The sequence below is a fragment of the Streptosporangium sp. NPDC001559 genome (assembly GCF_042893955.1).
Lineage (GTDB): Bacteria > Actinomycetota > Actinomycetes > Streptosporangiales > Streptosporangiaceae > Streptosporangium.
The window spans coordinates 56,816-114,486 of the sequence record NZ_JBIAVG010000002.1 but is presented as its reverse complement, the minus strand read 5'-3'; the positions used below and the strand labels follow the sequence as shown (position 1 = coordinate 114,486).

Sequence of the window (57,671 nt, the reverse complement as noted above, 5' to 3'; positions counted from 1 at the left end):
CCTGCAGGGAATCGGGCAGCTGTCCATCAGGGCCGTCTGGAGCTCGGACCTGCCTATGCTGATGGCGACGGTGATGGTCGCCGCGGGCGCCATCGTCGTGTTCAACATCATCGTGGACGTCTTGTACGCCGTCATCGACCCCCGCGTGCGGCTGAGCTAGGAGCTGGAAGAAGTGTCGAACCCGTTCCTGTCGGTCCGTGACCTGACCGTCGACTTCCACACCGAGGACGGCCTCGTCCACGCGGTGGACGGGCTCTCCTTCGACGTGGAGAAGGGCACCACCCTGGGGATCGTGGGCGAGTCGGGATCCGGCAAATCGGTGACCAACCTGACCGTGCTCGGCCTGCACAACCCGGAGACCACCAAGATCAGCGGTGAGATCCACCTCGACGGTCAGGAGCTGATCGGCGCCTCCCGATCCACCATGGAGAAGCTTCGCGGCAACAAGGTCGCGATGATCTTCCAGGACCCGCTGACCGCGCTCTCGCCGTACCACACGATCGGCAGGCAGATCGGCGAGGTCTACCGCAAGCACACCGGCGCGAGCAAGTCCGAGTCCAGGGCCCGCGCGATCGAGATGCTGACCCGGGTCGGCATCCCGCAGCCGAAGACCCGCGTGGACGACTACCCGCACCAGTTCTCCGGCGGCATGCGGCAGCGCGCGATGATCGCGATGGCCCTGGTCTGCGACCCGGACCTGCTGATCGCCGACGAGCCGACCACCGCGCTCGACGTGACCGTGCAGGCCCAGATCCTGGACCTGCTCAAAGAGCTCCAGGACCAGACCGGCACCTCCATCATCATGATCACGCACGACCTGGGCGTGGTCGCGAACACCGCGCACAACGTGCTGGTGATGTACGCCGGCCGGGCCGTCGAGCGCGGCACGGTCAAGGAGGTCCTCGACACCCCGCGCCACCCCTACACCTGGGGTCTGCTCGGTTCGATGCCGCGGCTGAGCTCCTCGGTCGACATCCCGCTCAAGCCGGTCCGCGGCACCCCGCCGAGCCTGCTCAACGTTCCCTCCGGCTGCCCGTTCCACCCCAGGTGCGACTACATGGACCAGGCGGGACCCGAGCTGTGCAAGGGCGAGCGGCCCGAACTGTCCCCGCACCGCGGCCACGGCGACGCGTGCTATCTGACCCTCGCCCAGAAGCGGGAGATCCACAAGTGAAGCAAGGACGGCCAGTGAACGGGCTTGGCGGCTCGCGGACGCCGTCTGCGAGGGAGGACGCGTGAGCGAGGAACTGCTGGAGCTGTCCGGGCTGGAGAAGCACTTCCCGGTGACGGGCGGGCTGATCTTCAAGCGGCAGGTCGGCAAGGTGCACGCGGTCGACGGAGTCGACCTGACCGTGCACACCGGTGAGGCCCTCGGCCTGGTCGGCGAGTCCGGCTGCGGGAAGTCGACCACGGGACGGCTCGCCGCCCGGCTGCTCGAACCCACCGGGGGCTCCATCCGCTACCGGGGTCACGACATCACGCACGCCGGTCGCAAGGAGCTCCAGCCGATCAGGTCCGAGATCCAGATGATCTTCCAGGACCCGTACTCGTCGCTCAACCCCCGCCACACCGTGGGCACGATCATCAGTGGCCCGATGGAGATCAACGGCATCGAGCCGCCCGGTGGCAGGGAGAAGCGCGTCAAGGAGCTTCTGGAGACCGTCGGCCTCAACCCCGAGCACTACAACCGCTTCCCGCACGAGTTCTCCGGCGGTCAGCGCCAGCGCATCGGGGTCGCCCGCGCGCTGGCCCTCAACCCCAAGCTGATCATCGCCGACGAGCCGGTCTCCGCGCTTGACGTCTCGATCCAGGCGCAGGTCGTCAACCTGCTCCAACAGCTCCAGAGGGACCTGGGGATCGCGTTCCTGTTCATCGCGCACGACCTGGCCATCGTCAGGCACTTCTCGCAGCGGGTCGCGGTCATGTACCTCGGCAAGATCGTCGAGATAGCCGACAGGTCCTCCCTCTACGAGCGCCCCCGGCACCCCTACACCCACGCGTTGCTGTCGGCGGTGCCCGAGGCGACCACGGAGGCGGGTGCCCGCGAGCGCATCCGCCTGGCCGGGGACGTGCCCTCCCCCATCGACCCGCCGTCCGGCTGCCGTTTCCGCACCCGCTGCTGGAAGGCACAGGACAAGTGCGCGACCGAGGAGCCGCCGCTGGTCAGGCTGGAGGGCAACCAGGAGGGGCATCTGACCGCCTGCCACTTCCCCGAGGAGCCGACCGTCAGCGGCGAGGGCGTGATCCTCGACCCGGCCCTGCAGGGCTAGTCCGCCCGCTCCACGAGCTCTCGCGGTCTCTCGAAGGCTCCGGGGTCGCCCACGGCACCCCGGGGCCTTCGAACGTCCTGGAGGCCGTCAGGCCCTCTCCGCCGCCGCCCGCAGCTCGTCGATCGCACGGGCCGGGTCGGCGGCGCCGTAGACGGCGCTGCCCGCGACGAACACGTCGGCCCCGGCCTCCGCGCAGCGCTCGATCGTCTCGGCCGAGACCCCTCCGTCGACCTGCAGCCAGATCTGGCCGCCGTGCCCGTCGATCAGCCCGCGGGCCCGGCGGATCTTGGGCAGCACGATGTCCAGGAACCGCTGGCCGCCGAAGCCGGGCTCCACGGTCATCATCAGCAGCATGTCGACCTCGCCGAGCAGGTCCTCGTACGGCTCGACCGCCGTGGCGGGGTTCAGCGCGAGCCCGGCGCGGGCCCCCGCGGCGCGGATCTGCCGCAGGGTGCGCACCGGGGCCTTGGCGGCCTCCACATGGATCGTCACGCTGCCCGCCCCGGCCTCGGCGTAGGCCGGGGCCCAGCGGTCGGGGTCCTCGATCATCAGGTGGCAGTCGAGCGGCGTCGAGGTCGCCTTGAGCAGCGACTCGACGACGGGCAGGCCGAGGGTCAGGTTGGGCACGAAATGGTTGTCCATGACGTCCACGTGCAGCCAGTCGGCGTTGGGAACCGCCGCGGCCGCCTCCGCGAGGCGGGCGAAGTCGGCGGACAGGATGCTGGGCGAGATCTGTACGGCCATAGTGCGGCCGAGTCTATTGGGCGCCGCCCGCCGGTCACCGGGCGGGCGGAGCCCCTCCGCGCGCTCAGAGTTTGAGCCGCACGTCGTACTCCTCAAGCCAGGCGTTGAGCCCGGAGAAGCCGTCCAGCGCCGCCCTGCCGTCCAGGTCCGCCTTCCCCTCCTGCCGGTCGAGGACGGCCCGCACCTTGCCGAGGTCGGCCAGCTGCGCGGCCGCGACCCCGCCCCGGTCGAGCAGTCCGGCGACCTGCTTCCTGAGGGCTTGGTCGTAGGCGGGGTCCTGGGTCGTGGGGTAGGGGCTCTTGCGGCGTTCGAGCACCGAACCGGGCAGGATGTCCGCCGCCGCGGCGCGCAGCACGCTCTTCTCGCGCCCGTCGAAGCTCTTGATCGACCAGGGGATGTTGAAGACGTACTCGACCAGCCGGTGGTCGCAGAACGGCACCCGGACCTCAAGGCCGACGGCCATGCTCATCCGGTCCTTGCGGTCGAGGAGGTTCTGCACGAAACGGGTCAGGTTCAGGTAGCCGATCTCCCGCATCCGCCGCTCCAGCCCGCTCTCCCCCGGCAGCCTGGGCACCTCGTCGAGCGCCTCCCGGTAGCGCCTGGCACGGTAGGCGGGCAGGTCGAGTTCCCGCAGCAGCTCGTCGCCGAGGATCCCGACCACCCCGTTGAACCGCTCGACGCCCGGCGTCGCCAGCCACGGGAAGGTGTCGCCGCCGACCGCGGCCGGTTCGTGGAACCAGCGGTAGCCGCCGAAGACCTCGTCGGCCGACTCCCCTGACAACGCGACCGTCGAGTGCTCCCTGATCGCCCTGAACAGCAGGTAGAGCGAGGTGTCCATGTCGCCGAGCCCGAGCGGCAGATCCCGCGCCCGCAGTACGGCGGCGCGCGCGGCGGGGTCCATGAGGTCGGCCGGGTCCAGGACGATGGAGGTGTGGTCGGAGCCGACGTGCCGGACGACGTCGAGGACGTACGGCGTGTCCGGGGTCGGGCGAATCGCGTCCGGGGTGAAGTTCTCGCTGTAGCCGGCGAAGTCGACGGAGAAGGAGCGGACCCCCTCCTTGCCCTCCTTCCGCAGCCGGTCCATGGCCAGCGCGGTGACCGTGCTCGAATCGAGGCCGCCGGACAGCAGGGTGCACAGCGGCACGTCGGAGACCAGCTGGCGCCCGACCACGTCCTCCAGCATCCCGCGCACCGTCCGTACGGTCGTCCCGAGGTCGTGGGGGTGCTCGCGGGCCTCGAGCCGCCAGTAGAACCGCCTGCTCAGGCCCACACGGCTCACCCGGATCACCTGGCCAGGCCGCACCTCGTACATCCCCCGGTAGACGGCGTGCCCGGGCGTCTTGCTGAACGCGTAGATCTCCCGCAGGCCGTCGAGGTCGACCACGGCGGGCTGGGCGAGCGGGTTGGCGAGGATCGCCTTCGGCTCCGAACCGAACAGCACCCCCGAGGGGGTCGGGTGGTAGTACAGCGGCTTGACGCCCATCCGGTCGCGCGCCAGCAGCAGCTCCTGACGCCGGACGTCCCAGATCGCGAAGGCGAACATGCCGTTCAGGCGGTCGAGAAGGTCCTCATCCCACTCCAGGTAGGCCCGCAGCAGGACCTCGGTGTCGCTCCGGGTGCGAAAACGGTGGCCCCGCGCGGCCAGCTCGGCGCGCAGTTCGGGAAAGTCGTACAGCTCCCCGCTGTAGACCAGGACGGCGAGCGGCTCACCGTCCTGGTCGGCGACCATCGGCTGGCGCCCGCCCTCGACGTCGATGACGGCCAGCCTGCGGTGGCCGAGCGCGACGTGCGAGGCCGTCCACAGCCCCTCGTCGTCGGGCCCCCGGCAGGCCATCGTGTCGGTCATGGCCTGCGCGACGTCCCGGGACGGCCCAAGGTCGCGCTCGAAGTCCACCCACCCGGAGATTCCGCACATCAGTAAATCCCCACGTTTTATCGGCGATTTCCTGCATTGTCCGCAGAACCGATATTCATCTCAACGTGGGGGCTGTATTCGGACTTCCTTAACCTATCTTCACAAAGAGTTCAAATCCCGTTACCGGCGGCGCAACAGGGCGAGGAACATCGCGTCCGTACCGTGGCGGTGCGGCCAGAACTGCGCGTACGGCCCCTCACCCAGCCCCTCGACCCCGGGCAGGAAGGCACGGGCGTCCAGCGCCTCGGCGTCCGCACGACCGCGCAACGCGTCGCCCACGACGGCCACCGTCTCCGCCAGATGCGGCGAACAGGTCACGTAGGCGACGACCCCTCCGGGACGGACGGCCTCCAGGGCGTGCGAGAGCAGCTCCCGCTGAAGCGCGCCCAGCTCGGGAAGGCTACGGGGATCACGGCGCCAGCGCGCCTCGGGGCGGCGGCGCAGCGCGCCGAGACCGGTGCAGGGCGCGTCGACCATGACCCGGTCGAAGACACCCGGCCGCCAGGCGGGCACCGTACCGTCCGCGGTGACCACCGCGGCCTGGCGGGTGGCCTGCCTGACCAGACGGGCGCGGTGATACTGCAGCTCGGCCGCCAGCATCCTCACCCCGCCCCGTACGGCCAGCGCGTCCAGCAGGCCCGCCTTCCCGCCGGGACCGGCGCACATGTCGAACCAGCGGCTGTCTCCGCCCTCGACCGGGACACGCGTCAGCGCCAGCGCGACCAGCTGACTCGCCTCGTCCTGTACGGCGGCGCGCCCCTCGGCCACCGCCAGGATGGAACCGGGATCGCCCTCCTTCAGGTAGGCCGCGTACGGGGAGTACTCGCCAGGCTCGGCGCCCGAGGCCAGGAGCTCCTCGACCGAGGCCCGTCCGGGACGGGCGACCAGGGTGACGCGGGGACGCTCGTTGTCGGCGGCCAGCAGGGCGGCGGTCTCGTCGAAATCACCGCCGACGGCGTCGCGCAGCGCGTTGACGATCCACCGGGGATGGCTGTGGGCGACCGCCAGGTGGCCGACCGGATCCTGCTCGGGATCGGGAGCCACGATCGGGACCCACTGGTCGAGCGAACGGCCCGCGACCTTCCTGAGCACCGCGTTGGCGTATTTCGACGCGCCGGTCCCCACCCGCAGCCGCACCAGGTCGACGGTCGTGCCGACGGCGGCGTGCGGCGGGACACGCGTCTTGAGCAACTGGTGCACGCCGAGCCGGATCGCGTCGAGCAGCGGCGGATCGAGGTCCTCGGGGGGACGGTCACTGCAGGCGGCGATGACCTCGTCGTAGGTGCCCAGCCCGCGCAGCGTCCCGTAGGCCAGCTCGGTCGCCAGGCCCGCGTCACGCCCGGAGAGGCGGCGTTCCCGCAGCAGGGCGGGCATCAGCAGGTTGGCGTAGGCGTCCCGCTCGTCCACCGCGCGCAACAGGTCGTAGGCGACGTTCCTGGCCTCGTCACGGACCGGCTTCGGCGGACGCGGGCGCCTGCTCCCACGACCCGCCCCCCGCCGCTCTCCGCCGCCGTGAGAGGCTGCCTGATCGTCCCGTGAGTGGCCCGCCGCACGGCGGCCACCGCTCCCCCGCTCGTTCATGTCCTAGCCCAGCCGATCGTCTTCGGTGAGCCGCACACCGCGGGCCCACTCCCCCGCGCTCATCGCGCGCTTGCCCTGTGGCCGCACCTCACCCAGCTCGACCGGGTGCGTCGCGGTGCCGACCAGCACCGTGTTCTTCGAGGCCGCGATCCGCCCCGGGGCGAGCGAGGGCGCCCCGGGCACCGGCCGTACCGGGCCGAGCTTGACCCGCAGCCCGCGAAACTCCGTCCAGGCGCCGGGAGCGGGAGAACAGGCCCGGATCAGCCGGTCGACCCGCATGGCGGGCGCCGACCAGTCGACCCTGGCGTCGTCCACGGCGATCTTCGGGGCGAGGCTCACCCCCTCAGCGGGCTGGGGCACCGCCTCCAGCGTGCCGTCCTCGATGCCGTCGAGGGTCGCGGCCAGCAGCCCGGCGCCCGACTCGGCGAGCCTGGCCAGCAGCTCCCCGCTGGTGTCGGCGGGCCTGACCTCCTCGGTGACCACGCCGTAGACCGGTCCCGCGTCCAGCTCCCTGACGATCTGGAAGGTGGCCGCGCCGGTGATCTCGTCGCCGTGCAGTACGGCGTGCTGCACGGGCGCGGCGCCCCGCCAGGCGGGCAACAGCGAGAAGTGGAGGTTGACCCACCCGCGAGGCGGGATGTCCAGGGCGCTCTGCGGCAGCAGGGCCCCGTAGGCGACGACGGGACAGCAGTCGGGGGCGATCAGCCGCAGCCGGTCGAGGAACTCGGGGTCCCCCGCCCTGACCGGTCTGAGGATCTCCACCCCCGCCTCCTGCGCCAGCTCGGCGACCGGACTCGGCTGAAGCTTGCGGCCCCGGCCCGACTGGGCGTCCGGGCGGGTGACGACGGCTGCGACCTCGTGGCGTGGCGAGTCGAGCAGGGCCCTCAACGAGGGCAGGGCGGTTTCCGGAGTTCCGGCGAAGACCAGACGCAAGGTTCCTACAGAGCCTTCCCGTGGGTCGCGTGCGGGGAGAACTTGAACGCGGGGGCGGACAGGCCGCTCCACTCGGCCGAGCGGATCTCCCTCATCGCGAGCTTGCGCTGCTTGAGGTCCATCCGGTCGATGAAGAGCACCCCGTCGAGGTGGTCGGTCTCATGCTGGAAGCAGCGCGCCATGAGGTCGGTGCCCTTGAGCGTGACGGGGTCACCGTGCATGTTGAACCCCGTCGCCACGGCCCTGATCGCCCTGGGGGTCGGGAACGACAGACCGGGGAAGGACAGGCAGCCCTCCTCGCCCTCCTCGTCCTTCTCCTCGGACAGGTCGAGGTCGGGATTGATCAGATGACCGAGCTGGTTGTCGACGTAGTAGGTGAACACCCGCAGGCCGACCCCGATCTGCGGCGCCGCGAGCCCGGCCCCCGGCGCGTCCATCATCGTGTCCGTGAGGTCCTTGACGAGCCTGCGCAGCTCCTTGTCGAAGTCCTTCACCGGCTCCGCCGGCGTACGCAACACCGGGTCGCCGAAAAGACGGATCGGCTGAATGGCCAACAGGGATCTCCTCAGTGCTTTTCGGAAGCCTCAGTGTATCTGTGTCTCCTTGCTCCGCCTGGCGGCGTCGCGGGCCCTGCCTCTTTGCGCCGCCTTCGGCGTCGCGGAGCTGCGTCTCTTTGCGCCGCCTTCGGCGTCGCGGGCTTGGGCGCTCCGAGTCGGTGCTTTCCCTCGTCACTCCGTCGCTGCGCTCCTGCGTTCCTCAGTCCAAGCACCGAAGCGCCCAAGCCGGACACTCCTCACACTTGACGCCGGTACCCCCGAACCCGAAACCCTTCACTCCCGGCACCGGAGCGCTCAGGCCGAACCCCCCACTCACAGGCGTTGACGGTCCCGTGGAACACGGCCGTCGGCCGTCCCGCTCAGAGCCGGCGCCGAAAGCGAGGGGTTTGATCCTGTGCTTTACCGGGTGCCGGGAGTGAGGAGTGTCGGCTTGGGCGCGTCGGTGCTTGGACTGAGGAGCGAAGGAGCGAAGCGGATGAGCGACGAGGGAAAGCGTCGGCTCGAAGCGCTCAAGCCCTCGACGCCGAAGGCGGCGCAAAGAAACACAACCCGCGACGCCGAAGGCGGCGCAGAACTAACGCGAGCGGGTCTTCATCGCCGCCTTGCGGGCCGCCTTGGCGACCGTGGGGTCCGGGTGGCGGGTGCCCAGCAGGTCGAGCACGGCGATGGTGTCGGGGTGGTCGGCCGCGGCCATCTCCTCGGCCAGTCTGACCAGGTCCTCACCGGGTTCGAGCGCGTCGAACTCGCGGATCGCCTCGGCCGTCCTGCCGAGCTGGGCCAGCGAGGCGAGCGTGTCGACGGCGATCCAGGTGCGGTCCTCCTGGGCGAGGGCGGGAGCCGGGAGGTCGCGGATGTGCAGCCAGGAGGCGGCGTAGCGCCACAGGGACGGCTCCTGGAGCGCCTCCCTGAGCGGGGCCTCCGCCTCGGGGCCCAGCTCTTCGAGGATCGTGCCGACGGTGCCGCGCTGGCCGGCCGTACCCGAGGCGGCGACCCTGACCAGTTCGCGGGCCGCGGTCTCCGGGGTGCGGGACTCAAGCCAGACGGTGACGGCGCTGGGGGCCGCGGAACGCTTGATGATGGCGTCGACCAGCTCGGTGGCGCCCAGGTCGGCGAAGACGGCGACCTCGGCCCCCGTCGGCGCGTCGTGGCCCTCGCGGATGAGGTCCTGGCGGACCGCCCAGACGCCCAGGGGGGTCAGCCTCGGCCTGCCCGTCTCGGACGGCTCGATGAGACCGCAGTAGCCGAGCAGGGACAGCGCGGCGTCCAGCTCGCCGGGCAGGGAGGCGCTCAGCGCCCGCATCTCGGCGGGGCGGGCCTGGCAGGCCACCTCGTGCGACTGGAGGATGCCCTTGACGAGGGTGGCGGCGGACAGGCCGTCGCTCACGGCGTACATCGTGGCGAGCATCTCGGCCAGGTGGTCGTCGACCACGGCGGAGCCGGTGAGGCCCTCGTCCGCGCGGTCGAGCACGTCCATGACCACGCCGTCCCAGAACTCCAGCATCGCCCGGTGCGGCAGCTCGGCCGACAGGGCCAGCGGGCCCTCCGTCGCCAGGCCCCTGGAGATGCGGAGCATGCCGGTGTTGACCGCGACGACCCACAGCAGGTGCAGCCGCGCCGGGCCGGGCAGGCCGAGTTCGGCGCACGCCAGGAAGGGGTCGGGCAGCAGGCCCTCCGGGGTCACCGGCCTGGTGCCGGTCCAGACGGCCAGCCGCTGGGCGTCCAGCACCAGGGGGACCCTCAGCACGGCCGCGGCCAGCTCGCCGTCGGCGGCCAGCTCGACCGGTGGGAAGCTCAGCACCTCGGTGCCGCAGTCGGAGCAGTCGCAGTCGCCGTCCGCCTCGGTGGCGCCGACCGCGTCGAGCACGGCCGCGCGCAGCTCTCCGGGTGCCGCCCCGAGCTCACCGACGAGCCTGCGCAACTCGCCGAGGTCGAAGACGTTGCCCGTGTTCCCGCTCTTTGCCACTCGTGAAACTTACTGCACTCGGGCCCCACGGGTGTACGGCTAGCCGATCGCGCGCGATCTGGCCTTGAAGGCGGCCTTGCGCGCGGCCTTGGCGACGTTCTGGTCGTGCAGGGAGCGGCCGAGCAGTTCGAGGACCTGCACGACGTCCGGGTGGTCGACCCGCCACATCTCGTCGATCATATGGGCGGGCGGACCGGACGCCGCCATGTTCTCGGCGAACGTCTCGGGGTCGTCCTCGGCCGCGGAGACGGCCAGGGCGAGGGTGTCCACGCTCATCCACAGGACCTCCTCCTGGGTGAGCGCCGGGGCGGGCAGGCCGCGCGCCGACAGCCAGTGGATGACGTGGGGGCGCAGCTCCGCCTCCTGCAGGTGCCCTCTGACCGCCCGTTCGGCCTCGGGGCCGAGTCTGTCGACGATCGTCACGGCGATCCCCCTGGCGACGGAGGGGGCGCCGGTGACGGCGCCGAGGAGCTCGGCGGCGGCCTCTGCCGCGCTCCTGCTCCGCAGCCATTCCTCGATCTCGGCCTCGGCCAGTTCCGTGGGGATGCCGGACAGCAGCCCCTCGATGAGCTCGGAGGCGTCGACGGCGGCCAGGTCGGCGGCCTCCGGGGCGTCGATGCCGAGCCCGGTGTAGAGCTCCCGCAGGGCCCACACGGCCTGCGGGGTGAGCGCGAGCTCCGCCCGGTCCGGTTCGACGACGCCGCAGTAGGCCAGGCGCCCGATGGCCTCCTCGGGGTCGAGTTCGGCCTCGTCGGTCAGTCCGGCCTCCTGGGCGTACTCCATCAGCAGCGGGACCGGCATCGGCGTCTGCAGCCGGTAGAGCACGTCGCACAGGCCGTAGAGCTCCTCGTCGAGGGCCGGATTGCCGGTGACGGCGCCGCCGGTCTCCTTCTCCACGACGAACTCGACCACCGAGGCCCAGACGTCGAGCGGGTCGAGGTCGTCGGCGTCGAAGACGGCGGTGCCCTCGATCTCGACCAGTCCCGCGTAGACCGCCAGGTCCCACAGCAGGGCGGGTTCGGCGACCGAGAGCTGGGCGGTGGCCTCGGCGGCGTCGCGGACTCTGAGGCGCCCCTTGACGGTCGGGGTGCGGCCTCCGGCGAGCATCCACTGCACCAGCCGCCGCGCGTCGGTCACCATGGGGACCCGTAGCGCCGCCTCGGCCAGCGCCTCGCGGGCGGCGAGCCGTACGGGGGGCAGGGGGGCGCATCCCGGGCAGTCGCACGGCCCGTCCTCGCTCTCCTCCCGAACGGCCTGCGCCGCGGGCCGTTCGGCCGGGGTGAGGGAGAAGCCCTGTTCGAGGGCTTCGGCGCCCATCGCGCTGAACAGGCTCTTGGCCATGCCGAACCGGGAGGTGTCGGCGAGCGCGATCGGCATCTCCGGTTCGATTCGGTCCAGTATGGATCGCATTCTGGTCGCCATCTTGCCCCCGATCTCCTCGGTCGCGAGGAGGAAGTCGACCAGGGTACGGGCGGCGGCGACGGTCTCGAGGGCGCTCTCCGGCGGGGCGATGACCTTCCGCGGGTAGATGTTGAGCAGCAGTTCCTCGAAGGTGCCCGGGGTGAAGTCGCCCAGCTCGTTCACGTCCAGATAGTCGCTCGCGTAGTCGCAGAGCAGGCGTACCTCGTCCACGTCAACGGCCAGGCCGTGCGCACGCCCCCACGCGCGCAGATCGTCTACGGCCTGATTCACCCATTCGATCGACACAGAGGAAAATTAACGGCTTACTGTCAGCACCGCGAATCGGGGAAACAACTCAAATGACGTCCAGGGGGTCAATGCACACCCGGACCACCTCCGGTGACTTACGGGCGGAGCGTACTCCCGCCGCCCCCTTCAGCGCCGCGGACAGCGCCGCCCCGGCCGCCTGCGGGACCCGTACCATGGCACGTTCCCGCACCTGGTCGCCCCTTGGCGCGTCGAGGGGGACCGGCCCGAGCACCTGCGCCTGCCCGGGCAGTTCGACGTCGCCGAGCATTTCCCGTACCGCGGCGGGGGACCCGGTCAGGGTGGCGATCCTCACCGCCGGGGGAAAACGGAGTTCTGTCCTCTCGGCCAGTTCACGTTCGGCGTGGGTGGCCGGGTCCCAGCGCAGCAGCGCCTGCACGGCGGGCACCGAGGAGTCGGCGAGCACCACCAGCTCCGCCCGGGGCCGCAGCAGCGCGGCCGCGTTCATCCACCGGCGCAGCGTCTCCTCGGCGGCCCGCAGGTCGGGCCTGCCCAGCATGGCCCAGCCGTCCAGCAGCACCGCCGCCGCGTAGCCGCCCTCCGCGACGGGCTCGGCCCCCGGGGTCGCCACGACCAGGGCGCGCGCGTCGCCGACCGCGGCGAGCACCCCGTCCCTGCCCGAGGTCCTGACCGGCACCGAGGGAAAGGCCCTGCCCAGTTCCTCGGCCGTGCGGCGGGCGCCGACCACCTGCGCCCGCATCCGCGCCGTGCCGCAGGACTGGCAGCGCCACTGTCCGGCGATCCGGCCGCACCAGCGGCAGTACGGCATGGCGTGTCCCCCGCGCAGCGCGAGCGGCCCTCCGCAGTGCCCGCACCTGGCCGTGGTCCGGCAACTCTGGCAGGCCAGGCCGGGCAGGTATCCCCGCCGGGGGACCTGGATCAGCACCGGTCCCGTCTCCAGGCCCGCGCGCAGCGCCCGCCAGGCCAGGCTGGGCAGCCTGGCCGCCCGCGCCGCCTCGTCCCTGGCCAGTTCCGCGTCGTCCCCCGCGGGACGGACCCTGGGCGCCCTGGCCCTGATCGTCTCCCGGTCCGCGACGATGGCACCGGCCCAGCCGGTGGCGACGAGCCTGGTGGCCTCGGCCGTACGGGCGTGCCCGCCGATGAGCAGGCCCGCCCTGCCGTGGTGGGCGCGCAGCGCGAGGACCTCCCTGGCGTGCGGGTACGGCGCGAGCCGTTCGGCGTGCAGATCATCGCCGTCGTCCCAGATCACCACCAGGCCCAGATCCCTGACCGGGGCGAAGACGGCCGCCCTGGTGCCCACGACGACGCGTACGTGGCCCCTGCGGACGCGCAGCCAGCGCCGGTAGCGCTCCGCCGGCCCCAGGTCTGAGGTGAGTGCGACGTGCGTCCCGGGCTCCAGGACGGCGCCGAGCGCGGCGTCGGCCAGCGCGACGTCCTTGCCGTCGGGGAGGACGACGAGGGCGCCCCTGTCCCCGCGGAGGGTCTCCCGCACGGCGACCGCGACCGCCCTCGGCCATTCGAGGCCGTCCCGTCCCGTCCCGGGCAGCGCGCTCCACACCGCGCGGGGCGAGCGGCCCTGGGCCAGGGCCGTGAGGAAGGCCTCCCCCTCCGGATAGCCGGCCCACGGCCCCGGGTCTCCGCCGGTCCGCTCCCCGGACGGTTCCCCGGCCGGTTCCCGCGGAGGTCCGGGCTCGGACTCGGCCCTGGCGTGGCGTGGCGGGATGGCGAGCCTGAGCACGTCCGCCATGGTCCCCGCGTAGCGGTCGGCCACGATCCTGGCCAGCAGGGCGATCTCCGGGGTGAGCACCGGCTCCGGAGAGACGACCCGCTCAAGCCTGGCCAGACCGCCCTCGTGCTCGGTGTCCTCCGCCCGTTCGAGCAGGAAGCCGTCCACGAGCTTGCCCGCGAACCTGACCCTGACCCGCGTGCCCGGGACCGCCTCGGCGTCCATGGACGCGGGCACGAGATAGTCGAACGGCCGGTCCAGGTGCGGCAGCGGCGTGTCCACGACGACCCGTGCGACCGGCAGTGTCGCGGCCGGCTCCGGCACCCCCCTGGCGGACCTGGCGGCGGGGACGGGCCCGCGACGCACGGCGTCGAGCGGAAGCAGGGCGCCGTCGTCCGCGGGGAGGCTGGTGTGGGTCACCCACTTGTCCTACCAGATGCGCGGGGACCGTCCCGCCAGACGTGGGAGGGGTTCGGCCAGTGGGTCACGCCCGACACAGGGAAAACCCCAACATACTTCAGGTGGAAGGGGACCCCTCCCTCAAGACCACCCGACGCTGCGGAACGCTGGAGCACACGGTGTCCCACTGGCCACCACCATGATGACCGCTCCCGCCCCCCTCCCGCATCGGGCGATGTGCCTATGTCGAGGACTGATAATCGCTTTCCGCGACCCAGGCGGCGACCTGGGTGCGGGAGGCGAGGCCGCCCTTGGCGAGGATGTTGCGGACGTGGGCGTCCACGGTGCGTTTGGCGATGTCAAGCCGTACGGCGATCTCCGGGTTCGAGAGCCCCTCGGTGATCAGTTTGGCCACCTGGAGCTCCCTGGCGCTCAGTGTGCCCGCGGGCCTGGCCGCCCCGCCCGGCTGCCGGGGGGAGGGCAGCCGTCCCCCGCCCCGCAGCGGACGCTGTACGGCGGGCCGCCACGGGCTTCCCGAGGGTTCGAGGCCGACCCTTCGGTAGGCCTCCAGCATCCGGTACCTCTCGCCCGGTTCCCGGAGCACGACGGACCCCTCGACCAGCTTCGCCAGGACGGGCTCCACCCGTTCCCCGGGAAGGTGCCCCCGGCACGCCGCGCGCGCGTCCGCCAGGTCGAAGGAGCCCGCGAGTGCCGACAGCAGGGCCCACAGCTCGCGCTGCTCGGCGTCGCAGAGGTCGTAGCTCCACATGACGGCCGCCCGCAGGTCACGGTGGCGCGGCAGCACGGTCCTGCTGACCCCGGTCAGCAGGGTGAAACGGTGCCTGAGCTCCTCGAGCAGGTCCCTGGCCAGCATGGACCGCACCAGGGTCGCGGCCAGCTCGATCGCCAGCGGCAGCCCGTCGAGCCTGCCGCAGATCTCCGCCACGATCGGCGCCGTGGCGGGCGTCAGCGCGAACCGGGGGTCGACCGCCATGGCCCGGTCCTCGAACAGCCGCACGGCCGAGGTGAGCGGTAACGGCGCGAGCTGCAGCACCCGCTCCCCCGGCAGGCCGAGCGGCCTGCGCCCGGTGACGACGATCGCGGCCCTGGGCGCCTCGGCCAGCAGGTCCTCCGTCAGCGCGGCGACCTCACCGGGTATGTGCTCGCAGGTGTCGAGGACGACGAGCGGGCGCCGCTCGCGCAGGGCGGCCCCGATCTCCCTGGCGGACGACGTCCGGGGCAGTTCGAGCGCCTCGGCCAGTGTGGCCACCGGGTCGGCGGTGCCGGACAGCTCGGCCCGCCAGGTCCCTCCCGGGAAGCGGCGGCGCAGCCTGGCGGCCAGACGCAGGGCCGTACGGGTCTTGCCGACGCCCGCGGGTCCTGTGACGGTCATGATCCTGGCCTCTGTGATGTGGCGCAGGCCCTCGGCCAGCTCCTCCGCCCGTCCCACGAAACTGGACAGGTCAACCGGCAGGTTTCCCGGCCCCCGCACCATGTTCATCCTCCGCTTCCGCTTGGTGCCGTGTCCGGCGAAAGGCGAACGCCCTTGACGCCGAATCGGCCGTGCTCTCCTGGAACATCCGTCTACGGCAAAAAATTCACGTTGACCAGAACATTCACGTCCGGCGAAATCGCCGGTTCTCAAGGCATACCTGTATACGCGGACACTTCATGCCCGCCTGTACTTGATGTCCGGTCAGCCGTCCGCGCGGCCGGACCTCACACGTGTCCCCTGCGCTGCCTGATCGCCCAGGCCGCGATCTGGGTGCGCGCGGAGAAGCCGAGTTTGGCGAGGATGTGCTCGACGTGGGAGTCGACCGTGCGCTGGACGACCACCAGCCGGTGGGCGATCTGCCGGTTGGTCAGCCCCTCCGCGACCAGTTCCGCGACCTCGCGCTCCCTGCGGGTCAGCGGTGCCCAGCGGGAGTCCCGTACGGCGGGCCCCGTGGCCACGTCCTCGCCGAGCGCGTAGGCGACCGCCCGTTCGGAGCCGAGCGCGGCCCCCTCCCTGACCGCCTGCTCGGCCTCCCTGCGCGGCAGCCCCGCGGCGACGCGCTGGGCGCAGCGGGCGCTCTCCTCGATCACCACCGGGTAGCCCTGCTCGATCAGTCCCTTGTCGAGCCGTTCCGCGCGCGCCGCGGCGAACAGCCGCCCGGCCCTGGCCAGGTCGCCCTCGTCAGCCGCGGCGCAGGCCAGCAGCTCCAGGCAGGAGACGACACCCATGGTGTCGGAGAAGCGCGTCTTGACCCGCAGGGAGTCGCGGGCGTGCCCGACCGCCCTGGCGGCGTCGCCCTCCGTCCGCGCCACCAGGCCGAGGACGTAGTCGGCGTGCGCGTTCGCCCAGACCTCTCCCAGCTCGTCGCACAGCTCGCGGCATTCGAGCAGGACCCGGCCCGCCGCCTCGGGCTCGCCGCCGAGCACCAGGCAGGTGCCCAGTTCGACCATCGCGGGCAGGAGCACCTCGGGCAGCTCCCGGTTGGGGCGCAGCCGTTCGATCACCGTGCCGAGCATGTCCTCAGCGGCCCGGGGGTCACCCTCGACCGAGGCCAGCGTGCCGTTCATCTTGAGCTGGACCAGCTCGACCAGCTCGGCGCCCGGCGTCCCCGGCGGGCTGTGCGCCCTGCACCGTTCCAGCAGCAGCCGCGCCTCGTCCAGGTCGCCTCTGGCGTTGGCGATGTAGACGAGGGTGAGCAGCCCCCACGACCAGGCCTGACTGCCCGGCATGGGCTGGGCGAGCAGCCGTTCGAGCTGGTCCCGGCCCTCCCTGAGCATCCCGCAGGCCACCCAGAGGTACCACAGGCCCGCGGCCATCATCAGGCCCGTCTCACGCAGTTCGGGGTCCTGGACGCACAGGTCCAGGGCGGCGCGGATGTTGGGCCACTGCCTGCGGACCCGGCTCCACGACTCGACCTGGTCGCCGTGACGGCCCGACTCCTTGCCCCTGAGCGCCAGCTCGAAGTGGTAGCGAAGGTGCCTGCGGCGCAGCCATCCCTCGTCCCCGGTCTCGGCCAGCCTGGCCGCGCCGTACTCCCTGATGATGTCCAGAAGCCGGTAGGCCGTGCCCTCCTCGCGTTTGACCGGGATCACGATCGACTTGTCCACCAGGCCCAGCAGGGTGGGCAGAATCCGTTCCGCGGGCAGCGCCTCGTCGGCGCAGACCCCCTCCGCCGCCGCGGCGTCGAAGTCGGAGACGAAGACCGGCAGCCGCGACCACAGCAGCCGTTCGTCGGGGGTGCACAGGTCGTGGCTCCAGTCGACGGTCGCGCCGACCGTCGGGTGCCTGCTGGCCGTCACCCGGCCGGACAGCAGCCAGAGCCGGTCGTCCAGCAGGTCGCGGACCCGGCCGAGGGTGAAGGCGCGCATCCGGACGGCGACCAGCTCGATGGCCAGCGGGATCCCGTCGAGCTTGGTGCAGATCTCCGCGATCTCCTCGGCGTTCTCCCCGGTGAGGGCGTAGTCCGGCTTGACGGCGGCGACGCGTTCGAGGAACAGCGTGACCGACTCGCACCGGGAGAGCGCGCCGACCGACTTCATGGCGCGCGGCCCCGGCAGGGCCATCGGCGGCAGGGCGACGATGTGCTCGCCGGGCACCCCGAGCGACTGCCTGCTGGTGGCCAGGATGCGCAGGTTGGGACTGCTCTCCAGGAGGGTCTGGGCCAGCCTGGCGCAGGCGTCCACGAGGTGCTCGCAGGTGTCGAGGACCAGGAGCATCTGCCGGTCGCGGAGGTGCTCGACCAGGACCTCGGCGTCCGGCCTCACGGACAGGTCGACCAGTTCGAGGGCGTACGCCACGGCCTGTTCGAGGCGGTCGGGATCGCTCACCCCGGCCAGTTCGACGAACTTGACGCCGTCGGCGAAGGTCGCGAGCACCTCGGAGGCCGCCCTGACCGCGACCCGGGTCTTGCCGATGCCGGCGACCCCGGTGACGGTGACCAGCCTGGAGACCTGGAGCAGACGCCTGACCTGACGAAGCTCTTCCTTGCGGCCCACGAAGCTTGTCGCCTCCATGGGCAGTTCGCCTGTCCCAAACCGCCTGATCACGTCTCTCCCCCAAGATCTCCAAAAGAGAAGTTACACAGAATTGGACGGTTCAGGGGACACAGTTGGTGGTCAGGCTCCATATGTGCGCTCTTGACCCGTGAAGGGCGGGACACAGCCGGTCACCACCACGCTTCCGGCCCCGCGCGCGGAGCCGTGACACGGTCAGGATCGCGCGGGGAAGGGCCGGGAAAAACGGCACGGCCCCCGCGAGGGATGCTCGCGGGGGCCGTGCCTGCGGGGTCAGAGACCGGCGGCCTTGCGCAGGGCGTCGGCGCGGTCGGTGGCCTCCCAGGAGAACTCGGGACGACCGAAGTGACCGTAGGCGGAGGTCGCCGAGTAGATCGGGCGGAGCAGGTCGAGGTCGCGGATGATCGCGGCCGGGCGCAGGTCGAAGACGCTGAGCACGGCCTCCTGGATCTTCTCGACCGGGACCTTCTCGGTGCCGAAGGTCTCGACGAACACGCCGACCGGGTGCGCCTTGCCGATGGCGTAGGCGACCTGGACCTCGGCGCGGTCCGCCAGCTCCGCGGCCACGATGTTCTTGGCGACCCAGCGCATGGCGTAGGCGGCCGAGCGGTCGACCTTGGACGGGTCCTTGCCGGAGAAGGCGCCGCCGCCGTGACGGGCCATGCCGCCGTAGGTGTCGACGATGATCTTGCGCCCGGTCAGACCGGCGTCGCCCATCGGGCCGCCGATCTCGAAGCGGCCGGTGGGGTTGACCAGCAGCCGGTAGCCCTCGGTCTCGATCTCAAGACCGGCGAGCACCGGGTCGACCACGTGCTCCTTGATGTCCGGGGCGAGCATCTCCTTGAGGTCGATCTCGGCCGCGTGCTGGGTGGAGACGACCACCGTGTCGAGGCGGACCGGCTTGTCGCCGTCGTACTCGATGGTGACCTGGGTCTTGCCGTCGGGGCGGAGGTAGGGGACGGTGCCGTTCTTACGGACCTCCGACAGGCGCTCGGCCAGGCGGTGGGCCAGCTGGATCGGCAGCGGCATCAGCTCGGGGGTCTCGCGCGAGGCGTAGCCGAACATCAGGCCCTGGTCGCCCGCGCCCTGGCGGTCGAGCTCGTCGGAGCCCTCGCCCTCACGGGCCTCGTAGGCGGCGTCGACGCCCTGGGCGATGTCGGGCGACTGCGCGCCGATGGACACCGAGACGCCACAGGAGGCGCCGTCGAAGCCCTTGTGCGAGGCGTCGTAACCGATTTCGAGGATCTTCGCCCGGATGAGACCGGGGATGTCGACGTAGGTCTCCGTCGTCACCTCTCCGGCGACGTGGACCTGACCGGTGGTGATCAGCGTCTCGACCGCGACACGGCTCCGGGGGTCTCCCTTGAGCATGGCGTCGAGAATCGCGTCACTGATCTGGTCGGCGATCTTGTCCGGGTGGCCCTCGGTGACCGACTCGGAGGTGAACAGGCGACGGGACAAGTCAGTGGCTCCTCATGCAGCGGCTGCTGGCGTCTGGGACTTCGGGGCACACGGCACCCGAAGCGCTCGCCGAATTCTAGCCCCACCAGGTACGGCGCCGCGAAATCACCCTGAATCCGGCGTGCCCGAATCCTGATGCCTTGCCGTCCAACCAGCCAAAAATCACATGAAACCAACCTATTTACCGGGATATCGCGCTACGGAGGACGGCCGAAGAGCAGGGTTCAGAGGTCGGGCAGGGGGTCGGCGGGCAGCGTCTCCGGCGCGAAGACCTCGGCGTCCGCGGCGCACACCACCGCCGCGTACTCCTCGTCGATCTCGAAGACCATCCCGCCGAACTCGATGGCCGCGCTCGAGGAGAACTCGACCGGGCCGAGCCGGGTACGGCGCGCGTGCGTCGCGTAGACCGAACTGGGCATGCCGCGGTCGAAGAACTTGGTGGACATCACCAGGATCGACCGGTCGGTGACCACGATGAGGAAGGCCGCCGTTCCCGGCGAGCTCACGGAGAGGGCGGGCAGGACGTAACTGATGTCCTCCCCCGGCGGAAGCAGGGCGCGGCAGCGCGCCCTGACGGCAGCGGAGACCGGCATGGTCGGGAACCCTCCGGGCGTGACGTTCCAGGTCGCTCCGGACGCAGTATCCGCCGCCGTCCGATCTACGGCAAGGGAGTCAGGCCAGGCGTTCGGCGACGAGGTCCCAGACCACGTCGGCCAGGGCCTCCTTGGGGCCACGAGGAATCTCGACCCGGCCGCCTTCCGAGGCCAGCACGACCGCCGCGTTGTCAGGTGTCCCGAAGGCGAGGTTCTCCCCGACCTGGTTGACGACCAGCAGGTCACAGCCCTTGCGGGCGAGCTTGGCCTGCCCGTTGGCGAGCACGTCGTCGGTCTCCGCCGCGAACCCCACGATGACCCGCGGGCTCGGCCCCTCCCCCTGCCTCCGGCGCTCACCCAGCTCAGCAAGAATGTCCGGATTTTTCACCAAATGGATAGGGTCGGGATCGGCCGAGGTCTTCTTGACCTTCGACTCGCTCCGCCGCGCGGGCCTGAAGTCGGCGACGGCGGCGGCCATGACCACGGCGTCGGCCCCCTCGGCCGCCTTCAGCACGGCCTCGCGCAGTTCGAGCGCCGACTCGACCCGGACGACCGCCGCCCCCGCCGGGTCGGGCAGTGCGACGTTGGCGGCGACCAGGGTGACCTCCGCGCCGCGGGCCAGGGCCGTACGGGCCAGCGCGTAGCCCTGCAGGCCGGAGGAGCGGTTGCCCAGGAAGCGGACCGGGTCGACGGCCTCGCGGGTGCCCCCCGCCGAGACCACCAGCCTGCGGCCCGCGAGGTCGGCGGGCCTGCCCGCGAGCACGCCCCGGCAGAACTCGAAGATCTCCGCGGGGTCGGGCAGCCGTCCCCGGCCCGTGTCGGCGCCGGTGAGGCGGCCGACGGCGGGCTCGACGACGAGCGTGCCGCGCTCGCGGAGGGTCGCCACGTTCGCGCGGGTCGCGGGGTGCTCCCACATCTCGGTGTGCATCGCGGGCGCGAGGACGACCGGGCAGCGCGCGGTGAGCAGCGTGTTGGTCAGCAGGTCGTCGGCCAGCCCGTGGGCGGCCCTTGCCAGCAGGTCCGCGGTCGCGGGCGCGACGACGACCAGGTCGGCGCCCTGGCCGATCCTGACGTGGGGCACCTCGTGCACCGACTCCCAGACGTCGGCGGCGACGGGGTTGCCGGACAGGGCGGCCCAGGTGGGCTCGCCGACGAAGCGCAGGGCCTGCCTGGTGGGCACGACGCGCACGTCGTGACCCGACTCAGTGAACAGGCGCAACAGCTCACAGGCCTTGTAGGCGGCGATACCGCCGCCGACCCCCAGGACGACGGCCGGTCGGCGGCGCGGGCCGGGGACCGCCTGCTCCGCCGGGACGGGCTCCGTCCGGGAGGGTTCCACGAGGGAGGAGGGGAGGGCGGTCTCGCCCTCGCCAGGCGTCCGCATCGGCGGGACTAGCCCTCGATCGGCTCTGAGGTCAGCAGACCCTCGCTGACCTCGCGTAGCGCGATGGACAGCGGCTTCTCCTGGGCGTGGGTCTCCACGAGCGGCCCGACGTACTCCAGCAGGCCCTCGCCGAGCTGGGAGTAGTAGGCGTTGATCTGACGGGCGCGCTTCGAACCGAAGATCACCAGACTGTACTTGCTGTCGACGATCTCCAGCAGGGCGTCGATCGACGGGTTGGTGATGCCTTCGGAGTAGGCCGCGTTCGTTGCCACGTTGTGTTTTCCCCTAGTTAGGTGAACGTCCGGGGCTCGAAGCCTCGGGAGCATCAGCCAACAAGGCTATCAGCCTGTGGCATACCTCCTGGACGGACGTGTTCACCAGGGAGAGGTCGAACTCCTGCTCCGCGGCCATCTCGATCCGGCCCGCGGCCAGGCGGCGCGCGATGACGTCCTCGGGCTCGGTGCCCCTGCCCCGCAGGCGCTTCTCCAGCTCCTGCCAGCTCGGCGGGGCGAGGAAGACCAGCAGTGCCTCCGGCATGCTCGCCCGGACCTGACGGGCCCCCTGCAGGTCGATCTCCAGGAGCGTGGGCACCCCGGCCGCGAGTTTGTCGAGCACGGGGCCGCGCGGCGTGCCGTACCGGTTGCCGGCGAACTCCGCCCATTCGAGCAGCTCACCGGAGGCGGCCAGGCGGTCGAACTCCGCGTCGTCGACGAAGAAGTACTCGACCCCGTGGGTCTCGCCCGGTCGGGGTCTCCTGGTGGTCACCGAGACCGACAGCCACACCTGGGGGTGTGCCCGCCGAAGCTCGGCGACGACCGTGGACTTACCAACGCCTGACGGCCCTGAGAGGACCGTCAGGCGGTTGCCGGTCGGCCCGGGGAAGGCTCCAGCCCCCTCCGGACCTTCGACCGGGGACACGGAGCCGCCGGACCCGCTCTCAGCGGTCTTCCCCGGAGCCCGACTCCCGTCGGACCACGATGTTCCGGTCAACTCCACAACCCCCCGTGATGCCGTTCCCGCGCCAGGCGCGGATGAGCGTGTCCGTACCGGACCGAGACTAGCCCTCGGCCCCGCCGAACTCACGCTCAAGGGACGCCCGCTGGTTGGCTCCCAGGCCCCGCACGCGGCGGGACTCTGCGATGCCAAGCCGCTCCATCAGCTGCTTGGCGCGGACCTTGCCCACGCCGGGGAGCGACTCCAGAAGAGCCGACACCTTCATCTTGCCGATGACGTCGTCAGCCTGCCCGTCTTTGAGCACCTCAGCCAGAGAGATAGCGCCGTGCTTCAGGCGGTTCTTAACCTCGGCACGCTCTCGGCGGGCCTTGGCAGCCTTCTCTAGGGCTGCGGCGCGCTGCTCAGGGGTAAGGGGAGGAAGAGCCACGCCGGGTCACCTCGAATTTCCTGTCGATGTACTCGGACGGGAAGGGAAACTAGCTGGTCATCGCGCTTCAAGCAACGTCAAGACCAGTTTCTTCCCTTAGAAAATCTACTTCGTCACTTTGTGTAGCGTGAAAGTCGCCGAGTGTCGATGAAACAACCCTCAACTCCGTGTTTTACGGGGGCGTGGATCACATCCCGGATCAGGCGTCCCCGGCGGCCGAGGCGAGGGCTCTGCGCAGTGCGGCGGCGATTCCCGCGGCGGCCGCGCCGGGGTCGGCGGCGCCGGTGATCGGGCGGCCGATCACCAGAAGATCGGCCCCGTCGGCCAAAGCCCTCTCCGGAGTCGCTACTCTTGCCTGGTCCTGAGTCTCAGAACCGGCGGGGCGGACGCCGGGGGTGATCAGGGTGACGTCCTGGCCGACCTCTGCCCGCACCGCGGCGACCTCGTGGGGTGAGCACACGAGGGCCTGGGCACCCGCGCCCACGGCCAGCGAGGCCAGGCGGCGCACGGCGTCGTCGGGCGAGCCCTCCAGGCCGACGCGCTCCAGATCGGCCGCGGACAGCGACGTGAGCACCGTCACGGCCGCGATCCGGGTGTCGGGCAGCGCCTCGACGGCCGCCCTGATCATGGCGGGGCCTCCGGCCGCGTGAACGGTCAGGATGGCGGGCTTGAGCCGTGCCACGGCCCTGGCCGCGCCGGCGACCGTGTTGGGGATGTCGTGCAGCTTGAGGTCGAGGAAGATCTGGACGCCGCTGGCGCCCCTGACCGAGGCGATCACTTCGGGGCCGTAGCGGAGATAGAGTTCGAGCCCGACCTTCACGGTGCTGACGTGTGGGGTGACCATGCCCGCCCAGCGGGCTGCGGTCTCCAGGTCGGGCGCGTCCAGGGCTACGGCGATGGGTGCGGGCGTCACAGGGAACTCTCCTCCAGGTCTATCCGGTTCCGGGCGGAAGCGCCCGGCGGGCGATGGGCCAGCCCGACCGCGTCGGCCAGCCGGTGGAAACCGCGCGCCGCCAGGAGCTCCTCGAGCTCTCTCAGGACACGCAGGCAGGCGTAGGGGTCGTGGAACAGGGCGGTGCCGACGGCGACGACGCAGGCGCCCGCCAGGATGAGCTCGAAGGCGTCCCTGCCGGTCAGCACGCCGCCCATGCCGATGATGGGCACGCTGGGCAGCGCCGCGTGCACCTGCCACACGCAGCGTACGGCCAGCGGCCTGATGGCCGGTCCCGACAGGCCGCCGGTGACCGCGGCCAGGGAGGGCCGCATGGCCTCGGTGTCGATGCTCATGCCGATCGGGCTGTTGATCATCGAGAGGGCGTCGGCGCCGCCGTCGACGCACGCCCTGGCCACGCTCACGATGTCCATCACGTCCGGCGACAGCTTGGCCACGACCGGCACGTCGTAACGCATGACCGAGCGCACGGAGGCGACCACCTCGGCGGAGGCGGCCCCGTCGCGGGCGAAGACCCTGCCCCGGTCCTCGATGTTGGGGCAGGACAGGTTGACCTCGACGGCGGTCACCCCGGGGGCGTCGGTGAGCCTGCGGGCCAGCGCGGTGTACTCGGCGACGGTGCCGCCCCCGATGGAGACCACGGTCCTTATCCCCCGCTGGGCCAGCCAGGGCAGCTCGCGCTCCAGGAAGGCGTCCATGCCCGGCCCCTGCAGGCCGACGGCGTTGAGCAGCCCCGAGGGGGTCTCGGCGACCCTGGGGGTCGGCCTGCCCGCCCTGGGGGCCATGGTGATCGATCTGGTGGTCAGGGCGCCGATCCTGGCCAGGTCGAAGAACTGGGCCAGCTCGGCCCCCGAGGCGGCGCACCCCGCGGCCGTGGTCATGGGGTTGGCCAGTTCCACGTGCCCCAGGTAGGTCCGCATGTCAACCGACATTCCGTGTTCCCCCACCCGGCGCTCCCAGCGCGTCGAACGGGATCGTCCCCACATCGTCGAAGCGGACGCGCTCGCCTCTGAAGACCGGACCTTCGACGCACGAGCGCACCATCCGGGTGACGCCGTCGTCTCCGATGACCGGCAGCACGCACGTCATGCACACGCCGATCCCGCAGGCCATCCGTTCCTCGACGGCCACCTGCACCGGGATGTCGAACTCGACCGCGACGGCGGTGACACCGCGCAGCGTCTCCATCGGGCCGCACGCGTAGACCGCGTCCGCCCTGACGTCGGCGATCACGCCGGGCAGCACGTCGGCCACTCTGCCGCGCATGCCGAGGGAACCGTCCTCCGTGGTCAGGGTGGTCGTCTCTCCCATCCTCCTGGCGCGCAGCGCGCCGAAGACCCGGTCGGCCGAGGCCGCGCCGAGCACGAAGTCGACGCGGCAGCCGCGCTGCTGGAGGGCGTCGGCCACGGTGAACAGCGTCGCCGAGCCGTACTCGGCGCCGACCAGGACGCAGGTCGCGGGGTCGCGGGGCAGCGGGAACGGCCTGCCCAGCGGGCCGACCAGGTCGAGGGTGTCGCGGGCGCGGCGCTCGGCGAGCCAGGCCGTGCCCGGCCCCCTGACGGTGAAGACGAACTCGACCGTGCCGCCGTAGTCGGGCTTGACGTCGTGGACGAAGAAGACGCGGCGCGTCAGCATCGACGTCTGCGGCCCGCCGACGGCGACCGAGACGAAGTGGCCCGGCCTGAACCGCTCGGCGACGCCGGGCGCGACCACGGTCAGCGCGTGGTAGGCGTCGACCCGGCGCGTCGTCAGCACCGTGCCCGTCACCTGCACGGGAGTAACAGCCGTCTCTCTCACCTCCGCCTAGGCGTCGACCCCGCAGGTGTTCTCGTCTCCGTGACGTCCGGTCCCTCGCTCGGCGCGGAGCGGGCCCCGCGGCCTGCCGCCGCTCGCCCGTCCCGCCTGCCGGACGCGCCCGCGGTCCGCGTCCGGCTCCTCATTCTCCACGCCCGGGACCGGTCCTCGTCCGCCGCGGGAGGACCGCCGGGCCGAACCGGGCCGGCTCAGCCCCGCAGCCGCCGCGCGTGCTCCTGCAGCGAACGCACGCCCACGTCGCCGCGGACGATGGCCTGGATGCCCTGTACGGCCGCCGCCAGCCCCTGGACGGTCGTGATGCAGGGCACGCCCCGCAGTACCGCCGCGGTGCGGATCTCGTAGCCGTCCAGCCTGGGCCCGGACTGGCCGGGGCTGCCGAAGGGCGTGTTCACGATGAGGTCCACCTCGCCGTCCAGGATGCGCCCGCCGATGGTCGGCTCACCGTCGGGACCCGGCCCGTCGCTCTGCTTGCGCACGACCTTGGCCTGGACGCCGTTGCGGTGCAGCACCTCGGCGGTCCCCTCGGTGGCGAGGATCTCGAAGCCGAGGTCGGCCAGCGCCTTGACCGGGAAGACCATCGCGCGCTTGTCGCGGTTGGCGACCGAGACGAACGCCCTTCCCTTGGTGGGCAGCGAGCCGTAGGCGGCGGCCTGCGACTTGGCGTAGGCGGTGCCGAAGAACTCGTCGATGCCCATGACCTCGCCGGTCGAGCGCATCTCGGGGCCGAGCACGGTGTCGACGCCCCTGAACCGGTTGAACGGCAGCACGGCCTCCTTGACCGCGATGGGCGCGTCGAGCGGCAGGGTGCCGCCGTCGCCCTCCGCCGGGAGCATGCCCTCGGCGCGCAGTTCGGCCACGGTGGCGCCCATCATCACCCTGGCCGCCGCCTTGGCCAGCGGGACCGCGGTCGCCTTGGAGACGAACGGCACCGTACGGCTGGCCCTGGGGTTGGCCTCCAGGACGTACAGGATGTTGGCCGACAGGGCGTACTGCACGTTCAGCAGGCCCCGCACGCCCACGCCCCTGGCGATCGCCTCGGTCGCGGTGCGGATGCGCTTGATGTCGTGGCCGCCGAGCGTCATGGGGGGCAGCGAGCAGGCCGAGTCGCCGGAGTGGATGCCGGCCTCCTCGATGTGCTCCATCACGCCGCCGAGGTAGAGCTCCTCGCCGTCGAACAGGGCGTCCACGTCGATCTCGACGGCCTCGTCGAGGAACTTGTCCACCAGGACCGGGTGGTCGCTGGCCGCGCCCGCCCTGGCCATGTAGGTCGACAGCGTGCTGTCGTCGTAGACGATGGCCATGCCCGCGCCGCCGAGGACGTAGGAGGGCCGGACCAGCACCGGGTAGCCGATCTCCTCGGCGATCTCCAGCGCCTCCTCGACCGTGACGGCGGTGCCGTGCTTGGGCGCGGGAAGCCCGGCCTCAGCCAGGACCCGGCCGAACGCGCCGCGCTCCTCGGCGAGGTGGATCGACTCGGGCGAGGTGCCGACGATGGGCACCCCGGCGTCCTTGAGCGCCTGGGCCAGACCGAGCGGGGTCTGGCCGCCGAGCTGGACGATGACGCCCGCGACGGGGCCGCTCTGCTGCTCGGCGTGGACGACCTCCAGGACGTCCTCCAGGGTGAGCGGCTCGAAGTAGAGCCGGTCGGAGGTGTCGTAGTCGGTCGAGACGGTCTCCGGGTTGCAGTTGACCATGACGGTCTCGTACCCGGCGGCCGAAAGCTCGAAGGAGGCGTGCACGCAGGCGTAGTCGAACTCGATGCCCTGGCCGATGCGGTTGGGCCCCGAGCCGAGGATGAGGACCTTGGGGCGCTCGCCCTGCGGGACCTCGGTCTCCTCGTCGTAGGTGGAGTAGAGGTAGGGGGTCTGGGCGGCGAACTCGGCGGCGCAGGTGTCCACGGTGTTGTAGACGGGCCGTACGCCCAGCGCGTGCCGCAGGGCGCGGATCCCGGGCTCGTCCACGCCGCGCAGCTCGGCGATCTGCGTGTCGCTGAAGCCGTACCGCTTGGCCCTGACGAGGATCCCGGCGGTGAGGTCCTCCGCCTGGCGCACCTCGGCGGCGACCTCGTCGATCGCGTAGAGCTGGTCGAGGAACCACGGGTCGACCGCGGTCGCCTCGAACAGCTCCTCGGCCGTGGCGCCCGCACGGATGGCCTGCTGCATGGTCCGCAGCCTGCCGTCGTGCGGCGTGCGGCAGGCGGTCAGCAGCGCGTCCTTGTCGCCGGGCTCCCCGGCCCAGGTGAAGGTCGACTCCTTCTTCTCCAGGGACCGCAGGGCCTTCTGCAGGGCCTCGGGGAAGGACCTGCCGATGGCCATGGCCTCGCCGACCGACTTCATGTGGGTCGTCAGGGTCTGGTCGGCCCCGGCGAACTTCTCGAAGGCGAAGCGCGGCACCTTGACCACGATGTAGTCGAGCGAGGGCTCGAAGGAGGCCGGGGTCTCCCTGGTGATGTCGTTGGGGATCTCGTCCAGGGTGTAGCCGATGGCCAGCTTGGCGGCGATCTTGGCGATCGGGAAGCCGGTGGCCTTGGAGGCCAGGGCGCTGGAGCGGGAGACGCGGGGGTTCATCTCGATGACGATCATGCGCCCGGTTTCCGGGTTCACCGCGAACTGGATGTTGCAGCCGCCGGTGTCGACGCCGACCTCGCGGATGACCGCGATGGCGACGTCGCGCATGTTCTGGTACTCGCGGTCGGTGAGGGTCAGCGCGGGGGCCACGGTGACGCTGTCGCCGGTGTGCACGCCCATCGGGTCGAGGTTCTCGATGGAGCAGACGATGACGACGTTGTCCGCCTTGTCGCGCATGACCTCCAGCTCGTACTCCTTCCAGCCGAGGATGGACTCCTCAAGGAGCACCTCGGTGGTCGGGGACGCGTCGAGGCCGGCGCCGGCGATCCTGCGCAGGCCCTCCTCGTCGTGGGCGAAGCCGGAGCCGACGCCGCCCATGGTGAAGGAGGGCCGCACGACCAGCGGGTAGCCGAGCTCGCCCGCGGCGGCCAGGCACTCGTCCATGGTGTGGCAGACGAACGAGCGGGCCGACTCGGCGTTGAGACCGTGCTCGGCGGCGACCTTGGCCACGATGTCCTTGAACATCTCGCGGTTCTCGCCCGCCTGGATGGCGTCCACGTCCGCGCCGATCAGCTCGACCTCGTACTTGGCCAGGACACCGGCCTCGTGCAGGGCGATCGCGGTGTTGAGCGCGGTCTGGCCGCCCAGGGTGGGCAGCAGCGCGTCGGGGCGCTCCTTGGCGATGATCTTCTCGACGATCTCCGGGGTGATCGGCTCGACGTAGGTCGCGTCGGCGAACTCGGGGTCCGTCATGATCGTGGCCGGGTTGCTGTTGACGAGGATCACGCGGAAGCCCTCGGCGCGCAGCACGCGGCAGGCCTGGGTGCCCGAGTAGTCGAACTCGCAGGCCTGCCCGATCACGATCGGCCCCGAGCCGATCACCATGACCGACTGGATGTCCGTACGCTTAGGCACCCTTGTTCCCCCTCGTCGTGTTCCCTGTCTCTTCCTGCGTCGCTTCCATCAGGGCGCAGAAGCGGTCGAACAGCCCGGCGGAGTCGTGCGGGCCCGCCGCGGCCTCCGGGTGGTACTGGACGCTGAAGGCCGGCCTGTCGATCAGCCGCAGTCCCTCGACGCAGTCGTCGTTGAGGTTGACGTGGCTGACCTCCGCCGGGCCGTACGGCGTGTCGAAGGCGCCCTCGAGCGGGGCCCGTACGGCGAAGCCGTGGTTGTGCGCGGAGATCTCCACCTTGCCGGTGCGGCGGTCCTGGACGGGCTGGTTGACCCCGCGGTGGCCGTAGCGCAGCTTGTAGGTGCCGAGCCCGAGGGCGCGGCCGAAGATCTGGTTGCCGAAGCAGATGCCGAAGAACGGCTTGCCCGCCTCCAGAACGCCGCGCAGCGCCTCGACCTGGTGGTCGGCGGTGGCGGGGTCGCCGGGGCCGTTGGAGAAGAACACCCCGTCGGGGTTGAGCGCGAGGATGTCCTCGGCGGTGCTGGAGGCGGGCAGGACGTGCACCTCGCAGCCGCGCTCGGCCATCCGGTGCGGGGTCATCGCCTTGATGCCGAGGTCGACGGCGGCGACGGTGAAGCGCTTGGCCCCGACCGCGGGCACCACGTACGGCTGGGCGGTCGAGACGGCCTCGGCGAGGTCGGCGCCCTCCATGGCGGGGCTGTTCCTGACCCGGGCGAGGAGTTCCTCCACCGGCGCGAGGGCCTCGCCGGAGAAGACGCCCGCGCGCATGGCGCCGCGTTCGCGCAGGTGGCGGGTGAGGGCGCGGGTGCCGGGGATGGCGATGCCGACGACGCCCTGGTCCCTCAGGTAGTCGTCGAGGGAGCGCCTCGAACGCCAGTTGGAGGGGATGCGGGCGGGCTCGCGGACCACGTAGCCGGAGACCCAGACGCGCGAGGACTCGGGGTCCTCGTCGTTGACCCCCGTGTTGCCGATGTGCGGCGCGGTCATCGCGACGATCTGGCGGTGGTAGGAGGGGTCGGTGAGCGTCTCCTGGTAGCCGGTCATCCCGGTGTTGAAGACCATCTCGCCGAAGGTCTCACCTTGGGCCCCGTAGGGGGTCCCGTGGAAGACGCGGCCGTCTTCCAGCACTAGCACTGCGGTCACTCGAACACCCCGATCATCTCGGTCATTGCTCCGCAAAGTATGAAATATCTGGCGCACCTGAGAGGTGTCTCTCCATGATGTGGGACGGCCTCGCGCCACCCGCGGCGACACCCTGCGGCTCCGGGGTCGCGACGGCACCGGGACGACGCCGGGGACGACACAGCCGTACGGCCGGCCCGCGCGTGCGGGCCGGGCCTCACGCGATCTTTCCGTCCAGGACGGTCGGCCTGCCGCGCAGGAAGGTCGCCACGACCCTGCCGGGCAGGCTCCTGCCCTGGTAGGGGGTGTTGCGGCTCTTGGAGGCGTATCCGGCGGGGTCGACCTCGGCGCGCGCGGCCGGGTCGTAGAGGGTGACGTTGGCCGGGGCCCCCACCTCGATCGGCCTGCCGTGCTCGGCCACCCGGCCGATCCTGGCCGGGGCGGCCGACATGCGCTCGGCCACGCCCGCCCAGTCGAGCAGCCCGGTCTCGACCATGGCCTCCTGCACGACGGACAGCGCGGTCTCCAGGCCGATCATGCCCATGGCCGCGGCGGCCCACTCGGTCTCCTTGTCCTCGACCGGGTGCGGGGCGTGGTCGGTGGCGACGCAGTCGATCGTGCCGTCGGCCAGGCCCGCGCGCAGCGCCTCGACGTCGGCGCGGGTGCGCAGCGGCGGGTTCACCTTGTAGATGGGGTTGTAGGAGCCGACCGGGGAGTCCTCGACGAGGTCGTCGGTCAGGAGCAGGTGGTGCGGGGTCACCTCGGCGGTGACGTCCCAGCCCTTCGACTTGGCCCAGCGGACGATCTCGACCGAGCCCGCGGTGGACAGGTGACACACGTGCAGGCGTGAGCCGACGTGCGCGGCGAGCAGGCAGTCGCGGGCGATGACCGCCTCCTCGGCGACCGCGGGCCAGCCGGTCAGGCCGAGCCTGCCGGAGACCGCGCCCTCGTTCATCTGCGCGTCCTTGGTCAGTCGCGGCTCCTGGGCGTGCTGGGCCACCACGCCGTCGAAGGCCTTGACGTACTCCAGGGCGCGGCGCATGAGCACCGCGTCGGAGACGCACCTGCCGTCGTCGGAGAAGACGCGCACCCGCGCGGCCGAGTCGGCCATCGCGCCGAGTTCGGCCAGGCGCTCGCCGTCGAGCCCGACGGTGACGGCGCCGACCGGGCGCACGTCGCAGTGTCCCGCCTCCTGGCCGAGGCGCCAGACCTGCTCGACGACGCCCGCGGTGTCGGCGACCGGGTCGGTGTTGGCCATGGCGTGCACGGCGGTGTAGCCGCCGAGCGCGGCGGCGCGGGTGCCGCTCTCCACGGTCTCGGCGTCCTCGCGGCCCGGCTCGCGCAGGTGGGTGTGCAGGTCGACCAGGCCGGGCAGCGCGATGAGCCCGGTGGCGTCGACAGTCTCGTCCGCGCTCAGGTCCTGGCCGATCTCGGCGAAGACTCCGTCGCGGATCAGGATGTCGGCGGGCTCTCCGCCGAGGATCCTGGCGCCCTTGATGACGATGGTCTTCACTGGATCTCTCCTCCGAGGTCGGCGCCGCCGAGCAGCAGGTAAAGGACGGCCATGCGGGTGGTCACACCGTTGGTGACCTGTTCGACGATCGTCGAGCGGGGCGAGTCGGCCACCTCCGCCGCGATCTCCATGCCCCGGTTCATCGGGCCGGGGTGCATCACGATGGCCTCGTCGTGCAGCCGGGCGACGCGCTCGCGGTCGAGGCCGTAGCGGCGGCTGTACTCCCGCTCGGTGGGGAAGAAGGCGGCGTTCATCCGCTCGCGCTGCACGCGCAGCATCATCACCACGTCGGACTTGGGCAGCACGGCGTCGAGGTCGTAGGAGACCTCGCAGGGCCAGGAGCCGACGCTCACCGGCAGCAGGGTCGGCGGGGCGACCAGGGTCACCTCGGCGCCGAGCGTGGCCAGCAGGAGCACGTTGGAGCGGGCGACCCTGCTGTGCAGGACGTCGCCGACGATGGTGACCTTCCTGCCGTCGAGCGAGCCGAGGCGGCGACGCATGGTGAAGGCGTCGAGCAGGGCCTGGGTCGGGTGCTCGTGGGTGCCGTCCCCGGCGTTGACGACGCTGCCGCGCACCCAGTTCGCCAGGCGGTGCGGGGCGCCCGAGGCGCCGTGCCTGATGACGACGGCGTCTGCGCCCATGGCCTCCAGGGTGAGCGCGGTGTCCTTCAGCGACTCGCCCTTGGAGACGCTCGACCCCTTGGCGGAGAAGTTGATGACGTCGGCGGACAGGCGCTTGGCCGCGGCCTCGAAGGAGATGCGGGTGCGGGTCGAGTCCTCGAAGAAGAGGTTGACCACCGTACGGCCGCGCAGGGTCGGCAGCTTCTTGATGGAACGTTCCGAGATCTTCGCCAGTTCGTCGGCGGTGTCCAGGATCAGCAGGGCGTCGTCACGGCTCAGGTCGGCCGCCGAGATCAGGTGCCGCTTCACTTGTCGTCTTCCTTCAGCAGCAGGACGGCGTCGCGGCCGTCGTTCTCCTCCAGGTAGACCTTGACGATCTCGGATTTGGAGGTCGGGAGGTTCTTGCCCACGTAGTCGGCCCTGATCGGCAGTTCCCTGTGGCCCCGGTCCACCAGGGCGGCGAGCTGGACGGCCTGCGGACGGCCCAGGTCGTTGAGGGCGTCGAGGGCGGAGCGGACGGTGCGGCCCGAGTAGAGGACGTCGTCGACGAGGACGACGATCCTGCCGTCGATGCCGTCGGCGGGCACCTCGGTGCGGCCGAGCGCGCGGGCGGGCCGCAGGCGCAGGTCGTCGCGGTACATGGTGACGTCGAGGGACCCGACCGGCACGGAACGGCCTTCGAACTGCCTGATGTAGCCGGCCAGGCGGCGGGCCAGGTGGACGCCTCTGGTGGGGATCCCCAGCAGGACGATGTCCTCGGCACCCTTGGTGCGTTCGAGGATCTCGTGGGAGATGCGGATCAGCGCGCGATTGATGTCGGGTCCTTCGAGGACCGCGTGCGCGCCCCCGCGGGCATGCGAAACGGCATCAGCCAATGCGAACACCACCTTTCCCGCCTCACGGGACGGGTCTTAAAGGAAGCTGACGTCCTCACGTTAGCAGCCGCCCGGCGATGCTCCTGAAGCACCCCCTTGACCCTCCAACTACAACAAACCACACATACAGCCTGGATGCCCATAATCCAGATATTTCATGGTATTGATCACGTCTCTGGACGAACGAAGATCTACCTCCTCAACTTGGCAAAACCCGACAAAGTGCCATTAAAATCCTTCGGGTCATCGTCAGCCACCGGGGGATCGAGAACCATGGGCTTGTCCGCTCGCGAAAAGCGCGCCCTCGACGGGATCGCCGACCGGATCTACAGCGAGGACCCCCTCCTGGCCGAGACGCTGTCGTCGTTCGCGACCGGCGCGGTCACCGCCGAGCCCCTGCCCGCCCGCCGCGGCGCCTTCCCCGGTGTCCTGATCCCCGTCGCCCTGCTGGCCGCGATCATGGCGATCATGGCCGTGCTGCTTCCTCCGATCTCGGGTTCGACGGCCGAGGTGGCCCCCTCCCCCACCCGCGTGCTGACCCGCGGCTGACCTCCGGCTCCGTGTACCGTCCGCCCTGGTAGGACGGGTTTCACACCTTTCCCCGTTGGGGACCCCATTGGTTATCGGCACCCGAAACGGGCAGTGCGGGGGATGCGTGCCAGGGGGCGTGGGATGGGGGATTCCTTCGGCGACCGTCCGCGAGGGCGCACCGCCGCAGAAGAAGGAGTGATCCGTGACGAGGCGGCCGAGGAGATCGCCGGGGAGCACGGCAAACTCGGCCTGCCCGCGGCTGTCGCCCTGATCGTGGGCAACATCGTGGGCACGGGCGTGTTCCTGCTGCCCGCCTCACTGGCCGCCTACGGCACCGTCAGCATCCTGGCCATGGCCCTGGTCTCGATCGGCGCCGTCGCGCTCGCCATGGTGTTCGGCAGGCTCGGCGCGCGCCTGCCGGAGGGCGGCGGGCCGTACGCCTACGCCAAGGACGCCTTCGGCGAGTTCTCCGGCTTCTGGAACGCCTGGTCGTTCTGGCTGACCGCCTGGATCGGCAACGCCGCCATCGCCGTCGTCTGGGTCAACTACGTCGGCTACTTCCTGCGCTGGGACTCCCCCGCCGCCCAGATCGCCCTGGCGCTCGTCGCCCTGTGGGTCCCCGCCCTGATCAACCTGAGCGGCGTGCGGAACATCGGCGTCTTCGCGCTGGTCACCACGGTGCTGAAGTTCATCCCGCTGGTCTTCGTCGCGGTGGTCGGCCTGTTCTTCGTGCGGGGCGCCGACTTCGGCCCCTTCGTGGCGACCGGCGGCTCCTGGATCGCCGCCCTGTCCACCGCGGGCGCGCTGGCGCTGTTCATCTACTCGGGCGTGGAGAGCGTCACCATCGTCGCGGAGAAGGTCAGGGACCCGGCCCGCAACATCGGCAGGGCCAGCGTCTACGGCGTGCTGATCTGCGCCGCGATGTACATGCTCAGCACGGTCGCCGTCTTCGGCATCGTCCCGCGCCAGGCGCTCGCCGGCTCGACCGCCCCCTTCGCCGACGCGATCAACGCCATGTTCGGCGGGAGCGTCGGCGGCGGCGTCATGGCCGCCTGCGCGATCGTCTCCGGCATCGGCGCCATCAACGGCTGGACCATGCTGGTGGCGGAGATGCCGATGGCCGCCGCCAGGGACGGCCTGTTCCCCTCCGTCTTCGCCCGGCGGTCGCGCCGCGGCGCGCCCTGGGTCGGCATCGTCGCCGGAACCGCGCTGACCTCGCTGGTCGTGTTCTACAACTACCTCGGCTCGGAGGGCGGCTTCGACAGGATCCTGCTCATCGCCACCTTCACCACCGTCATCCCCTACTTCTTCTCCGCCTGCGCCCAGCTGTTCTGGCTGGTCACCGGGGCCCGCGAGGTCAAGGGGGCCAGGCTCGGCCGCGACCTGGCCGTGACCGCCGTCGCCGTCCTGTTCTCCTTCTGGATGACGTACGGCGCCGGCGCCCAGGCCATCTTCGTCGGATTCCTGATGCTCCTGGTGGGCATCCCCGTCTACATCTGGACCAAGGCCAGACGCGGCGAGTACGGCCCGGGAGGTGAGGCCGCCGTACCGGCGGCCGGGCACGACCGTTGACCGACCGGCCACCACGAGGCCAGCACGGAGGAAGAGAGATGACCTTTCACGTCGACTCCGAAGTCGGGCGGCTCCACCGGGTCCTGCTCCACAGGCCCGAGCTGTCCCTGAAGCGGCTCACCCCGTCGAACAAGGACGACTTCCTCTTCGACGACGTGCTGTGGGTGCAGCGCGCGGTCGAGGAGCACGAGGAGTTCCAGCGGGTGCTGAGCGAGCACGGGATCGCCGTCCACCTCCTCGGCGACCTGCTGCGCGAGACCATCGACATCCCCGAGGCCCGCAAGTACATCCTCGACCACGTCATCGAGGAGCGTTTCTTCGGTCCCATGGCCGTGGACGCCCTGCGCAACGCGCTGGACGCCATGCCCGCCGACGACCTGCAGCTCTATCTCACCGGCGGGATCACCAAGCAGGAACTCGTCGAGCGGGGCACCGACCCCAAGAGCCTGGCCTTCCACACCCTCGGCCCCGACGACTTCGTCCTGCCCCCGCTGCCCAACCACCTGTTCACCCGCGACACCTCCTGCTGGATCTACGACGGCGTCTCCGTCAACGCGATGCGCAAAAAGGCCCGCCAGCGCGAGACCGTGAACTACGAGGCGATCTACCGTTTCCACCCGATGTTCGCCCCGGGGTTCGACAGGCCGCAGGAGGGCGGCTTCAACCTGTGGATGCCGGGCATGGCCGCCGCGCCCGCGACCATCGAGGGCGGCGACGTGCTGGTGCTGGGCCGCGGGGCCGTACTGGTCGGGATGAGCGAGCGCACGCAGCCGCAGGCGGTCGAGATGCTCGCGCGCAGCCTGTTCGCCAAGGGCGGCGCGAAACGGATCGTGGCCCTGAACATGCCGAAGGCACGGGCGTTCATGCACCTGGACACCGTGATGACCAGCGTGGACGTCGGGGTGTTCGTCAAGTTCGCCGGGCTCGGGATGCTGCCCTCCTACACCGTCGAACCCGGCGAAACGGAGAAGGAACTCAAGATCACCGATCACGCGCCCGAGGACATGCACCGGGCCATCGCCCGCGCCATGGACCTGGACGAGATCAGGATCCTCACCCCGACGCAGGACGTCTACGCGGCCGAGCGGGAGCAGTGGGACGACGGCTGCAACGTGCTGGCGATCAGCCCCGGCGTGGTCATCGCCTACGAGCGCAACACCACCACCAACAACTACCTGCGCGCCAACGGCGTCGAGGTGACCACCATCAGGGGCAGTGAGCTCGGCAGGGGCCGCGGCGGCCCCCGGTGCATGAGCTGCCCCCTCGAACGCGACGGCATCTGACCTCTCACCAGGGACAGGCACATGGCATTCAACCTGCGCAACCGCAGCTTCCTCAAGGAGCTCGACTTCACCCCGGAGGAGTTCGGGTTCCTCGTCGCCCTCGCGGCCGACCTCAAGGCGGCCAAGTACGCGGGCACCGAGAGGCCGCGCCTGAGGGGCAGGAACATCGCCCTGATCTTCGAGAAGACCTCGACCCGCACCCGGTGCGCCTTCGAGGTCGGCGCGCACGACCAGGGCGCGCACGTCACCTACCTCGACCCCTCCGGTTCCCAGATGGGCCACAAGGAGTCGGTGCGGGACACCGCGCGGGTGCTCGGCCGGATGTTCGACGGCATCGAGTACCGCGGCAGCAAACAGGCCTACGCCGAGGAGCTGGCCGCCTACTCGGGCGTCCCCGTCTGGAACGGTCTCACCGACGAGTGGCACCCCACCCAGATGCTCGCCGACCTGCTCACCATGCGGGAGCACAGCGACAAGCCCCTGCGCGAGATCTCCTACGCCTACCTGGGCGACGCCCGCAACAACATGGGCCACTCGCTGCTGGTCACCGGCGCGCTGATGGGGATGGACGTGCGGATCGTGGCCCCCAGGCAGCTGTGGCCGGAGGAGACGGGGGTCGCCGGGCCCGCCAGGGACCTCGCCGAGGCGACCGGCGCCAGGATCACCGTCACCGACGAGGTCGCCGAGGGCGTCAGAGGCGTGGACTTCCTCTACACCGACGTGTGGGTGTCCATGGGCGAGCCGGACGAGGTGTGGGACCAGCGCGTCAAGCTGCTCATGCCGTACCAGGTGAACACCTCGGTCGTCGAGGCGACCGGCAACCCCCGGGTGAGGTTCATGCACTGCCTGCCCGCCTTCCACGACCGGGAGACGAAGGTCGGCGAGGAGTTGTTCGAGAAGACCGGCCACGACGCCCTCGAGGTCACCGACGAGGTCTTCGAGTCCCCGCTGTCGATCGTCTTCGACCAGGCGGAGAACCGGCTGCACACGATCAAGGCCGTCATGGTCGCCACCCTGGGAGACTGAGGATGCGCGTCCTGGTCGCCCTGGGGGGCAACGCGCTGCTGCGCAGAGGGCAGAGCCCCGACGCGCTGCCCCAGCGGGAGAACGTCCGAATCGCCGCCGCCTCGCTGGCCCGGCTCGCGGAACGGCACGAGCTGATCATCACGCACGGGAACGGCCCCCAGGTCGGCGTGCTGGCGCTGGAGAGCGCCAACGACCCCAACCTGGCCAGGCCGTACCCCCTGGACACCATCGGCGCCGAGACCCAGGGCATGATCGGTTACTGGATGCTGCAGGCCCTGCAGAACGCGCTGCCGGGGCGGCAGGTGGCCGCCACGGTCAACCAGACGCTCGTCTCGGCGGTCGATCCCGCCTTCGACGACCCGACGAAGTTCGTCGGCCAGGTCTACGAGCGGGCGGAGGCGGAGAAACTGGCCGAGGAGTACGGCTGGACCGTCAAGCCGGACGGGCGGCACTGGCGCCGGGTCGTGCCCTCCCCCGTCCCGCAGCGGGTCGTGGAGACCCGGCTGCTGCGCCGCCTGGTCCGCGACGGCGTCGTGGCGATCTGCGCGGGCGGCGGCGGGATACCGGTGATCCGCAACGACCGGGGCCAGCTCCAGGGGGTCGAGGCGGTCATCGACAAGGACCTGACCGCCTCCGTGCTGGCCGAGGCCCTCGAAGCCGACGTCCTGATGATCCTCACCGACGTGCCGCGGGTCGCCAGGCACTTCGGCACCCCGCGGCAGGAGGAGATCACCCACACCACTCCCCACCAGCTGCGCGCCGAACGGTTCCCGGCGGGCTCCATGGGCCCCAAGGTCGAGGCCGCCTGCCGGTTCGTCGAGACCACCGGCGACATGGCCGCGATCGGCAGGCTGGACGAGGCGGAGCTGATCCTGGAGGGCGAGGCGGGCACCATCGTCACCCCCAACGCCACCTGGCCGCTGGCCAGCACCCTGTGACCTGTCTCTTCGAGGAGGGCGACACGTGGACTCCGTGGTACGGCGGCTGTTGCGCACCAAACCCACCGAGCAGATCGTCGCCGAGGGCGGTCACGGCGAGGGCGGCGAGCTGCGCCGGACCATGACCCTGTGGCAGCTCACCCTCTTCAGCGTCGGCGCCACACTCGGCACCGGCATCTTCGTCATCCTCGGCCAGGCCGTGCCGAAGGCGGGCCCCGCCGTGGTCGTCTCCTTCGCCCTGGCCGCCGTCACGGCCCTGTTCTCCGCGCTGTCCTACGCCGAGCTGGCCGGGACCATCCCGGTCTCCGGCTCCTCCTACTCCTACGCCTACGCGACGCTGGGCGAGCTGGTCGCCTGGGTGTGCGGCTGGTGCCTGATGCTGGAGTACGCCGTCTCCGTCGCGGCGGTCGCGGTCGGCTGGGGCGAGTACCTCAACCACTTCCTCCGTGACCTGTTCGGCTGGCAGCTGCCCGCCGCCGTCACCCACTCCCCCGGCGACCAGGGCGGGGTGGTCAACGTCACCGCGGTCCTGATCGTCCTGCTGGCCACCTGGCTGCTGCTGCGCGGCGCCTCGGAGAGCGCGTCCGCGAACGCGGTCTTCGTGCTGATCAAGATCGCGGTTCTGGTGTTCTTCTGCGTCGTGGCCTTCACCGCCTTCGAGAGCGGCAACCTGACCCCCTTCGCCCCGCTGGGCGTCGCCGGGATCACCGCCGCCGCCTCACAGGTCTTCTTCTCCTACATCGGCTTCGACGCCGCCTCGACCGCCGGTGAGGAGGCGAGGAACCCCAAGCGCGACCTGCCGCTGGCGATCCTGCTCTCCCTGCTCATCGTCACGGTCGTCTACGTGCTGGTCGCGCTGACCGCCGTCGGCGCCATGCCGTGGCAGCGGTTCGACCCGGACACGACCGAGGCCAGCCTCGCCCTGATCGCCGACCGCGCGACCGGCTCGACCTGGGCGGGCCTGATCATCTCCTTCGGCGCGGTCATCGCCATCGCCAGCGTCGTGCTGACCGTGCTGTACGGCCAGACCCGCATCCTGTTCGCGATGTCCCGCGACGGCCTGCTGCCGAGGATCTTCGAACGGATCGATCCACGCCGCCAGGTGCCGGTCGCGAACACGATCATCGTCGCCGCGTTCGTCTCCCTGCTGGCCGGGTTCATCCCGCTCGGCCAGCTCGCCGAGGCCACCAGCATCGGGACCCTGTTCGCCTTCGCCATCGTCAACGTCGGCGTGCTGGTACTGCGCTACACCCGGCCGGACCTGCCGCGCAGCTTCAGGACCCCGTTCTTCCCGCTGACACCGGTCCTCGGGGTGATCTTCTGCGTGGTGGTGATGCTGGGGCTCGCCGGGGTCACCTGGCTCGCCTTCGCGATCTGGATGACCGTCGGTCTGCTCGCCTACTTCCTGTACGGCTACCGCCACTCACGCCTCAGCAGGAGCGTCCGATGAAGATCGAGCACATCCTCGCCGGATTCGTCCCCGGCGGCCGGGGCCAGGACGGGCTGACGCTGGCCGTACTGCTGGCCCGGCGGACCGGGGCCCGGCTGACCGTCGCCCACGTCCACGTGCCCACCTGGCCGACGCCGGGACCGGGGAAGATCGACGCCGAGTGGCGCGCCTATGTGGCCGCGCAGGCGCAGACCGTCCTGGAACAGGCCCGCGAGCTGCTGGCCGGCGTGCGGGACGTGCCGGTCGACTTCGTCTCCCACGGCCACCGGGGCAGCGGCAGGGGGCTGGTCCAGCTCGCCGGGCGGCTGGAGGCCGACGCGGTGGTCATCGGCCCGGCCCCCGGCGGCGGTAAGGGCCGCATCCGGGTCGGCAGCACCGCCGACCAGCTCCTGCACACCTCCCCCGTGCCCGTCGCCCTGGCGCCCCGCGGGTACGCCGAGAGCCACCCGCCGGCCCTGCGGAGGCTGACCGTGGCCTACCGCCGCGACCCCGCCTCCGACGAGGCCGTACGGCAGGCCTTCGAGCTGGCCGGGCGGATCGACGTCCCGCTGCGCCTGGTCACCCTCGTGCTGGACGGGGGACGGCGGGGCAGGGTCGAGGCCGAGATGCTCGGCAGGATCAGGGAGAAGGTCACCGCCGACCTCGACGAGATCGTCCGGGGACACGACGACGTCCGGGTCGACGTGGAGGTGCTTGAGGGCAGGGACGTGGCCGCCGCGCTGGCGGGCACCGACTGCGAGGGGGCGATGTTGATCTGCGCCTCCAGCGAGACCGGGCCCCTGCGGCGGGTCTTCCCCGGCGACGTCTCGCTGAAGATCATACGTTCGGCCCCCTGCCCGGTGATGATGGTGCCCAGGAGTCCCGCCGGGAAGCGAGGGTCCGCCGGACGGCGCGGGAAACGGTGATGATTCACTATCCGCCATGGGACAAGCACGGCGTTTGAGGCGGACCACATCGGATCGGATTCGACATCTTTTTTCCAATCAGCTTGACCTTAGGCGCCCACAGCTTTACCGTCACTGTCCGTAACCACACCTCGCGGCGTTATCGGGTAAACCCCGACGCATCAGTCACCGAAGGTGCCTACCCCAGGCCAACCCGGTGGTTGGGGCATAAGTTGCGAGGGAGGACAATCAACTGAAAGCAGTACATAACCGAGCCGGGGGGCCACACGATGCCGTCTGAATACGCCAAGTCGCTGGGTGCAAGACTCCGCGCGATTCGCACTCAGCAGGGCCTGTCCCTGCACGGAGTCGAAGAGAAGTCCCGCGGCCGTTGGAAGGCCGTTGTCGTCGGCTCCTACGAGCGTGGGGACCGTGCGGTCACGGTGCAGAAGCTGGCCGAGCTGGCCGACTTCTACGGGGTTCCGGTCAATGAGCTCCTGCCCGGGGGCAGCGCGCCGAGCCCTCTTGGCCCCACGCCGAAGCTTGTGATCGACCTTGAGCGTCTTGCCCAGCTGCCCAAGGAGAAGGCGGGTGCGCTGGCTCGTTACGCCGCCACCATCCAGAGCCAGCGTGGTGACTACAACGGCAAGGTGCTGTCCATCCGTCAGGAGGACCTGCGCTCCCTGGCCGTGATCTACGACAAGTCCCCCAGTGAGCTCACCGAGGAACTCATCACCTGGGGCGTGCTCGACCCCGAGGCCCGCAGGGCCGTCGAGTCCTTCTGACGACCCGTCCGGTCGCGGGCACGCGCGGCTGGGCGTGCCCGCGAGCCGTGGTCTTCCTCTCTCGTTAGAACATGGCCCGCACGCCGCCACGGATCACCATCACTGTGGTAGGAAAAGGCAAACATGGCATTTAACGAGATGTGGTGGACATGGCCCGGGGAGAGGATCGTCACGATCACTCTCGACCGCGCCCTGAAGGCCGTCTCGCCTCACTCAAGGCGGCCCTGGGCTCGACCAAGACCCGGGCGTTCCTGCGGCTGCTGACCTCCGTCGGGGCGACCAGGACCCAGGAGACGCTCAGGCTGCTGCCGTTCGTCGTCATGGCCCTGGTCGCGCTGATCGACTTCGGCTCCGGGCCGACCTCCGGGCTGCTGCCGCTGCTCGCCCTCGGCCCCGCCTTCGCCAGCGTGGCCTGCGGCCTGGCCAGGACCACGGTCTCCGGTCTCATCGCGCTGGCCCTGTGCGTGGCGCTCGGCGTCTACAACGACATCCTGTGGATGCCCCGCACCAACATCACCATGGTCGCCATCCTCGGCGTCACGGTGGCCAGCGTGCTGGCCAGCGCCGGACGCCTGCGGCACGAGCGTCAGCTCGCCGACGTCCGCTCCGTCGCGGAGGCCGCCCAGCGGGTGCTGCTGCGGCCGGTCCCGCGCCGGGCCGGGCCGGGGATCGGCGTGGCCGTCTCCTACACCTCCGCCACGGCCGAGGCCCGCATCGGCGGCGACCTGTACGAGGTGGTGACCACCCCGCACGGGGTGCGCATCATCGTGGGGGACGTCCAGGGAAAGGGCCTGGAGGCCGTCGAGACCGCCGCCGTGGTGCTCGGCGCCTTCAGGGAGGCCGCCCACGACGAGGCCAAGCTGCAGGGCGTCGTGGCCCGCCTGGAGAACGCGCTGTCGCGGGAGCTGTCGGGCGAGCAGTTCGTCACCGCCGTGCTCGCCGAGATCACCGACCTGACCGATCTCGGCGAGGCGCAGGAGGGCACCTCCATCACCGTCATCAACTGCGGCCATCCGCCGCCCATGGTGCTGGCGGCCGACGGCAGCCGTTCCTTCGCCGACCCGCCCGACGAGGCCCTTCCGCTGGGCATGGCGTCGTTGAAGGGGGCCGAGGCCGTGCCGTACCAGATCGGCTTCGAGCCCGGTGACCAGGTGCTCTTCTACACCGACGGGGTCATCGAGGCCCGGGACGGAACGGGCCGGTTCTATCCGCTGGCCGACAGGGCGCACCTGCTGAACGGCTCCGACCCGCAGCTGGCCCTCGACGCGCTACGCGCCGACCTGCTGCGTCACGTGGGCAAGCCGCTGAACGACGACGCCGCCATGCTCCTGCTACGCCACCGCACCGCCCGCCCGCTGGCCTCCTCGGCGGCCTGAGCCGCTAGCCGGCCAGGGGAACGCGGGCCGGGAGGGTGGTCTGGGCGGGCAGGCCCAGGAGGGTCTCCACCGTGACGACGAACCGCTCGGCCTCGGAGATCAGCTCCTCGGCGTCCCTCGCCGAGACCATGCGGGTCATGCCCGCCTCGGCGGCGGCCCGTTTGGTCGCGCTGGTCTCGAAGTAGGGAGCCCACTCGGCCAGCCTGGGCTCCGCCTCGGGCAGCAGCTCCCAGGCGCTGCGCAGGCGGCGCCTGCGGCCGTCCATGGGCCGTGGCCGCGCGGCCAGGATCGCGGCCGCGGCTCTGAGCGCCGCCAGGTGGGCGGCGACGTATCGGGTTGCGGGGGTCCGGGCGGCGCCCGCCTCCCCAAGACAGTCGCGCGCGTCGGCCAGGTGCGCCCGCACCGTGGACGAGAGCCGGGGCCCATCGGAATCGCTGAGCCGAGGGGTCATGTGCTTCAGCCTCCTTGGTCGCAAGCGGCTCCCGGCGTATCCGCCGGTCAGGTCAACACTCGCAGACCCCACCGACAAATCCTCCGGGCGGCCGGACGAGGAGCTTCCCCTCTCCCCGCCCGCCCCGGCCCGGCCGGGCCGCCGTGGCCGACGGTCCCGGAAAGGCCAACCACCCTGGACGTGGACCGCGAGCCCCACGTCATCACATCGAACATAAATTCGATCACTGGTAGTGTCAAGTAAACGAACGAACAAAAGTTCGACACCACCGGGCAGCCTGAAACCATACGAATCACCCACCCCGGAAGAACCGCCGGAGAGCCGCCGGTCGCGCGCGGACAAGCCGGGGCGGTCACAGCCAAGGGGTTTCGGACATCCCCCGGCCTCCCCCCGCACGCAGCGGACGTACGGCCGCCGCCGCACCCCTTTCCCTGCCATATTGGCTGATTTATAGGCCTGTGCCTGCTTTAAATGTTCAAGGTGGAGTTTGAGCGTTGTGCGGTTTTCCGCGACGTCTCGGCGGCCCGGAGTCACGGGCATCGCGTGTTCGGTATCCCCCATGACGAGAACACGGCCCGGTGTTCACAGGGCGGGGAAACAGCCGTCAAGACGGGCCCGCCACGGCGCGCTTTCCCGCACCCGTACGACAGCCCCGGGAACGACCGTGCCCCCGGTCCTTGAAGGACCGGGGGCACGAAGAACCGCGTTCACTCCGTCAGCGGACGAATCTGCCCCGGACGTGCACCGGGACTCCCGTGCCGAGCATGCCGGGCAGGACCGCGGCGACGTTCATCGGCAGCCGCACACAACCGTGGGAGGCCGGGGCCAGCGGCACCGAGAGCGCGCCGTGCAGGGCGATGCCGCCGTTGAAGAAGATCGGGTTGTATAGCTGACCGAGGTATGACCTGTGCCAGCCGCTCCTGCGCCAGGTCGTCTTGTAGTCGCCCGTCGGCGTGCGGGCGCCGCCGCAGAACTTCTGGGTCTTGCCCTCCCAGGTGGCCGTCTCGCAGTACGGAATCCCGCTGCCCGAGGAGATGTGACTGATCAGCTTCACCCTGCCGGCCACGTACAGGGTCATCACCTGCTGGGTGAGGTTGACCTCGACCCTGGTCGGCTTGCCGTTGGGCACCAGCACCCTCGGCGACCTGGGGTTCTGTAGAGCGTTCCAGGTCTTCCTGGTCACGGTGCTGGTCGGCGCGATGCCGTTGATCTTCTGGAAGGCCCACAGCGCGGTCAGCGTCGTGCCGCCGTAACGCCCGTCGGCCGTGCCCGGCAGGTAGCCCAGCTCCCGCAGCCTGGTCTGCAGCGCCTTGACCGCGGTCCCCTTCGCCCCGAGCCTCAGCGTCTGGCCGGGGGCGACGAACCCCGGCGCCGCCTGCGCCGTGACGGCGGTCGCCGCGGAGGTGACGACCTGAGCGTTCGCGACACCGGGAGAGGCCAGCAGCATCGCCCCCGCCGTCACCAGGGCGGCCACTCCGAGCCGTCCTCCAACCCCCATCACCATCATCCCCTCCTGTCAGTCAAGCCCGAACAACGGACCATAGCGCACCAACCATCCACTCTCCGGCAACGGTTACGAAGAGGTAATCGATGGTCAACCCGTTTAGAGTGATCGGGTGCCGGAAAAGTTGCATCCCAACATCGAGAAGGTCGCCGCGGCTCTGAGGGAGCACGGCGTCACCGGAGAGATCGTCGTCTTCGACGAGGCGACGCCGACGGCGGCGACCGCCGCGGCGCAGCTCGGTTGCGAGGTCGGCGCCATCGCCAACAGCCTGATCTTCGACGCCGACGACCGGCCGCTCCTGGTGCTGACCAGCGGCGCCCACCGGGTGGACACCGGCCTGGTCGCCGAGAAGGTCGGCGCGGCGAGGGTACGGCGGGCCACCCCCGACTTCGTCCGCGCGGCGACCGGCCAGGTCATCGGCGGCGTCGCCCCACTGGGGCATCCCGCCCCGATCAGGACCCTGGTCGACGTCTGGCTCGACAGGCACGAGGTGGTCTGGGCCGCGGCCGGGCACCCGCACACGGTCTTCCCGACCTCCTTCGCCGAACTCCTGCGCGTCACCGGCGGGACCCCGGTCGAGGTCGAGCGCTGATCGCCAGGCGGACACCCGCCAAACCCTGACGAACCTCTCAGATCCTCATGGTGGTCGCCCTGCTAGGGTGCGTTGCGTGATCGAACTGCGACGGGTCGGCCCCGAGGAGTTCTCCGTGAGCCTCGACGCGGTCCTCGACGTCTACACCGCGGCGATGCTCCCGCCCGCCGACCAGCTCACCGGGCGAAGGGCGATCATGAGAGGCCACGCCTCCTACTCCGGGTTCACCTGCCTGTTCGCCGAACGCGCCGACGGCAGGACGGTCGGCGTCGCCTACGGCTTCCACGGCGAACCCGGCCAGTGGTGGCACGGCGTCGTCCGCCAGGCGATCACCGAGCACGACGGCCAGGCCAGGACCCGCGAGTGGCTCGACGACGCCTTCGAGCTCGCCGAGGTCCACGTCCACCCCGACTACCAGGGCAAGGGCGTGGGCCGGGCCATGGTCACCACCCTGTGCGCGGGACGCCTGGAGCGCACCGCCGTACTGTCGACCCGTGACCAGGAGACGGCGGCGCGTCATCTCTACCGGAGCCTGGGCTTCGGCGACCTGCTGACCGGGTTCGTCTTCCCCGGGGGCCAGGAGCGCTACGCGATCCTGGGCACCCCGCTCCCGCTGGCCCGGACCTAGACCGCCAGCCGGTCGTCCGCCCCGGTCGTGACATCGAGGGCCTGGAAGACCTCGCGGGTCGCGCTCGACCGGTTGAAGGTGATGAAGTGGATGCCGGGCGCGCCCTCGTCGAGCAGGATCTGGCACAGCTCGGCGGCGTGTTCGATGCCCAGATCGCGCACCGCGGCCGGGTCATGGGCGACGGCCTCGAACCTGGCGGCGACCTCGGGCGGGAACGGCGCGCCGGAGAGCTGCTCGGAACGGGCGATCGTGCTCATCTGGGTGACGGGCATGATGCCGGGGATGATCGGGGTTTCGCATCCGCGGGCGGTCACCCGGTCGCGCAGCCTGAGATAGTCCTCCGCGCGGAAGAACATCTGCGTGATCGCGTAGTCGGCGCCCGCCCGGCACTTGCGCACGAAGTGCTCGGTGTCGGCCTCGACGGAGGTGGACCTGGGGTGCTTGTAGGGGAAGGCGGCCACGCCGACGCAGAAGTCGCCGGACTGGCGGATGAGCCTGACCAGTTCCTCGGCGTACTGCACGCCCTCGGGGTGGCGGATCCACTCTCCCGTCACGTCGCCGGGCGGGTCGCCCCGCACGGCGAGGATGTTGCGCACGCCCGCCCCGGCGAACCTGCCGATCAGGTGGCGCAGCTCACGCAGGGAGTGGTTGACGGCGGTGAAGTGGGCGACCGGGGTCAGCGTCGTCTCGTGGGCGAGCCGCTCGACGATCTCCACCGTCCGGTCGCGGGTGCCGCCGCCCGCGCCGTAGGTGACCGAGACGAACGTCGGCCGCAGGGCCTCGAGCTCCCGGATGGCCCGCCAGAGCTGCCGCTCCCCCTCGTCCGTCTTCGGCGGGAAGAACTCGAACGAGAACGAACGGCCACCGGCGGCGAGGAGCTCGCGGACGGTGGGCACACGTTCGGGGAAGACTGACGAGCGACCCAGAGCCATGCCCCTAGGGTACTGGCCGCCCGACGGAGCGCCACAACCGTGATCGGTTCAACACCCTTCCCCCCGCCGGTCCCCCCGGCGGGTCCCGACGGGACACCGCGGGCATAACCTCGCACCTCCGGGCCGATAATCTCGGGGTATGACCCCTTCCGCGGCTGCTCTCGACACCATCCGTTCCGAAGTGGATCGCTCCCTCAGGGAGTTCGTCGACCGGCAGCGCCCCCTGGTCGGCGCGCCCGAACTGGTCCCGCTGCTCACCGCGGCCGAGGAGTTCCTCGCGGGCGGCAAGCGGCTGCGGCCCGCCTTCTGCTACTGGGGCTGGCACGGCGCGGGCGGGGAGGACGACCCGGCGCTGTTCACCGCCGCGGCCTCCCTTGAGCTGCTCCAGGCCAGCGCCCTCGTGCACGACGACGTCATGGACGCCAGCGATCTGCGCAGGGGCATGCCGTCGGCGCACCGCAGGTTCCAGGCGATGCACGAGAAGGCGGGCTGGCGCGGCTCCGCCGGGCAGTTCGGCGAGGGCGCCGCCATCCTGCTCGGCAACCTGCTGCTCATCTGGTCCGGGGAGATGTGGCGCAACAGCGGGCTGCCCGTGGAGTCGCTGGCCGCGGCCCAGCGGATCCACGACCACATGCGCACCGAGCTGATGTGCGGGCAGTACCTCGACCTGCTGGAACAGGCACACGAGGAGAACACCTTCGACAGCGCGCTGCGGGTCGCCCTCTTCAAGAGCGGCAAGTACTCCGTCGAGCAGCCGCTCAGGCTCGGCCTGGTGCTGGCCGCGCGGGGCGTCGAGCCGTGGATCGACCGGCTCTGCGAGCAGTACGGCCGCAGCGTGGGCATCGCCTTCCAGCTCCGCGACGACGTCCTCGGCGTGTTCGGCGACCCCGCGGAGACGGGCAAGCCCGCCGGGGACGACCTGCGGGAGGGCAAGCGGACGATGCTCGTCGCCCGTGCCCTGGCCGTGGCCACCCCGCTCCAGGCCAGGACGGTCGAGGAGACGCTCGGCGACCCCGACCTGGACGCCGCCGGGGTCGCCAGGCTGCGTCAGATCATCGAGGAGACCGGGGCCCTCGCGGCGTGCGAGAGCATGATCAAGGAGTATCTCGACCACGCCCTCGTCTCGCTCGACGGCGCCCCGATCACCCCGCGGTCCCGTACGGCCCTGGCCGATCTGGCCGTGGCCGCGACGTCACGTCGCACCTGAGACCGGGCCCGGCGTCCACCGGGCCCGGACCGATCGGATGCGGATCAGGTGGGCCCGGCGGTCAGGCGCCGCCTGAACTCCCCCGCGGCGGCCTTCGGGTCGTCCGCCTCGGTGATGGCCCGCACGACCACGACCCGGCGCACGCCGTACGACATGACCTCGTCGAGGTTGGACAGGTCGACACCGCCGATGCCGAACCAGGGGCGTTCCGTCTCCAGCGCCGCGGCGTGCCTGAGCAGCGCGGGGCCGGGGGCGTGCCTTCCTGGTTTGGTCGGCGTCGGCCAGACGGGACCGCAGCAGAAGTAGTCGACTCCCGGTTCGACGGCCGCGGCTGAGGCCTCCTGCGGGGCGTGAGTGGAACGCCCGATGAGGATGTCCTCGCCGAGGATGTCGCGGGCGGCCCGCACCGGCAGGTCGTCCTGCCCGAGGTGGAGCACGTCGGGACGGGCGGCGTGAGCGATGTCGGCCCTGTCGTTGACCGCGAGCAGCTTGCCGTGGCGGTCACAGGCCTCGCGGAAGACCTCGAGGAGGGCGAGTTCCTCCCTCGCCTCAAGGCCCTTCTCCCGTAGCTGGACGATGTCGACCCCGCCCGCGAGGGCGGCGTCGAGGAAGTCGGCCAGGTCTCCGCGCTCACGGCGCCCGTCGGTGCAGAGGTAGAGGCGGGCGTCAGAAAGCGAGTGCCTGGGCACGTCTCTTGACCTCGGTGTGGCGGCCCGCGACTATCGCGTCCACCGGGGACCCCGGAAGGGTCTCGTCTGGGGTGAAGAGCCACCGGAGTGACTCGACGTCGTCGTATCCGGCGTCGAGCAGCACGGTGAGTGTGCCTGGCAGCCCCTTCACCACGTCGTCCTCCGCGAGGAAGGCGGCGGGAACCTGTGGCTCGCCCCCGCCCCTTCGCACTCCGATGAGCTTGCGGTCCTTGAGAAGTTGCTTCGCGCGACCGGCGCTGAGGTGGAGTCTCCTGGCGACCTCGGTCAAGGTGAGCCACTCGCCCACCAGCTGGTCTGTTTCCCGGTCGATCTGCGCAACAGAAAGCGTCACGAATCCACCACTACCACATCGTGCCTTCCGCCAAACACCCGGTGGGCAGGTTAAGCGACCGTGCAGTCGCGCAGCGCCACCGCCGGATCGGCCAGGCGAACGGCGTCGAGCCGCTGGCCGCCCTCGATGAGACGGCGCCCCTGCAGGAGGTCGCGGGGGCGGTTCACCGCCAGGACCGCGGCCAGCCTGCCGTCCCCGCGGACCCAGCAGGCCCCCCACCTGGAGCCGCCCTCCGGGTCGCCGCGCAGGACGAGACGCTCGCCGTCGTTGCCGTCGTCGTGGTGCCCGGCGTACTGCACCATGTGGCCGAACTGCTCCGACCAGAAGTAGGGCACCGGGTCGTAGACCGCGTCCCCGCCCATGAGCGCGGCCACCGCGACCTCCGGGGCACCCAGTGCGGTGTCCCAGTGCTCCACCCGCAGGCGGCGGTCGTAGCGGCGCGACCACCAGGCGGCGCAGTCGCCGACGGCGACCACCCCGGGCAGCGAGGTGCGCAGGTGCTCGTCGGTGACGACGCCGTTGTCCAGCTCGACACCGGAGCCCGCCAGCCACTCGACGGCGGGCCGTACGCCGACGCCGGTGACGACCACGTCCGCCCTGACCCGTGAACCGTCGGCCAGGGTGAGCCCGTCGTGGTCGACGGAGGCGACCTGGACGCCCAGGCGCAGCTCGACGCCCGCCTGTTCGTACCACCGGGCGGTGTGCCCGCCGACGGCCCCCAGGGCCTGGGAGAGCGGCAGGTCGGCCGCCTCGACGACGGTCACCTCACAGCCCGCCCTGTGGGCGGCGGTGGCGACCTCGGCGCCGATCCAGCCCGCCCCGATGACGGCGACGCGCACGCCCGCGACGAGCCGCTCGCGCAGGACGAGCGCGTCGTCGATGGTGCGAAGCACGTGCTGTTCGCCGTCGCCGCGCAATCGGACGGGACGGGCGCCGGTGGCGATGACCAGCCCGTCGTAGGCCACCTCGCCCTCGGTGGTCTCGACCACGCCCGGCCGCAGTCCCTTCGCGGCCACCCCCGGGCGGAAGTCGACCTCTAGCGCGTCAAGATCGGAGTCGACGACCGTGGAGTCCGTCTCCCCCAGCAGGACGGACTTCGACAGTGGGGGACGGTCGTAGGGGCGGTGTGCCTCCTCGCCCATCAATGTGATCGTGCCGGCGAACCCTCGGGCTCGTAACGCCTCGACACTGCGCACGCCGGCCAGGCCGGCGCCAACCACCACGACATGATTCACAACTCACGAGCCTAAGCGCCCTGCCCGATCCTCTGCCATTAGCTGTTTGATAACGAAAACGGTATTTAGCTCGCATCCAACGCAGTGAGGGCGTCACCACAGCCCTTAAGGTGGAAGCGAGCAGACGCGCGGGAGCCCGGAGCGCACCGGGCTGAGAGGAGGGCTACGGGGCGACGCGGACCATCGAAAGCCAGTTGACGTGCTGATACACCGTGCCGGGCGCACGGGGCGCGCGTCCGGCGGCGATGATCCCGGCGTGACCGTCAGCGGCCCTCGACCGCCAGGAACCTGATCCGGGTCATGCCGGCGAAGGGAGCGGAGGGTACGAATGTCACACCACTTCGACGTGCTCGTCATCGGCGGAGGCGTCGCCGGACTCTCCGTGGCCTGGCGCGCGGCCAGGAGGGGGTCACGGGTGGCCGTGGCCGACCCCGACCCCGGCTCGGGGGCCTCGCACGCGGCGGCGGGCATGCTGGCGCCGGTCAGCGAGGTGACCTACACCGAGGAGCCCCTGCTGCGTCTCGGGCTGGCCTCCCTGTCCAGGTGGCCCGCCTTCGCCGCCGACCTGACCGAGGACGGCGGCCTCGACCTGGACTACCGGGCGCTGGGGACGCTCGACGTCGCCTTCGGCTCCGACGACCTGGCCGCGCTCGACGAGCTGGCCGCCTTCGTCGACAAGCTCGGCCTGCCCGCGGAACGGCTCACGGGCCGCGAGTGCCGCCGCCTGGAACCGATGCTCGCCCCGTCGGTGCGCGGCGGCCTGCTGGCCGGCGGCGACTCCTGGGTCGACCCGCGAAGGGTCGTCAAGGCGCTGCTGACGGCGCTGCAGCGGCGCGGCGGCGCGCTGGTCCGCTCCCGCGTCGCCGGGCTCACGACCGACGCCGCGGAGAAGGTCACCGGCGTACGGCTCGCCTCCGGCGAGACCATCGGCGCGGACCTGGTGGTCCTGGCCGCCGGCGCCTGGTCGGGCGGCCTTGAGGGGCTGCCGTCCGACGCGGTGCCACCGGTGCGGCCGGTCAAGGGGCAGATCATGCGGCTGCGTTCGGCCACCCCGATCCTGGGGCGGTGCGTGCGCGGCGTGGTGCACGGCTCCCCCGTCTACCTGGTGCCGCGCGGCGACGGGGAGGTGGTCGTCGGGGCGACCCAGGAGGAGATGGGCTTCGACACCCGGGTGACCGCGGGAGGCCTGTGGGAGCTGCTGCGTGACGCGCGGGAGCTCGTCCCCGGCGTCACCGAGCTCCAGGTCCACGACGTGGTCGCGGGCCTGCGCCCGGGCACCCCGGACAACCTGCCGCTGGTCGGGCCGTCGGCCGCCGCCGGTCTGTCGCTGGCCACCGGCCACCACAGAGGCGGCGTCCTGCTCGCCCCGCTCACCGCCGACCTTCTCTTCCCACCGTCCTCGTCCGAGGCGCGCTCCCCCGGCGTGCCGCCCGGCGAGGAGGACGAACTGCGGGCGATCTGCTCTCCACTGCGTTTCCAGGAGCACCGATGAACGTGACGATCAACGGAACCGCCCACGAGCTGCCCAGGGGGGCGACCGTGGCACTGGCCGTACAGCGGCTGACTGAGGCCAGGAGCGGCGTGGCCGTCGCGGTGAACGACGAGGTGGTCTCACGTGGCGCGTGGGACTCCACGACGCTCGCCGAGGCCGACCGGGTCGAGGTGCTCACCGCGGTGCAGGGAGGCTGAGGGACATGCTTGAGGACACACTGACGAACCCGGACGACGACCTGGTCATCGGCGGGGAGAAGTTCTCCTCGCGGCTCATCATGGGCACCGGGGGCGCCCCCTCGCTCGACGTCCTCGAACAGGCGCTGGCCGCCTCGGGCACCGAGCTGACCACGGTCGCGATGCGGCGCCTGGACCCGTCCGCGCGGGGCTCGGTGCTCGACGTGCTGCGCAGGCGCGGCATCAAGGTCCTGCCGAACACCGCGGGCTGCTTCACCGCGGGGGAGGCCGTGCTGACCGCGCGGCTGGCCAGGGAGGCCCTGGAGACGAACTGGGTGAAGCTGGAGGTCATCTCCGACGAGCGCACCCTGCTGCCCGACCCCATCGAGACCTTCGACGCCGCCGAACGGCTGGTCGCCGAGGGCTTCGTCGTGCTGCCCTACATCGGTGACGACCCCGCCCTGGCCCGCAGGCTCGAACAGGCCGGGTGCGCGGCGGTGATGCCGCTCGGCGCGCCGATCGGTTCCGGTCTGGGCGTCAGGAACCCGCACAACATCGAACTCATCGTGGAGGCGGCGGGCGTTCCGGTGATCCTCGACGCCGGGATCGGCACCGCGAGCGACGCGGCGCTGGCGATGGAGCTCGGCTGTGACGCCGTCCTGCTCGCGACCGCCGTGACCAGGGCGAGGCGTCCCGACCTGATGGCCCGCGCCATGCGTTCCGCGGTCGTCGCGGGCCGCACGGCCAGGGCCGCGGGCCGTATCCCGCGCCGCAGGTACGCCGAGGCGTCATCCCCCATGACTCCTTAGGGATCGGTCAACTTCTCCGCATCGGTTTCGAACACGCCGACCCTGCGGGCGCCAAATCGCCCGTAAACTCTGCCGGGTGGACACGACGCTTACGGACCCCCTGGTCGGGAAACTCCTCGACGGGCGTTACCGCGTCGAGTCCCGGATCGCCCGGGGCGGGATGGCGACCGTATACCTGGCTCTGGACGTCCGGCTCGACCGCACGGTCGCCGTGAAGGTGATGCACCGCACTCTCGCCGAGGACCCCGCGTTCGTGCGCAGGTTCATCGGCGAGGCCAAGTCGGTGGCGAGTTTGTCGCACCCCAACGTGGTGCACGTGTTCGACCAGGGCACGGACGGGGGCAACGTCTACCTGTCGATGGAGTACGTCCCCGGGCGCACCCTGCGCGACGTGCTCCGCGAGCGGGGCAGGCTGCCGGCCCGCGAGGCCCTGGAGGTCATGATCCCGGTCCTCGCCGCGCTGGGCGCCGCCCACCAGGCCGGGATGATCCACCGGGACGTCAAGCCGGAGAACGTGCTGCTCGCCGACGACGGGCGGGTCAAGGTCGTGGACTTCGGCCTGGCCCGCGCGATCGAGGCGACGAACCAGACGCGCACCGGTGTCATGATCGGCACCATCGGCTACATGTCGCCCGAGCAGGTGACCTCCGGCTCCGCCGACGCCCGCAGCGACGTCTACTCCGCCGGGATCATGCTGTTCGAGCTGGTCACGGGGCGTCAGCCGTACGAGGGTGAGACGCCGATGTCGGTGGCCTACCGGCATGTCCACGACACCGTGCCCGCGCCCTCCTCGCTGTTGCCGGACATTCCGCCGTTGCTGGACACGCTGGTGGCCCAGGCGACGGCGCGCGACCCCGCGCTGCGCCCCGTGGACGCGACCGCGCTGCTGGTCGCCGCGGTCGAGGCGCACCGGACGCTGCCCAGGGACAGCGCTCCCGTGGCCGGGCACGCGGGGGGGCAGGCGACCGGGCCCACCGGAGGGCACACGGCCGCCGCCGGGTTCCGTCAGCCTCCCGCCGCCGCGGCGGGAGGCGTCAACCACACGCTGATCCAGCCACGGGGTGACCTGCTCACCGGTCCCGCGGCCGACCCGCACCCCCGCCCGCCCGCGCCCGCGCGCAGGGGGTTCCGGCCGAGCTGGTACCTCGTCGCGCTGGCCGTGGTGATGGTGATCGCGGTAGGGGTGACCGGCTGGCTGTTCTCCCAGAACACCACGATCGTCGTCCCGGTGCTCACCGGCAAGAACGTCAACGTCGCCCAGAGTGAGGCCAGGGCTCTCGGCTTCCTCGTCGAGATCGGCAAGCCGGAGAACGACGAGAAGGTGCAGAAGGGCAACGTGATCAGGACCGATCCGATCGCGGGCACCACGGTGGACAAGCAGTCCAAGATCGTCCTGTTCCCCTCCGACGGCCCCAAGAGGGTCGTGGTGCCCAACGTGATCGGCATGACCGAGGCCCAGGCGAGGTCGGATCTGGCGAGGGTGACGCTGACCGTCGACGACGTCAAGAAGCAGCCCAGCAACACCGTGCCCCGCGGGCAGGTCATGCGAACCGTCCCCGCCGTGGGCAACCGGGTCAAGGAGGGCACCAAGATCGACCTGCTGGTGAGCGCGGGCCTGGTCGCGCCCGACCTCAAGGGCATGCCCCGCGACCAGGCCGACGCCCTCCTGCGCGGCGCGGGCTTCGTGCCCGAGTTCGTCGAGCAGACCGACGCCGCCCAGCCCTGCACGGTCATCGCCCAGGACCCGCAGCCGGGCGCGGAGATCGACGCGGGCGCGACCATCAGGCTCACCGTGTCGCTGTGCAACAACCCCCAGTGGCACTGGCCCTGGGAGATCAACAACTCCGTGCCGGGAGACGACGGCGGAGACGTGGCCCAGCCCCTGGCCGTCGTCCCCAACGTGATGTTCAAGGACGTCAAGGCGGCGCGTGAGGAGCTTCGCGCCGCGGGGATGAAGGTGACCGTGCGCAAGGGGCTGGGCAGGGGCAGGGTCCTGGCCCAGCGCCCGCCGGGCGGCCAGCAGGTGCCGTCCGGGACCCAGGTCACCATCTGGCACTGATGGGCCTCCAGGCGGGCGGCGTCAGAGCCGTTCGCGCGCGACGGTCTCCGCGAGCCGTTCGAGCAGGGGGCCCGCCTCGGCCAGGCACACGGCCGGGTCGGGTTCGACGGCGGTGAGCGGATAGGCCGCCGTGATGCCCGCGGCGTTCAGCTCCTCCTCGCCGAGTTCGCAGCGGCCGCACACCGCGACGACCGGCACCCCCGCCTTCGCCGCCGCGGAGGCGACCCCGGCGGGCGCCTTGCCGCGCGGGGTCTGCTCGTCCAGCGCGCCCTCGCCGGTGATGACGAGGCGGGCGCCGTCGAGCCGCCGGTCGAAGCCGAGCAGGTCGAGCAGATACTCGATGCCGGGCCTGAAGGCGGCACGCAGGAAGGCCAGGGCCGCGAAGCCCGTTCCGCCCGCCGCGCCCGCGCCCGGCATGCCCGCCACACCCATGGAGCGGACGACGCCGTCGTGCTCGACGGCACCGGCCAGGCCGTGGGTGTGCGTGGCGACGGCGGCGAGCCTGGCCAGGGCCCGTTCCAGCGACTCCACCTCCTCGGGACCGGCGCCCTTCTGGGGGCCGTAGACGGCGGCGGCGCCGTACGGGCCGAGCAGGGGGTTGTCCACGTCACAGGCGACGACGAACTCGACGCCCTCCAGGGGAACGGTCCCCGAGGTGTCGATCCTGTCCAGTTCGCGCAGGGCGGCACCGCCTTCGGGCAGCTCCGCTCCCCCGGCGTCCAGGAAACGGACGCCGAGGGCCCGCATCATGCCCGTTCCGCCGTCGGTCGAGGCGCTGCCGCCGAGGCCGAGCACGATCCGGCGGGCTCCGCGCCGCAGGGCGTCGGCGACCAGTTCGCCGGTGCCGCGGGTGGTCGCGGTGAGGGGGGCGAAGCCGGGGCCGTCTCCCCGCCGGGGCAGTACGCGCAGTCCGGACGCCTCGGCCAGCTCCACGACCGCGGTCGGTCCTGGCTCGCCCTGGGCGGCCTCCCGCCAGGCGTAGGCGGCGCGCACCGGCTCTCCCGTGGGGCCCGCGACCTGGATCTCCACCCGGGTGAACCCGGCCGCGACGACGGCCTCGACGGTGCCGTCGCCACCGTCCGCGACCGGCAGCGTGACCACGGTGACACCGGGGCCCAGCCCTCTCGCCACGTGCGCGGCGACCTCGGCCGCGCTCAGCGACCCCTTGAACTTGTCCGGGGCGACGACGACGTGGCCCGGCGACTGAGACAACCCTGCTCCCCTGGGGCGAAGGACGGGCGGACGACGGCGTGCGCCGTGTTCCGCGTGATGGACGCCCATCATCACACCACGCCGCCGGGACATGGATGACGGGTGCGAATCCCCGGACGGGACACCCCTAGACTGGCTCCACCATGAGTTCCGTGTCCCTCATCGGCGGACACGTCTCCGTCGCCGGTGGCCTGGCCACGGGCGGCCTGCGGGCGGCCTCGGAGATCGGCGCCGAGGTGATCCAGGTGTTCGTCACCAATCCGCGCGGCTGGGCGCTCGCCGAGGGCGACCCCGCCGAGGACGCCCTGTTGCGTGAGTCCGGCATGCCGTGTTTCGTACACGCGCCCTACCTCGTCAACATGGGTTCCCCCAACCGGCAGACTCTGGACCGGTCGGCGGACACCGTACGGCACTGCCTCCGGCGGGCCCGCGCGATCGGCGCCCGGGGGGTGGTCGTCCACACCGGGTCCGCGGTGACCGACCCCCGTGAGAAGGCCCTGCGCAGGCTGCGTGAGCGTCTGCTCCCGCTGCTCGACGAGATCCCGGACGACGGCCCGGACCTGTTGCTCGAACCGATGGCGGGACAGGGCGCGATGCTCTGCGCGACCGTCCAGGATCTGGAGCCCTATCTCGCGGCCCTCGACTGGCATCCGAGGGCCCGTGTCTGCCTGGACACCTGTCATGCCTTCGCGGCCGGGCACGACCTGTCCACCTCCGCCGGCGTCGCCGAGACCCTCGACGCCCTGCACGGGTTCGCCCCCGGGCGTCTGGGGCTGGTCCACGCCAACGACTCCCTGGACGTGTGCGGTTCCAAGAAGGACCGGCACGCGAACATCGGCACGGGCCACATCGGCGTGCGGCCCTTCGGTCACCTGCTGTGTCATCCGGTGGTGGCGGGGGTGCCGGTCTGCGTCGAGACCCCCGGTTCCGCCGCCCGCCAGGACGTCGAGACGCTCAAGGGGCTCCGCCGGGCACCGGTGCCCTCGGGTCCCCGGGTGTGACGGGACGCCGCCGCCCGCAATCCGGCCGCCCCCGCGCGTGACCGGATCGCTCGGACCCGCCCCCGCGGGTCGGCGCGGGCGTCCCGTCACACCGGAGGCCGCCGGGCCCCCTTCCCCCCGGTTGGGGGCCCGGCAATGGGTGACCGCGCTTGGAGGTCACCTCGGGTTTCCGCGCACCAGGTGTTCTCGAGCCTTTCGGCCCTCTCCCCCTCTCCGGTGCCGCGGGTTTGGCTCTCCGACGTACGGAACACTAGAGGGGGTGCTCCGAGGACGACTCACCATTTTTTGACCAGCGCGATTAACGGTGCGTAGTCGTCGATGTACGGAGCGTTCCGAGACGACGAGCGGCAGGGCCCGGACGACGAGCGGTAGCCCCTCCTTGAGGACACGCCCCCCGGCCGGTCAGGCCGGTCCTGCGGCCAGCACCCCGGTGCGATGGAGATGGTCACGGGCCGCGGCGATGGCCTGCGGGGTGGTGGCGAAGACGTGTCCGGCCTCGTCGAGGT

52 protein-coding genes (2 of these 52 running past the window's edge) are annotated in these 57,671 nt (G+C 71.4%); 20 read left to right on the top strand and 32 right to left on the bottom strand.

The features are described 5' to 3' along the window. The 3 genes from ACFYY8_RS04585 to ACFYY8_RS04575 form a co-directional block, all read left to right on the top strand. Positions 1 to 160, top strand: partial view of an ABC transporter permease gene (locus ACFYY8_RS04585; protein ID WP_390037116.1) — the 3' portion only. The gene continues 821 nt to the left of window position 1, outside the view; only the last 160 of its 981 coding nucleotides appear in the window; the start codon falls outside the window, past its left edge; it ends in the stop codon at positions 158 to 160. A 12-nt stretch (positions 161 to 172) separates the two neighbouring features. Continuing rightward, a complete protein-coding gene (locus ACFYY8_RS04580; RefSeq protein WP_352008967.1) occupies positions 173 to 1,174 on the top strand; it encodes an ABC transporter ATP-binding protein in 1,002 nt (333 codons plus the stop codon). Between the two features lie 61 nt (positions 1,175 to 1,235). Beyond that, positions 1,236 to 2,270: an ABC transporter ATP-binding protein gene (locus tag ACFYY8_RS04575; RefSeq protein WP_390037113.1), complete on the top strand. Its 1,035-nt coding sequence runs from the start codon at positions 1,236 to 1,238 to the stop codon at positions 2,268 to 2,270. An 87-nt stretch (positions 2,271 to 2,357) separates the two neighbouring features. Here ACFYY8_RS04575 and rpe read toward each other — a convergent pair whose 3' ends face one another. The 24 genes from rpe to pyrR all read right to left on the bottom strand — a co-directional run bounded on the left by rpe (position 2,358) and on the right by pyrR (position 32,981). After that, a complete protein-coding gene (rpe, locus tag ACFYY8_RS04570; RefSeq protein ID WP_390037110.1) occupies positions 2,358 to 3,014 on the bottom strand; it encodes a ribulose-phosphate 3-epimerase in 657 nt (218 codons plus the stop codon). A gap of 64 nt (positions 3,015 to 3,078) precedes the next feature. Beyond that, complete coding sequence (gene asnB / locus ACFYY8_RS04565; protein WP_390037108.1) at positions 3,079 to 4,929, bottom strand: asparagine synthase (glutamine-hydrolyzing); 1,851 nt, start codon at positions 4,927 to 4,929, stop codon at positions 3,079 to 3,081. Between the two features lie 120 nt (positions 4,930 to 5,049). Continuing rightward, on the bottom strand, positions 5,050 to 6,510 hold the full coding sequence (locus tag ACFYY8_RS04560; protein ID WP_390037106.1) for an RsmB/NOP family class I SAM-dependent RNA methyltransferase: 1,461 nt from the start codon (positions 6,508 to 6,510) through the stop codon (positions 5,050 to 5,052). Between the two features lie 3 nt (positions 6,511 to 6,513). Further along, positions 6,514 to 7,443: a methionyl-tRNA formyltransferase gene (gene fmt, locus ACFYY8_RS04555; protein ID WP_390037104.1), complete on the bottom strand. Its 930-nt coding sequence runs from the start codon at positions 7,441 to 7,443 to the stop codon at positions 6,514 to 6,516. Positions 7,444 to 7,448: 5 nt separating this feature from the next. Continuing rightward, on the bottom strand, positions 7,449 to 7,997 hold the full coding sequence (gene def / locus ACFYY8_RS04550; protein ID WP_390037102.1) for a peptide deformylase: 549 nt from the start codon (positions 7,995 to 7,997) through the stop codon (positions 7,449 to 7,451). Positions 7,998 to 8,574: 577 nt separating this feature from the next. Further along, positions 8,575 to 9,963, bottom strand: coding sequence for a hypothetical protein (locus ACFYY8_RS04545; RefSeq protein ID WP_390037100.1), 1,389 nt, complete (start codon positions 9,961 to 9,963; stop codon positions 8,575 to 8,577). A gap of 39 nt (positions 9,964 to 10,002) precedes the next feature. Then, the gene (locus ACFYY8_RS04540; RefSeq protein WP_390037098.1) at positions 10,003 to 11,670 is read right to left on the bottom strand and encodes a hypothetical protein; all 1,668 of its coding nucleotides are present in this window, start codon (positions 11,668 to 11,670) and stop codon (positions 10,003 to 10,005) included. Positions 11,671 to 11,719: 49 nt separating this feature from the next. After that, positions 11,720 to 13,798, bottom strand: coding sequence for a primosomal protein N' (locus tag ACFYY8_RS04535; protein WP_390037096.1), 2,079 nt, complete (start codon positions 13,796 to 13,798; stop codon positions 11,720 to 11,722). A 220-nt stretch (positions 13,799 to 14,018) separates the two neighbouring features. Beyond that, positions 14,019 to 15,278, bottom strand: a complete 1,260-nt coding sequence (locus ACFYY8_RS04530) for a LuxR C-terminal-related transcriptional regulator (RefSeq protein ID WP_390037094.1) — start codon at positions 15,276 to 15,278, stop codon at positions 14,019 to 14,021. A 218-nt stretch (positions 15,279 to 15,496) separates the two neighbouring features. Further along, a complete protein-coding gene (locus ACFYY8_RS04525; protein WP_390037092.1) occupies positions 15,497 to 17,818 on the bottom strand; it encodes an ATP-binding protein in 2,322 nt (773 codons plus the stop codon). A gap of 240 nt (positions 17,819 to 18,058) precedes the next feature. Then, positions 18,059 to 19,246 (bottom strand): methionine adenosyltransferase, encoded by a 1,188-nt coding sequence (gene metK / locus ACFYY8_RS04520; RefSeq protein WP_352008956.1) that lies wholly within the window; start codon positions 19,244 to 19,246, stop codon positions 18,059 to 18,061. Between the two features lie 224 nt (positions 19,247 to 19,470). Continuing rightward, positions 19,471 to 19,839, bottom strand: a complete 369-nt coding sequence (locus ACFYY8_RS04515) for a hypothetical protein (protein WP_390037090.1) — start codon at positions 19,837 to 19,839, stop codon at positions 19,471 to 19,473. A gap of 79 nt (positions 19,840 to 19,918) precedes the next feature. Beyond that, positions 19,919 to 21,223: a bifunctional phosphopantothenoylcysteine decarboxylase/phosphopantothenate--cysteine ligase CoaBC gene (gene coaBC / locus ACFYY8_RS04510; protein ID WP_390037088.1), complete on the bottom strand. Its 1,305-nt coding sequence runs from the start codon at positions 21,221 to 21,223 to the stop codon at positions 19,919 to 19,921. Between the two features lie 8 nt (positions 21,224 to 21,231). Then, positions 21,232 to 21,495, bottom strand: a complete 264-nt coding sequence (gene rpoZ / locus ACFYY8_RS04505) for a DNA-directed RNA polymerase subunit omega (protein ID WP_352008953.1) — start codon at positions 21,493 to 21,495, stop codon at positions 21,232 to 21,234. 13 nt (positions 21,496 to 21,508) lie between these two features. Beyond that, entirely contained in the window at positions 21,509 to 22,141 is a 633-nt protein-coding gene (gene gmk, locus ACFYY8_RS04500) for a guanylate kinase (RefSeq protein ID WP_390037086.1), read from the bottom strand. Positions 22,142 to 22,280: 139 nt separating this feature from the next. Continuing rightward, positions 22,281 to 22,604, bottom strand: a complete 324-nt coding sequence (mihF, locus tag ACFYY8_RS04495) for an integration host factor, actinobacterial type (RefSeq protein ID WP_184714603.1) — start codon at positions 22,602 to 22,604, stop codon at positions 22,281 to 22,283. Positions 22,605 to 22,803: 199 nt separating this feature from the next. Continuing rightward, positions 22,804 to 23,517 (bottom strand): orotidine-5'-phosphate decarboxylase, encoded by a 714-nt coding sequence (gene pyrF, locus ACFYY8_RS04490; RefSeq protein ID WP_390037084.1) that lies wholly within the window; start codon positions 23,515 to 23,517, stop codon positions 22,804 to 22,806. Beyond that, the gene (locus ACFYY8_RS04485; RefSeq protein ID WP_352008950.1) at positions 23,514 to 24,488 is read right to left on the bottom strand and encodes a dihydroorotate dehydrogenase; all 975 of its coding nucleotides are present in this window, start codon (positions 24,486 to 24,488) and stop codon (positions 23,514 to 23,516) included. Before ACFYY8_RS04485 ends, pyrF begins: the two co-directional genes overlap by 4 nt. Then, on the bottom strand, positions 24,478 to 25,353 hold the full coding sequence (locus tag ACFYY8_RS04480; protein WP_390037082.1) for a dihydroorotate dehydrogenase electron transfer subunit: 876 nt from the start codon (positions 25,351 to 25,353) through the stop codon (positions 24,478 to 24,480). The genes ACFYY8_RS04485 and ACFYY8_RS04480 overlap by 11 nt, the downstream gene beginning before the upstream one ends. 206 nt (positions 25,354 to 25,559) lie before the next feature. After that, positions 25,560 to 28,853 carry a carbamoyl-phosphate synthase large subunit gene (gene carB, locus ACFYY8_RS04475; RefSeq protein WP_390037080.1) on the bottom strand — a complete coding sequence of 1,098 codons (3,294 nt, stop codon included), beginning with the start codon at positions 28,851 to 28,853 and terminating at the stop codon, positions 25,560 to 25,562. Beyond that, positions 28,846 to 29,994 carry a glutamine-hydrolyzing carbamoyl-phosphate synthase small subunit gene (gene carA / locus ACFYY8_RS04470; RefSeq protein WP_390037078.1) on the bottom strand — a complete coding sequence of 383 codons (1,149 nt, stop codon included), beginning with the start codon at positions 29,992 to 29,994 and terminating at the stop codon, positions 28,846 to 28,848. Before carA ends, carB begins: the two co-directional genes overlap by 8 nt. Positions 29,995 to 30,190: 196 nt before the next feature. After that, positions 30,191 to 31,486, bottom strand: coding sequence for a dihydroorotase (locus tag ACFYY8_RS04465; RefSeq protein ID WP_390037076.1), 1,296 nt, complete (start codon positions 31,484 to 31,486; stop codon positions 30,191 to 30,193). Then, positions 31,483 to 32,415, bottom strand: coding sequence for an aspartate carbamoyltransferase catalytic subunit (locus ACFYY8_RS04460; RefSeq protein ID WP_362910403.1), 933 nt, complete (start codon positions 32,413 to 32,415; stop codon positions 31,483 to 31,485). Before ACFYY8_RS04460 ends, ACFYY8_RS04465 begins: the two co-directional genes overlap by 4 nt. Further along, positions 32,412 to 32,981: a bifunctional pyr operon transcriptional regulator/uracil phosphoribosyltransferase PyrR gene (pyrR, locus tag ACFYY8_RS04455; protein WP_352008945.1), complete on the bottom strand. Its 570-nt coding sequence runs from the start codon at positions 32,979 to 32,981 to the stop codon at positions 32,412 to 32,414. The genes ACFYY8_RS04460 and pyrR overlap by 4 nt, the downstream gene beginning before the upstream one ends. Before the next feature lie 279 nt (positions 32,982 to 33,260). On the opposite strand from pyrR, the gene ACFYY8_RS04450 reads away from it, so the two are divergent. From ACFYY8_RS04450 to ACFYY8_RS04410, 9 genes are all read left to right on the top strand, one after another. After that, the gene (locus ACFYY8_RS04450) at positions 33,261 to 33,530 is read left to right on the top strand and encodes a DUF3040 domain-containing protein (RefSeq protein WP_390037073.1); all 270 of its coding nucleotides are present in this window, start codon (positions 33,261 to 33,263) and stop codon (positions 33,528 to 33,530) included. A 123-nt stretch (positions 33,531 to 33,653) separates the two neighbouring features. Beyond that, a complete protein-coding gene (locus ACFYY8_RS04445; RefSeq protein WP_390037071.1) occupies positions 33,654 to 35,084 on the top strand; it encodes an amino acid permease in 1,431 nt (476 codons plus the stop codon). Positions 35,085 to 35,122: 38 nt separating this feature from the next. Continuing rightward, positions 35,123 to 36,367, top strand: a complete 1,245-nt coding sequence (locus tag ACFYY8_RS04440; RefSeq protein ID WP_390037069.1) for an arginine deiminase — start codon at positions 35,123 to 35,125, stop codon at positions 36,365 to 36,367. Positions 36,368 to 36,388: 21 nt separating this feature from the next. Continuing rightward, the gene (gene argF, locus ACFYY8_RS04435; protein WP_390037067.1) at positions 36,389 to 37,393 is read left to right on the top strand and encodes an ornithine carbamoyltransferase; all 1,005 of its coding nucleotides are present in this window, start codon (positions 36,389 to 36,391) and stop codon (positions 37,391 to 37,393) included. Positions 37,394 to 37,395: 2 nt separating this feature from the next. Then, entirely contained in the window at positions 37,396 to 38,331 is a 936-nt protein-coding gene (arcC, locus tag ACFYY8_RS04430) for a carbamate kinase (protein WP_390037065.1), read from the top strand. A gap of 25 nt (positions 38,332 to 38,356) precedes the next feature. Beyond that, positions 38,357 to 39,781, top strand: a complete 1,425-nt coding sequence (locus ACFYY8_RS04425; protein WP_390037063.1) for an amino acid permease — start codon at positions 38,357 to 38,359, stop codon at positions 39,779 to 39,781. Next, the gene (locus ACFYY8_RS04420) at positions 39,778 to 40,686 is read left to right on the top strand and encodes a universal stress protein (protein WP_390037061.1); all 909 of its coding nucleotides are present in this window, start codon (positions 39,778 to 39,780) and stop codon (positions 40,684 to 40,686) included. The genes ACFYY8_RS04425 and ACFYY8_RS04420 overlap by 4 nt, the downstream gene beginning before the upstream one ends. 269 nt (positions 40,687 to 40,955) lie before the next feature. After that, the gene (locus tag ACFYY8_RS04415; protein ID WP_271219163.1) at positions 40,956 to 41,450 is read left to right on the top strand and encodes a transcriptional regulator; all 495 of its coding nucleotides are present in this window, start codon (positions 40,956 to 40,958) and stop codon (positions 41,448 to 41,450) included. Between the two features lie 149 nt (positions 41,451 to 41,599). Beyond that, positions 41,600 to 42,826, top strand: coding sequence for a PP2C family protein-serine/threonine phosphatase (locus tag ACFYY8_RS04410; RefSeq protein ID WP_390037059.1), 1,227 nt, complete (start codon positions 41,600 to 41,602; stop codon positions 42,824 to 42,826). 4 nt (positions 42,827 to 42,830) lie between these two features. Here the strand turns inward: ACFYY8_RS04410 and ACFYY8_RS04405 are convergent, their stop codons facing one another. Together ACFYY8_RS04405 and ACFYY8_RS04400 are read right to left on the bottom strand one after the other, a co-directional pair. After that, on the bottom strand, positions 42,831 to 43,277 hold the full coding sequence (locus ACFYY8_RS04405) for an SAV_6107 family HEPN domain-containing protein (RefSeq protein WP_390037057.1): 447 nt from the start codon (positions 43,275 to 43,277) through the stop codon (positions 42,831 to 42,833). A gap of 715 nt (positions 43,278 to 43,992) precedes the next feature. Beyond that, positions 43,993 to 44,775: a peptidoglycan-binding protein gene (locus tag ACFYY8_RS04400; RefSeq protein WP_390037055.1), complete on the bottom strand. Its 783-nt coding sequence runs from the start codon at positions 44,773 to 44,775 to the stop codon at positions 43,993 to 43,995. Positions 44,776 to 44,893: 118 nt separating this feature from the next. Between ACFYY8_RS04400 and ACFYY8_RS04395 the strand changes: the two genes are divergently transcribed. Together ACFYY8_RS04395 and ACFYY8_RS04390 are read left to right on the top strand one after the other, a co-directional pair. Then, positions 44,894 to 45,373, top strand: coding sequence for a YbaK/EbsC family protein (locus tag ACFYY8_RS04395; protein ID WP_352008934.1), 480 nt, complete (start codon positions 44,894 to 44,896; stop codon positions 45,371 to 45,373). Between the two features lie 76 nt (positions 45,374 to 45,449). Then, entirely contained in the window at positions 45,450 to 46,001 is a 552-nt protein-coding gene (locus ACFYY8_RS04390) for a GNAT family N-acetyltransferase (RefSeq protein ID WP_390037053.1), read from the top strand. Here ACFYY8_RS04390 and metF read toward each other — a convergent pair. Beyond that, positions 45,998 to 46,933, bottom strand: a complete 936-nt coding sequence (gene metF, locus ACFYY8_RS04385; protein WP_390037051.1) for a methylenetetrahydrofolate reductase [NAD(P)H] — start codon at positions 46,931 to 46,933, stop codon at positions 45,998 to 46,000. The genes ACFYY8_RS04390 and metF overlap by 4 nt on opposite strands. Positions 46,934 to 47,072: 139 nt before the next feature. Between metF and ACFYY8_RS04380 the strand changes: the two genes are divergently transcribed. After that, positions 47,073 to 48,140, top strand: coding sequence for a polyprenyl synthetase family protein (locus ACFYY8_RS04380; protein WP_390037049.1), 1,068 nt, complete (start codon positions 47,073 to 47,075; stop codon positions 48,138 to 48,140). A 44-nt stretch (positions 48,141 to 48,184) separates the two neighbouring features. Here ACFYY8_RS04380 and thiE read toward each other — a convergent pair whose 3' ends face one another. Genes thiE through ACFYY8_RS04365 form a run of 3 tightly spaced genes read right to left on the bottom strand, consistent with a single transcriptional unit; the run spans position 48,185 to position 50,416 of the window. Continuing rightward, the gene (gene thiE, locus ACFYY8_RS04375; RefSeq protein ID WP_390037047.1) at positions 48,185 to 48,829 is read right to left on the bottom strand and encodes a thiamine phosphate synthase; all 645 of its coding nucleotides are present in this window, start codon (positions 48,827 to 48,829) and stop codon (positions 48,185 to 48,187) included. After that, positions 48,807 to 49,181 (bottom strand): Rv2175c family DNA-binding protein, encoded by a 375-nt coding sequence (locus tag ACFYY8_RS04370; protein ID WP_390037045.1) that lies wholly within the window; start codon positions 49,179 to 49,181, stop codon positions 48,807 to 48,809. Before ACFYY8_RS04370 ends, thiE begins: the two co-directional genes overlap by 23 nt. A 50-nt stretch (positions 49,182 to 49,231) precedes the next feature. Continuing rightward, entirely contained in the window at positions 49,232 to 50,416 is a 1,185-nt protein-coding gene (locus ACFYY8_RS04365) for an NAD(P)/FAD-dependent oxidoreductase (RefSeq protein ID WP_390037043.1), read from the bottom strand. Positions 50,417 to 50,744: 328 nt separating this feature from the next. Here ACFYY8_RS04365 and thiO point away from each other — a divergent pair, with 328 nt between their 5' ends. The 4 genes from thiO (at position 50,745) to pknB (ending at position 54,952) form a co-directional block, all read left to right on the top strand. Further along, a complete protein-coding gene (thiO, locus tag ACFYY8_RS04360; protein WP_390037041.1) occupies positions 50,745 to 51,908 on the top strand; it encodes a glycine oxidase ThiO in 1,164 nt (387 codons plus the stop codon). Then, the gene (thiS, locus tag ACFYY8_RS04355; protein ID WP_352008926.1) at positions 51,905 to 52,105 is read left to right on the top strand and encodes a sulfur carrier protein ThiS; all 201 of its coding nucleotides are present in this window, start codon (positions 51,905 to 51,907) and stop codon (positions 52,103 to 52,105) included. Before thiO ends, thiS begins: the two co-directional genes overlap by 4 nt. Before the next feature lie 5 nt (positions 52,106 to 52,110). Then, positions 52,111 to 52,893, top strand: coding sequence for a thiazole synthase (locus tag ACFYY8_RS04350; protein ID WP_352008925.1), 783 nt, complete (start codon positions 52,111 to 52,113; stop codon positions 52,891 to 52,893). A gap of 76 nt (positions 52,894 to 52,969) precedes the next feature. After that, complete coding sequence (gene pknB / locus ACFYY8_RS04345) at positions 52,970 to 54,952, top strand: Stk1 family PASTA domain-containing Ser/Thr kinase (RefSeq protein ID WP_390037039.1); 1,983 nt, start codon at positions 52,970 to 52,972, stop codon at positions 54,950 to 54,952. Between the two features lie 21 nt (positions 54,953 to 54,973). Here the strand turns inward: pknB and ACFYY8_RS04340 are convergent, their stop codons facing one another. After that, complete coding sequence (locus tag ACFYY8_RS04340; protein WP_390037037.1) at positions 54,974 to 56,164, bottom strand: glycerate kinase; 1,191 nt, start codon at positions 56,162 to 56,164, stop codon at positions 54,974 to 54,976. Positions 56,165 to 56,307: 143 nt separating this feature from the next. On the opposite strand from ACFYY8_RS04340, the gene ACFYY8_RS04335 reads away from it, so the two are divergent. After that, on the top strand, positions 56,308 to 57,165 hold the full coding sequence (locus ACFYY8_RS04335) for a deoxyribonuclease IV (RefSeq protein WP_390037035.1): 858 nt from the start codon (positions 56,308 to 56,310) through the stop codon (positions 57,163 to 57,165). A gap of 402 nt (positions 57,166 to 57,567) precedes the next feature. Here ACFYY8_RS04335 and ACFYY8_RS04330 read toward each other — a convergent pair whose 3' ends face one another. Continuing rightward, positions 57,568 to 57,671, bottom strand: the 3' end of a protein-coding gene (locus tag ACFYY8_RS04330; protein WP_390037993.1) for a SulP family inorganic anion transporter. The gene runs 1,528 nt beyond the window's last position; only the last 104 of its 1,632 coding nucleotides appear in the window; its start codon lies beyond the right edge, outside the window; it ends in the stop codon at positions 57,568 to 57,570.

What these genes read in the sequence shown, in the direction of transcription:
- rpe (WP_390037110.1), bottom strand. Translation starts at nt 3,014, where the DNA reads ATGGCCGTACAGATCTCGCCCAGCATCCTGTCCGCCGACTTCGCCCGC.
- asnB (WP_390037108.1), bottom strand. Translation starts at nt 4,929, where the DNA reads ATGTGCGGAATCTCCGGGTGGGTGGACTTCGAGCGCGACCTTGGGCCG.
- ACFYY8_RS04560 (WP_390037106.1), bottom strand. Translation starts at nt 6,510, where the DNA reads ATGAACGAGCGGGGGAGCGGTGGCCGCCGTGCGGCGGGCCACTCACGG.
- ACFYY8_RS04530 (WP_390037094.1), bottom strand. Translation starts at nt 15,278, where the DNA reads ATGAACATGGTGCGGGGGCCGGGAAACCTGCCGGTTGACCTGTCCAGT.
- ACFYY8_RS04515 (WP_390037090.1), bottom strand. Translation starts at nt 19,839, where the DNA reads ATGCCGGTCTCCGCTGCCGTCAGGGCGCGCTGCCGCGCCCTGCTTCCG.
- coaBC (WP_390037088.1), bottom strand. Translation starts at nt 21,223, where the DNA reads ATGCGGACGCCTGGCGAGGGCGAGACCGCCCTCCCCTCCTCCCTCGTG.
- ACFYY8_RS04485 (WP_352008950.1), bottom strand. Translation starts at nt 24,488, where the DNA reads ATGTCGGTTGACATGCGGACCTACCTGGGGCACGTGGAACTGGCCAAC.
- ACFYY8_RS04445 (WP_390037071.1), top strand. Translation starts at nt 33,654, where the DNA reads ATGGGGGATTCCTTCGGCGACCGTCCGCGAGGGCGCACCGCCGCAGAA.
- ACFYY8_RS04440 (WP_390037069.1), top strand. Translation starts at nt 35,123, where the DNA reads ATGACCTTTCACGTCGACTCCGAAGTCGGGCGGCTCCACCGGGTCCTG.
- argF (WP_390037067.1), top strand. Translation starts at nt 36,389, where the DNA reads ATGGCATTCAACCTGCGCAACCGCAGCTTCCTCAAGGAGCTCGACTTC.
- arcC (WP_390037065.1), top strand. Translation starts at nt 37,396, where the DNA reads ATGCGCGTCCTGGTCGCCCTGGGGGGCAACGCGCTGCTGCGCAGAGGG.
- ACFYY8_RS04420 (WP_390037061.1), top strand. Translation starts at nt 39,778, where the DNA reads ATGAAGATCGAGCACATCCTCGCCGGATTCGTCCCCGGCGGCCGGGGC.
- ACFYY8_RS04415 (WP_271219163.1), top strand. Translation starts at nt 40,956, where the DNA reads ATGCCGTCTGAATACGCCAAGTCGCTGGGTGCAAGACTCCGCGCGATT.
- ACFYY8_RS04410 (WP_390037059.1), top strand. Translation starts at nt 41,600, where the DNA reads ATGGCCCGGGGAGAGGATCGTCACGATCACTCTCGACCGCGCCCTGAA.
- ACFYY8_RS04405 (WP_390037057.1), bottom strand. Translation starts at nt 43,277, where the DNA reads ATGACCCCTCGGCTCAGCGATTCCGATGGGCCCCGGCTCTCGTCCACG.
- ACFYY8_RS04400 (WP_390037055.1), bottom strand. Translation starts at nt 44,775, where the DNA reads ATGGGGGTTGGAGGACGGCTCGGAGTGGCCGCCCTGGTGACGGCGGGG.
- metF (WP_390037051.1), bottom strand. Translation starts at nt 46,933, where the DNA reads ATGGCTCTGGGTCGCTCGTCAGTCTTCCCCGAACGTGTGCCCACCGTC.
- ACFYY8_RS04380 (WP_390037049.1), top strand. Translation starts at nt 47,073, where the DNA reads ATGACCCCTTCCGCGGCTGCTCTCGACACCATCCGTTCCGAAGTGGAT.
- thiO (WP_390037041.1), top strand. Translation starts at nt 50,745, where the DNA reads ATGTCACACCACTTCGACGTGCTCGTCATCGGCGGAGGCGTCGCCGGA.
- thiS (WP_352008926.1), top strand. Translation starts at nt 51,905, where the DNA reads ATGAACGTGACGATCAACGGAACCGCCCACGAGCTGCCCAGGGGGGCG.
- ACFYY8_RS04350 (WP_352008925.1), top strand. Translation starts at nt 52,111, where the DNA reads ATGCTTGAGGACACACTGACGAACCCGGACGACGACCTGGTCATCGGC.
- ACFYY8_RS04335 (WP_390037035.1), top strand. Translation starts at nt 56,308, where the DNA reads ATGAGTTCCGTGTCCCTCATCGGCGGACACGTCTCCGTCGCCGGTGGC.